This is a genomic window from Rhodococcus sp. 105337 (assembly GCF_012844225.1).
In the GTDB taxonomy this organism is placed as follows: Bacteria; Actinomycetota; Actinomycetes; order Mycobacteriales; family Mycobacteriaceae; genus Rhodococcus.
Genome location: NZ_JABAGQ010000004.1, coordinates 115,344 through 170,358, shown reverse-complemented (window position 1 = coordinate 170,358; position 55,015 = coordinate 115,344). Strand labels below are relative to the sequence as shown.

Annotated in this window: 59 protein-coding genes, 2 tRNA genes, 1 pseudogene and 1 riboswitch (1 of these 63 running past the window's edge); of the genes and pseudogenes, 29 read left to right on the top strand and 33 right to left on the bottom strand. The window is 67.1% G+C overall.

Going from position 1 to position 55,015, the window contains the following annotated elements; translation table 11 throughout:
* Positions 1–101: 101 nt before the first annotated feature.
* Entirely contained in the window at positions 102–935 is an 834-nt protein-coding gene (locus HF886_RS09115) for a methyltransferase domain-containing protein (RefSeq protein WP_169652132.1), read from the top strand.
* Positions 936–939: 4 nt separating this feature from the next.
* On the opposite strand, the gene HF886_RS09110 is transcribed toward HF886_RS09115, so the two are convergent.
* Positions 940–1,749 carry a hypothetical protein gene (locus HF886_RS09110; RefSeq protein ID WP_169621909.1) on the bottom strand — a complete coding sequence of 270 codons (810 nt, stop codon included), beginning with the start codon at positions 1,747–1,749 and terminating at the stop codon, positions 940–942.
* Between the two features lie 76 nt (positions 1,750–1,825).
* Between HF886_RS09110 and HF886_RS09105 the strand changes: the two genes are divergently transcribed.
* Complete coding sequence (locus HF886_RS09105) at positions 1,826–2,662, top strand: DUF3097 domain-containing protein (RefSeq protein WP_169652131.1); 837 nt, start codon at positions 1,826–1,828, stop codon at positions 2,660–2,662.
* 39 nt (positions 2,663–2,701) lie between these two features.
* Here the strand turns inward: HF886_RS09105 and HF886_RS09100 are convergent, their stop codons facing one another.
* The gene (locus HF886_RS09100; RefSeq protein WP_169621911.1) at positions 2,702–3,130 is read right to left on the bottom strand and encodes a pyridoxamine 5'-phosphate oxidase family protein; all 429 of its coding nucleotides are present in this window, start codon (positions 3,128–3,130) and stop codon (positions 2,702–2,704) included.
* Positions 3,131–3,310: 180 nt separating this feature from the next.
* Between HF886_RS09100 and HF886_RS09095 the strand changes: the two genes are divergently transcribed.
* Positions 3,311–3,751, top strand: coding sequence for an NfeD family protein (locus HF886_RS09095; protein WP_169621912.1), 441 nt, complete (start codon positions 3,311–3,313; stop codon positions 3,749–3,751).
* 3 nt (positions 3,752–3,754) lie between these two features.
* Positions 3,755–4,996 (top strand): SPFH domain-containing protein, encoded by a 1,242-nt coding sequence (locus HF886_RS09090; RefSeq protein ID WP_169652130.1) that lies wholly within the window; start codon positions 3,755–3,757, stop codon positions 4,994–4,996.
* 34 nt (positions 4,997–5,030) lie between these two features.
* Here the strand turns inward: HF886_RS09090 and HF886_RS09085 are convergent, their stop codons facing one another.
* From HF886_RS09085 to HF886_RS09070, 4 genes are all read right to left on the bottom strand, one after another.
* Positions 5,031–6,005 carry a DMT family transporter gene (locus HF886_RS09085; RefSeq protein ID WP_346765333.1) on the bottom strand — a complete coding sequence of 325 codons (975 nt, stop codon included), beginning with the start codon at positions 6,003–6,005 and terminating at the stop codon, positions 5,031–5,033.
* Between the two features lie 141 nt (positions 6,006–6,146).
* Positions 6,147–6,237: riboswitch (glycine riboswitch) on the bottom strand.
* A gap of 70 nt (positions 6,238–6,307) precedes the next feature.
* A complete protein-coding gene (locus tag HF886_RS09080) occupies positions 6,308–6,823 on the bottom strand; it encodes a hypothetical protein (protein WP_169621914.1) in 516 nt (171 codons plus the stop codon).
* Entirely contained in the window at positions 6,820–7,401 is a 582-nt protein-coding gene (locus HF886_RS09075) for a hypothetical protein (RefSeq protein ID WP_169621915.1), read from the bottom strand. Before HF886_RS09075 ends, HF886_RS09080 begins: the two co-directional genes overlap by 4 nt.
* Before the next feature lie 49 nt (positions 7,402–7,450).
* Positions 7,451–7,864, bottom strand: coding sequence for a cupin domain-containing protein (locus HF886_RS09070; RefSeq protein WP_169652129.1), 414 nt, complete (start codon positions 7,862–7,864; stop codon positions 7,451–7,453).
* Between the two features lie 317 nt (positions 7,865–8,181).
* Here HF886_RS09070 and HF886_RS09065 point away from each other — a divergent pair, with 317 nt between their 5' ends.
* On the top strand, positions 8,182–9,201 hold the full coding sequence (locus HF886_RS09065) for a zinc-dependent alcohol dehydrogenase family protein (protein ID WP_169621916.1): 1,020 nt from the start codon (positions 8,182–8,184) through the stop codon (positions 9,199–9,201).
* Between the two features lie 64 nt (positions 9,202–9,265).
* The gene (locus tag HF886_RS09060) at positions 9,266–10,915 is read left to right on the top strand and encodes a DHA2 family efflux MFS transporter permease subunit (protein WP_169621917.1); all 1,650 of its coding nucleotides are present in this window, start codon (positions 9,266–9,268) and stop codon (positions 10,913–10,915) included.
* Positions 10,916–10,940: 25 nt separating this feature from the next.
* Here the strand turns inward: HF886_RS09060 and HF886_RS21065 are convergent, their stop codons facing one another.
* Together HF886_RS21065 and HF886_RS21060 are read right to left on the bottom strand one after the other, a co-directional pair.
* Positions 10,941–11,204, bottom strand: coding sequence for a cyanophycin synthetase (locus tag HF886_RS21065; RefSeq protein WP_346765332.1), 264 nt, complete (start codon positions 11,202–11,204; stop codon positions 10,941–10,943).
* A gap of 76 nt (positions 11,205–11,280) precedes the next feature.
* Positions 11,281–11,739, bottom strand: a pseudogene (locus HF886_RS21060) (Mur ligase family protein); the annotation flags it as partial.
* Positions 11,740–12,213: 474 nt separating this feature from the next.
* Here HF886_RS21060 and HF886_RS09050 point away from each other — a divergent pair.
* From HF886_RS09050 to HF886_RS09035, 4 genes are all read left to right on the top strand, one after another.
* Entirely contained in the window at positions 12,214–12,927 is a 714-nt protein-coding gene (locus HF886_RS09050) for a GAF and ANTAR domain-containing protein (protein WP_169652128.1), read from the top strand.
* A 111-nt stretch (positions 12,928–13,038) separates the two neighbouring features.
* Entirely contained in the window at positions 13,039–13,812 is a 774-nt protein-coding gene (locus tag HF886_RS09045) for a GAF and ANTAR domain-containing protein (RefSeq protein WP_346765331.1), read from the top strand.
* Positions 13,813–13,880: 68 nt separating this feature from the next.
* Positions 13,881–14,606 carry a GAF and ANTAR domain-containing protein gene (locus HF886_RS09040; RefSeq protein WP_169652127.1) on the top strand — a complete coding sequence of 242 codons (726 nt, stop codon included), beginning with the start codon at positions 13,881–13,883 and terminating at the stop codon, positions 14,604–14,606.
* A gap of 163 nt (positions 14,607–14,769) precedes the next feature.
* Positions 14,770–15,075, top strand: coding sequence for a hypothetical protein (locus HF886_RS09035; RefSeq protein WP_169621920.1), 306 nt, complete (start codon positions 14,770–14,772; stop codon positions 15,073–15,075).
* A gap of 61 nt (positions 15,076–15,136) precedes the next feature.
* On the opposite strand, the gene HF886_RS09030 is transcribed toward HF886_RS09035, so the two are convergent.
* Positions 15,137–16,603 (bottom strand): ornithine decarboxylase, encoded by a 1,467-nt coding sequence (locus HF886_RS09030; protein ID WP_169652126.1) that lies wholly within the window; start codon positions 16,601–16,603, stop codon positions 15,137–15,139.
* Between the two features lie 252 nt (positions 16,604–16,855).
* Here HF886_RS09030 and HF886_RS09025 point away from each other — a divergent pair, with 252 nt between their 5' ends.
* Positions 16,856–18,343, top strand: coding sequence for an NAD(P)/FAD-dependent oxidoreductase (locus HF886_RS09025; protein WP_346765330.1), 1,488 nt, complete (start codon positions 16,856–16,858; stop codon positions 18,341–18,343).
* 28 nt (positions 18,344–18,371) lie between these two features.
* Here the strand turns inward: HF886_RS09025 and HF886_RS09020 are convergent, their stop codons facing one another.
* Positions 18,372–18,860, bottom strand: a complete 489-nt coding sequence (locus HF886_RS09020) for a hypothetical protein (protein WP_169621934.1) — start codon at positions 18,858–18,860, stop codon at positions 18,372–18,374.
* Positions 18,861–19,143: 283 nt separating this feature from the next.
* Here HF886_RS09020 and rph point away from each other — a divergent pair, with 283 nt between their 5' ends.
* Positions 19,144–21,783 carry a rifamycin-inactivating phosphotransferase gene (rph, locus tag HF886_RS09015; RefSeq protein ID WP_169652124.1) on the top strand — a complete coding sequence of 880 codons (2,640 nt, stop codon included), beginning with the start codon at positions 19,144–19,146 and terminating at the stop codon, positions 21,781–21,783.
* Here rph and HF886_RS09010 read toward each other — a convergent pair whose 3' ends face one another.
* The gene (locus HF886_RS09010) at positions 21,784–22,260 is read right to left on the bottom strand and encodes a polyketide cyclase (protein ID WP_169621936.1); all 477 of its coding nucleotides are present in this window, start codon (positions 22,258–22,260) and stop codon (positions 21,784–21,786) included.
* A gap of 322 nt (positions 22,261–22,582) precedes the next feature.
* Between HF886_RS09010 and nhaA the strand changes: the two genes are divergently transcribed.
* Both nhaA and HF886_RS09000 read left to right on the top strand, forming a co-directional pair.
* Positions 22,583–23,887, top strand: a complete 1,305-nt coding sequence (gene nhaA / locus HF886_RS09005) for a Na+/H+ antiporter NhaA (protein ID WP_169652123.1) — start codon at positions 22,583–22,585, stop codon at positions 23,885–23,887.
* A gap of 153 nt (positions 23,888–24,040) precedes the next feature.
* Positions 24,041–24,745: a universal stress protein gene (locus HF886_RS09000; protein ID WP_169621938.1), complete on the top strand. Its 705-nt coding sequence runs from the start codon at positions 24,041–24,043 to the stop codon at positions 24,743–24,745.
* Positions 24,746–24,855: 110 nt separating this feature from the next.
* Here HF886_RS09000 and HF886_RS08995 read toward each other — a convergent pair whose 3' ends face one another.
* Positions 24,856–25,149: a hypothetical protein gene (locus HF886_RS08995; protein ID WP_169652122.1), complete on the bottom strand. Its 294-nt coding sequence runs from the start codon at positions 25,147–25,149 to the stop codon at positions 24,856–24,858.
* A gap of 127 nt (positions 25,150–25,276) precedes the next feature.
* Here HF886_RS08995 and HF886_RS08990 point away from each other — a divergent pair, with 127 nt between their 5' ends.
* From HF886_RS08990 to HF886_RS08975, 4 genes are all read left to right on the top strand, one after another.
* Entirely contained in the window at positions 25,277–25,414 is a 138-nt protein-coding gene (locus tag HF886_RS08990) for a hypothetical protein (protein ID WP_169652054.1), read from the top strand.
* 99 nt (positions 25,415–25,513) lie between these two features.
* Complete coding sequence (locus HF886_RS08985; protein ID WP_169652121.1) at positions 25,514–25,957, top strand: hypothetical protein; 444 nt, start codon at positions 25,514–25,516, stop codon at positions 25,955–25,957.
* Positions 25,958–26,101: 144 nt separating this feature from the next.
* Entirely contained in the window at positions 26,102–26,503 is a 402-nt protein-coding gene (locus tag HF886_RS08980) for a DUF302 domain-containing protein (RefSeq protein ID WP_169652120.1), read from the top strand.
* A gap of 157 nt (positions 26,504–26,660) precedes the next feature.
* The gene (locus HF886_RS08975) at positions 26,661–27,551 is read left to right on the top strand and encodes an NAD(P)-dependent oxidoreductase (protein WP_169652119.1); all 891 of its coding nucleotides are present in this window, start codon (positions 26,661–26,663) and stop codon (positions 27,549–27,551) included.
* Here the strand turns inward: HF886_RS08975 and HF886_RS08970 are convergent.
* Positions 27,548–29,143 carry an MFS transporter gene (locus tag HF886_RS08970; RefSeq protein ID WP_169621944.1) on the bottom strand — a complete coding sequence of 532 codons (1,596 nt, stop codon included), beginning with the start codon at positions 29,141–29,143 and terminating at the stop codon, positions 27,548–27,550. The genes HF886_RS08975 and HF886_RS08970 overlap by 4 nt on opposite strands.
* 230 nt (positions 29,144–29,373) lie before the next feature.
* On the opposite strand from HF886_RS08970, the gene HF886_RS08965 reads away from it, so the two are divergent.
* Positions 29,374–29,706 (top strand): amphi-Trp domain-containing protein, encoded by a 333-nt coding sequence (locus tag HF886_RS08965; protein WP_169652118.1) that lies wholly within the window; start codon positions 29,374–29,376, stop codon positions 29,704–29,706.
* 33 nt (positions 29,707–29,739) lie between these two features.
* On the opposite strand, the gene HF886_RS08960 is transcribed toward HF886_RS08965, so the two are convergent.
* Both HF886_RS08960 and HF886_RS08955 read right to left on the bottom strand, forming a co-directional pair.
* Positions 29,740–30,513 (bottom strand): crotonase/enoyl-CoA hydratase family protein, encoded by a 774-nt coding sequence (locus tag HF886_RS08960; RefSeq protein WP_169621946.1) that lies wholly within the window; start codon positions 30,511–30,513, stop codon positions 29,740–29,742.
* 86 nt (positions 30,514–30,599) lie between these two features.
* On the bottom strand, positions 30,600–31,301 hold the full coding sequence (locus HF886_RS08955; RefSeq protein WP_296549529.1) for a TVP38/TMEM64 family protein: 702 nt from the start codon (positions 31,299–31,301) through the stop codon (positions 30,600–30,602).
* Positions 31,302–31,541: 240 nt separating this feature from the next.
* Between HF886_RS08955 and mutA the strand changes: the two genes are divergently transcribed.
* Genes mutA through HF886_RS08935 form a run of 4 tightly spaced genes read left to right on the top strand, consistent with a single transcriptional unit; the run spans position 31,542 to position 37,442 of the window.
* Entirely contained in the window at positions 31,542–33,431 is a 1,890-nt protein-coding gene (gene mutA / locus HF886_RS08950) for a methylmalonyl-CoA mutase small subunit (protein WP_169621947.1), read from the top strand.
* On the top strand, positions 33,432–35,678 hold the full coding sequence (gene scpA / locus HF886_RS08945) for a methylmalonyl-CoA mutase (protein WP_169652117.1): 2,247 nt from the start codon (positions 33,432–33,434) through the stop codon (positions 35,676–35,678). It abuts the gene before it with no gap.
* A gap of 7 nt (positions 35,679–35,685) precedes the next feature.
* Positions 35,686–36,750 (top strand): methylmalonyl Co-A mutase-associated GTPase MeaB, encoded by a 1,065-nt coding sequence (meaB, locus tag HF886_RS08940; RefSeq protein ID WP_169621949.1) that lies wholly within the window; start codon positions 35,686–35,688, stop codon positions 36,748–36,750.
* Positions 36,747–37,442 (top strand): lysoplasmalogenase, encoded by a 696-nt coding sequence (locus tag HF886_RS08935; protein ID WP_346765329.1) that lies wholly within the window; start codon positions 36,747–36,749, stop codon positions 37,440–37,442. Before meaB ends, HF886_RS08935 begins: the two co-directional genes overlap by 4 nt.
* Here the strand turns inward: HF886_RS08935 and HF886_RS08930 are convergent.
* From HF886_RS08930 to HF886_RS08920, 3 genes are all read right to left on the bottom strand, one after another.
* On the bottom strand, positions 37,426–37,845 hold the full coding sequence (locus HF886_RS08930) for an Hsp20/alpha crystallin family protein (protein ID WP_169621950.1): 420 nt from the start codon (positions 37,843–37,845) through the stop codon (positions 37,426–37,428). The two genes, HF886_RS08935 and HF886_RS08930, sit on opposite strands and share 17 nt — an antisense overlap.
* 185 nt (positions 37,846–38,030) lie before the next feature.
* On the bottom strand, positions 38,031–38,447 hold the full coding sequence (locus tag HF886_RS08925; protein WP_169652116.1) for a hypothetical protein: 417 nt from the start codon (positions 38,445–38,447) through the stop codon (positions 38,031–38,033).
* Positions 38,444–38,902: an OsmC family protein gene (locus HF886_RS08920; protein ID WP_169621952.1), complete on the bottom strand. Its 459-nt coding sequence runs from the start codon at positions 38,900–38,902 to the stop codon at positions 38,444–38,446. Before HF886_RS08920 ends, HF886_RS08925 begins: the two co-directional genes overlap by 4 nt.
* 64 nt (positions 38,903–38,966) lie before the next feature.
* On the opposite strand from HF886_RS08920, the gene HF886_RS08915 reads away from it, so the two are divergent.
* Positions 38,967–39,662: a winged helix-turn-helix domain-containing protein gene (locus HF886_RS08915; RefSeq protein ID WP_206038645.1), complete on the top strand. Its 696-nt coding sequence runs from the start codon at positions 38,967–38,969 to the stop codon at positions 39,660–39,662.
* A 33-nt stretch (positions 39,663–39,695) separates the two neighbouring features.
* On the opposite strand, the gene HF886_RS08910 is transcribed toward HF886_RS08915, so the two are convergent.
* Complete coding sequence (locus HF886_RS08910) at positions 39,696–40,283, bottom strand: hypothetical protein (protein WP_169652114.1); 588 nt, start codon at positions 40,281–40,283, stop codon at positions 39,696–39,698.
* 76 nt (positions 40,284–40,359) lie between these two features.
* The gene (locus HF886_RS08905) at positions 40,360–41,319 is read right to left on the bottom strand and encodes a sulfite exporter TauE/SafE family protein (protein WP_169621955.1); all 960 of its coding nucleotides are present in this window, start codon (positions 41,317–41,319) and stop codon (positions 40,360–40,362) included.
* 408 nt (positions 41,320–41,727) lie between these two features.
* Here HF886_RS08905 and HF886_RS08900 point away from each other — a divergent pair, with 408 nt between their 5' ends.
* A complete protein-coding gene (locus tag HF886_RS08900; RefSeq protein WP_169621956.1) occupies positions 41,728–42,564 on the top strand; it encodes a mycofactocin-coupled SDR family oxidoreductase in 837 nt (278 codons plus the stop codon).
* Positions 42,565–42,570: 6 nt separating this feature from the next.
* On the opposite strand, the gene HF886_RS08895 is transcribed toward HF886_RS08900, so the two are convergent.
* The 3 genes from HF886_RS08895 to HF886_RS08885 all read right to left on the bottom strand — a co-directional run bounded on the left by HF886_RS08895 (position 42,571) and on the right by HF886_RS08885 (position 45,934).
* Positions 42,571–43,806, bottom strand: coding sequence for a saccharopine dehydrogenase NADP-binding domain-containing protein (locus tag HF886_RS08895; protein WP_169652113.1), 1,236 nt, complete (start codon positions 43,804–43,806; stop codon positions 42,571–42,573).
* A gap of 126 nt (positions 43,807–43,932) precedes the next feature.
* Complete coding sequence (locus tag HF886_RS08890; protein WP_169621958.1) at positions 43,933–44,316, bottom strand: universal stress protein; 384 nt, start codon at positions 44,314–44,316, stop codon at positions 43,933–43,935.
* Between the two features lie 145 nt (positions 44,317–44,461).
* Positions 44,462–45,934, bottom strand: coding sequence for an SDR family NAD(P)-dependent oxidoreductase (locus tag HF886_RS08885; RefSeq protein WP_169621959.1), 1,473 nt, complete (start codon positions 45,932–45,934; stop codon positions 44,462–44,464).
* 86 nt (positions 45,935–46,020) lie between these two features.
* Here HF886_RS08885 and HF886_RS08880 point away from each other — a divergent pair, with 86 nt between their 5' ends.
* Positions 46,021–46,263, top strand: coding sequence for a PLDc N-terminal domain-containing protein (locus tag HF886_RS08880; RefSeq protein ID WP_169621960.1), 243 nt, complete (start codon positions 46,021–46,023; stop codon positions 46,261–46,263).
* An 81-nt stretch (positions 46,264–46,344) separates the two neighbouring features.
* Here HF886_RS08880 and HF886_RS08875 read toward each other — a convergent pair whose 3' ends face one another.
* Both HF886_RS08875 and HF886_RS08870 read right to left on the bottom strand, forming a co-directional pair.
* Entirely contained in the window at positions 46,345–46,752 is a 408-nt protein-coding gene (locus HF886_RS08875; RefSeq protein WP_169621961.1) for a hypothetical protein, read from the bottom strand.
* 1 nt (position 46,753) lies between these two features.
* On the bottom strand, positions 46,754–47,173 hold the full coding sequence (locus HF886_RS08870) for a VOC family protein (RefSeq protein WP_169652112.1): 420 nt from the start codon (positions 47,171–47,173) through the stop codon (positions 46,754–46,756).
* A gap of 94 nt (positions 47,174–47,267) precedes the next feature.
* Between HF886_RS08870 and HF886_RS08865 the strand changes: the two genes are divergently transcribed.
* Complete coding sequence (locus tag HF886_RS08865) at positions 47,268–48,212, top strand: YafY family protein (RefSeq protein ID WP_169621963.1); 945 nt, start codon at positions 47,268–47,270, stop codon at positions 48,210–48,212.
* Positions 48,213–48,241: 29 nt separating this feature from the next.
* Here HF886_RS08865 and HF886_RS08860 read toward each other — a convergent pair whose 3' ends face one another.
* From HF886_RS08860 to HF886_RS08850, 3 genes are all read right to left on the bottom strand, one after another.
* Positions 48,242–48,655 (bottom strand): lipopolysaccharide assembly protein LapA domain-containing protein, encoded by a 414-nt coding sequence (locus HF886_RS08860; protein ID WP_169621964.1) that lies wholly within the window; start codon positions 48,653–48,655, stop codon positions 48,242–48,244.
* Positions 48,656–49,123: 468 nt separating this feature from the next.
* Positions 49,124–49,209: transfer RNA gene (locus tag HF886_RS08855), tRNA-Leu, on the bottom strand.
* A gap of 212 nt (positions 49,210–49,421) precedes the next feature.
* Positions 49,422–49,507: transfer RNA gene (locus tag HF886_RS08850), tRNA-Leu, on the bottom strand.
* A gap of 118 nt (positions 49,508–49,625) precedes the next feature.
* On the opposite strand from HF886_RS08850, the gene HF886_RS08845 reads away from it, so the two are divergent.
* Together HF886_RS08845 and HF886_RS08840 are read left to right on the top strand one after the other, a co-directional pair.
* On the top strand, positions 49,626–50,978 hold the full coding sequence (locus HF886_RS08845; RefSeq protein ID WP_169652111.1) for a M20/M25/M40 family metallo-hydrolase: 1,353 nt from the start codon (positions 49,626–49,628) through the stop codon (positions 50,976–50,978).
* Between the two features lie 32 nt (positions 50,979–51,010).
* On the top strand, positions 51,011–51,553 hold the full coding sequence (locus tag HF886_RS08840) for a YbhB/YbcL family Raf kinase inhibitor-like protein (RefSeq protein WP_169622206.1): 543 nt from the start codon (positions 51,011–51,013) through the stop codon (positions 51,551–51,553).
* A gap of 73 nt (positions 51,554–51,626) precedes the next feature.
* On the opposite strand, the gene HF886_RS08835 is transcribed toward HF886_RS08840, so the two are convergent.
* The 5 genes from HF886_RS08835 to HF886_RS08815 form a co-directional block, all read right to left on the bottom strand.
* The gene (locus HF886_RS08835; protein ID WP_169622207.1) at positions 51,627–52,697 is read right to left on the bottom strand and encodes a quinone-dependent dihydroorotate dehydrogenase; all 1,071 of its coding nucleotides are present in this window, start codon (positions 52,695–52,697) and stop codon (positions 51,627–51,629) included.
* A gap of 40 nt (positions 52,698–52,737) precedes the next feature.
* Positions 52,738–52,992 carry a DUF5703 family protein gene (locus HF886_RS08830; RefSeq protein WP_169622208.1) on the bottom strand — a complete coding sequence of 85 codons (255 nt, stop codon included), beginning with the start codon at positions 52,990–52,992 and terminating at the stop codon, positions 52,738–52,740.
* 2 nt (positions 52,993–52,994) lie between these two features.
* Positions 52,995–53,999: a hypothetical protein gene (locus tag HF886_RS08825; protein WP_169622209.1), complete on the bottom strand. Its 1,005-nt coding sequence runs from the start codon at positions 53,997–53,999 to the stop codon at positions 52,995–52,997.
* A 134-nt stretch (positions 54,000–54,133) separates the two neighbouring features.
* On the bottom strand, positions 54,134–54,982 hold the full coding sequence (locus tag HF886_RS08820) for a heme ABC transporter ATP-binding protein (RefSeq protein WP_169652110.1): 849 nt from the start codon (positions 54,980–54,982) through the stop codon (positions 54,134–54,136).
* A protein-coding gene (locus HF886_RS08815; protein WP_169622367.1) for an iron ABC transporter permease crosses the window boundary here: on the bottom strand, positions 54,979–55,015 show its 3' end. The gene runs 980 nt beyond the window's last position; 37 of the gene's 1,017 nt are visible here — the last part of the coding sequence; the start codon falls outside the window, past its right edge — the gene reads right to left on this strand; the stop codon is at positions 54,979–54,981. Before HF886_RS08815 ends, HF886_RS08820 begins: the two co-directional genes overlap by 4 nt.

The following is a 55,015-nucleotide window of genomic DNA, read 5'->3' as shown; positions in this document are numbered from 1 at the left end:
AGATTCCGAACTGGAAGCAATCCGCGGGTGTTCATACCGTTGACGTGCGCCTCCGAGATCTGTCGACGACGGATCGGACGCTCCGTTGAAGGAGATGTGTGATGACGCAATCCCGCTCGGCACTCGATGCAGACCGCGACCTCAAGGCGAAACACCGGGCCATGTGGGCGCTCGGCGATTATCCGGCCGTCGCGTCCGGAGTGATCCCGTCGCTCGGGCAGATCCTCGTGTCCGCGTGCCGGGTCGGCCCGGGCGACCGGGTGCTCGACATCGCGGCCGGTTCGGGCAACGCCGCGATTCCCGCCGCACTGACCGGGGCCACCGTCGTGGCGACGGACCTGACTCCCGAACTGTTCGACATCGGCCGGCGCGATGCCGAGGACGCCGGCGCCACCGTGACCTGGCAAGAGGCGGACGCGGAGGCGATGCCGTTCGGCGACGCGAGTGCCGACGTGACGCTCTCGTGCGTCGGGGTGATGTTCGCGCCGCACCACCAGGTAGCGGCGGACGAACTCGTGCGCGTCACCCGTCCGGGAGGCCGGATCGGGCTCTTGAGCTGGACGCCCGCGGGTTTCATCGGCCGGATGTTCGCCACGATGAAGCCGTACGCGCCCGCACCACCCCCGGGGGCACAACCACCCCCGCTCTGGGGCGACGAAGACCATGTGCGGACCCTGCTGGGGGACCGGGTGACCGATCTGACGGCGAGCACCGGTTCGTTACGTGTCGACCGTTTCCCCACGGGCGAAGCGTTCCGCGACTTCTTCAAGACGAACTACGGGCCGACGATTGCGGTCTACCGCGCACTCGCGGGTGATCCCGAGCGAGTCGCCGCGCTCGACGGCGAACTTGCCGAACTGGCGCGCCGGCACGATCTGGGTGGGGGAGCGATGGACTGGGATTACCTGCTGGTCACTGCCAGTCGCGCGGGGTGAGAACTCAGCCGTGCTGGGGCGCGCGCAGAGCGGCGTCGACCGCGCCGACTCGCGCGTGCCGCACCGCGGTCCACAAGGGACGCAGCGCGGATTCGCGGGCGTCCAGCGTGGTCGCCGAACCGGCACGCAGACCCCCGCCGCGCCCCGCGACGGTGAGGATCGCCGCGACCTGATCGGCGGAATCGAGGATCCGCACGGCACGCTGCGGGATCGAGTCCGGATACCGGTGACGGGCGTACTCGGCGATCTCGGCCGCGATCTCGGCACGCGGGTCGGTGCTGCGCCCGTCGTCGCCGACCGTGCGGATACCCGTGAGCGTGGCGGCGGCGTCGCGCACCGCTTCGCGCATGGTGAATTCCGCTTCGCCGAGGCCTGGTAGGTCGGTGAGTTCGGGTACCGCCGGGACGGCGAACACGGTCCAGCGGAGTACATCGGGTCCCTCGACGGTCGGAACCAGGCCGAGTCCGGGCGTTCCCGGCGCGCCGACGAGTACACCCTCCCCGGCAGCCGTTGCTGCTGCGGAGAAGGCGATGCCGACGGGCAGGCCGCGCACATCGCCCGGAGACGGCAACAGCAGTCGGATGCCCGAACCTCCCGCGGGGTCGGCCCGCCGGATCACGGTGAGCAGTACCGCGGCGCCGTCCTGCGGGTCCTGGCCGGTCAGCCCGGCGCGGTGTTTCGCGTCCGCCTCGGCGGCAGCGACGAGGTGCATCGGCGCCCACTCGTGCAGGGCATCGATGACCTCGTCGGGCGCCGCGCGACCGGAGAGCCATGCTCCGGCCCACAGCGTCAGGCTCTGACTCGGGGAACTCACGGAACGAGCATAGGACGCCTGTTCTCCGGCGTGGCGACGACCGCCCGCCGGTGTCGTTGTCCTAACGTTGACCGGCGTGAGTCCACGCGACAGCTACGGCGACATCTATGCCGGACACAACCGCAAGCGGAGGAAGACCGTCCCGGAACTCGAGGCCGAGAAGGATCTCGTGGTCGAAGACGCCGCGTCGGGGTGGTGCGGCGCGATCGTCGGCATCGAACGCACCTACGACGGCGACTTCGTGCGCTTGGAGGACGGGCAACGCCGCACCCGTCTGTTCGCGATGCGGCCTGCCGCGTTTCTGATCGACGGTGCACCTGTCACTCTGGTGCGGCCGAAGCCGCGACCGGCGGCGCAGACCCCGGCGAGATCGGCCTCGGGGTCGACCAGAGTCGAGGGCTTGCGGGCACGCGTGGCCCGCGGAAGCCGCATCTGGGTCGAAGGTGTGCACGACGCGGCCCTCGTCGAACAGGTCTGGGGACACGACCTCCGTGTGGAGGGCGTCGTCGTCGAACAACTCGAAGGGCTCGACAACCTGGCCGAGCGGCTCGCCGAGTTCCGTCCCGGTCCGGGACGGAGGGTCGGTGTCCTGGCGGACCATCTCGTCACCGGATCGAAGGAAGAGCGGCTGACCGCGAACCTCGGCCCGCACGTCATGGTCACCGGCCATCCCTACATCGACGTGTGGGAAGCGGTGCGCCCCAAGGCCGTCGGGATCGAGTCCTGGCCGACGATTCCGCGCGGCCAGGACTGGAAAACCGGCGTGTGCCGTGAACTCGGCTGGGGTACGCCGCAGGAAGGCTGGCGGCGGGTCTACGGCGCGGTGTCGTCGTTCCGGGACCTCGAAGCCCCGCTGATCGGCGCTGTCGAGCGACTCGTGGATTTCGTCACCGAACCCGGCGACGGCGACTGAGCGCCCCGCACCGAAGGTCGACGGCACATCCGGGCGCACTCAATACCTGTACCGCCGCACGGTATCCGGATGGATGACGATACGTACCTGGTCTTCGGCGAGGATCCCGGCGAGATCGGCGGCACGAACCGGATCGTCGAGATCCCAATAGCGCGCGGCCAGGCGGGAACACAACTCGTGTGCTCCGTCCGCCTCGATCGTGGTGTGGCCCGCGACCGACACCCACCGTTCACGTTCCCCGACCGGTGCGGCGACCACGATCGAGGCGCGGGGGTCGCGCCCCAGGCGGCGGATCTTCAGCGAGTCGGGGGCGGTGAACAAGTCGACGGTGCCCGCGTCGGTGGCCTCGAACCAGACCGGTCGGGGCTGGGGCGGGAGCGGTCCTGCGGCCACGCTCACGAATCCGTGCAGGGGGCGTCTGAGGAACTCCAGGTCCTCGGCGGTCAGTGAACTCGTGGGGGTGCTCATCATGACCCTTTCGGATTCGGGGAAGGGTGGGGCCGGCGGCGCCCGCCCGGTCGCGTTCCCTCCGCACGGACGGTTCGCCGACGTGCTGAGCATTGTGCTCGTCGCGGCGGGTGTGTGCGCGGCAACCGCTCGGCAAGCCTGTGAACTGGCTCTCTGCCGCAATGTCCGATTTATGGTTCGATGGTTGCTGTGGCGGCATTGATATGGCTTATCGCCGGCGTGGCACTGGCTGCGGCGGAAGCGCTCACCGGTGACTTCGTCCTGCTGATGCTCGGCGGTGCGGCGCTGGCTACCGCCGGTGTCTCGGCTGCAACGGATCTGCCGGTGTGGCTCGACGCCGTGGTGTTCGCACTGTTCTCGCTGGTATTGCTGCTCGGAGTCCGGCCCATCCTGCGCCGCCGCTATTCCGCGCCGCCCGCGCTCACGACGGGCGTCGACGCGCTACCCGGCAAGCACGCGCTCGTCGTCGAGCAAGTGGGTGAGCACGCGGGCCGGGTGAAAATCGACGGCGACGTGTGGACTGCCCGGCCGTTGGACGCCACCGAAGTGTACGAACCCGGAACAACCGTGACCGTGATGCAGATCGACGGCGCGACCGCCGTCGTATGGAGGGGTGTCTGACCTATGGAAGCGCTGATCGTACTCGCCGTACTGGTGGTACTCGTCGTGATCGTGGTGGTGAAATCCGTCGCCCTGATCCCGCAGGCAGAAGCCGCGGTCATCGAGCGGCTGGGACGCTATTTCCGGACCGCGTCGGGACAGTTGACGTTCCTGGTGCCGTTCGTGGACCGTATCCGCGCGAAAGTCGATCTGCGCGAACGGGTGGTGTCGTTCCCGCCGCAACCGGTCATCACCAAGGACAACCTGACGCTGAGCATCGACACGGTCGTCTACTTCCAGGTCACCAACCCGCAAGCCGCGGTGTACGAGATCAGCAACTACATCGCCGCCGTCGAACAGCTCACGGTGACGACCCTGCGCAACGTCGTGGGCGGTATGACCCTCGAAGAGACTCTCACCTCCCGTGACTCGATCAACGGTCAGTTGCGCGGCGTGCTCGACGAAGCGACCGGCCGCTGGGGTCTGCGGGTCGCGCGCGTCGAACTCAAGAGCATCGATCCGCCGCCGTCGATCCAGGAGTCGATGGAAAAGCAGATGAAGGCGGACCGCGAGAAGCGCGCGACGATCCTCACGGCCGAAGGCCACCGCGAGGCCGCGATCAAGACCGCAGAGGGCGACAAGCAGGCACGCATCCTGTCGGCCGAGGGATCGAAGCAGGCCGCGATCCTCGAGGCGGAAGCGGAACGGCAGTCCCGCATCCTGCGGGCGCAGGGTGATCGGGCCGCCCAGTACCTCGAGGCGCAGGGCGAGGCGAAGGCGATCGAGAAGGTGTTCGCAGCCATCAAGGCCGGTAAGCCGACCCCCGAGATGCTCGCGTACCAGTACTTGCAGACGCTGCCGCAGATGGCTCAGGGTGACGCGAACAAGGTGTGGCTCGTGCCCAGCGACTTCGGCGACGCCCTCAAGGGTTTCGCAGGCGCGCTCGGTGCTCGCGGTGAGGACGGTGTCTTCCGTTTCGAGCCGAGCCCGGTCGACGAAGACCTCCAGCGTCCCGAGGACGACTCGGCAGAGGTGAGCGACTGGTTCGACATGAAGACCGACCCGGTCGTGGCGAAAGCGGTCGCCGAAGCCGAGGCAGTGGCACGCAAGCCGGTGGACCCCGCGGTCCCGGTCGTCTCCGGAGAGAAGCCGGCCGGTGTCACGCGCGGTAGCCAGTCGTCCGCGCTGCCGGCCGCAGACCCCGCGCCCGAAGAGCGCGTTCCGTCTCTGGAGACAGAGGTCGGCGAGGAACTCCCGAGGCAGTAATCCTGCCCCGGCCGCCGGGGCGTGCGCACGCACGTCACCGGCGGCGAGGAGATGTGAGCGGAAGTGCCATCGCCACGATGACGAGACTGGCGCCCACGCCCGCGAGGAGCGACACGGATTCGCCGAACACCGCCACACCGAGCAGCAGAGCGACCACGACTTCCAGGTACGACAGTCCGGCGAGTTCGGCCGCACGCAGATACGAGCCGGCGACGACGAGCAGGCCCAGGGCGAACAACCCGCAGACGACGAAGAACCCGATAGCCCATACCCAGTTGCCCGGGGTCATTCCGGAAAGATCGGGCCGGGTGACCACCACGACGAGCCCGGTCGCTGCCGCCCCGAATGCGAAGGTCCAGAAACTGCGTACGTCTGCGGGCATATCCGAGCGATAGCGGTAGCAGAGCAGCGCGGCGCCGTAGAACACTCCCGACACGACACCGAGCACGGTACCCAGCACTTGCTCGTCCGAACTCGGGGCGGGCGCGCCGCCGATCAGACCCGCGGCCAGGAGCATCCCGGTGAACGCGGCGACAAGGGACACCGCATCTCGGCGAGTGATCGTCTCTCCGAGGAACATCCTCGCGAACACGGTCGCGAGAACCGGGCCGAGATAGTGCAGGACCACCGCGCGCGACAGGTCGGTGAGCACGGTCGCGGAGAGATAGGTGGCAAGGGACAGGGCGAGGAACACGCCGCCGAGCACCACCGACCACGACAGCCGGGCTCGTCGCAGTTTCCCGAGACGTCGCGACAGTGCCAGCATCACCAGCATCCCCAGCCCGCCGACGAGCATCCGGCCGAAGGTGAGGGCTTCGCCGAGTACGGCGCCGGGAGGGGTGGCCATGCGGCCGAACAACCCGGCGGTGCCCATCGCCGTTGCGGAGACCACGATCGCTGCGATACCCAGCCGCCTTCGGCGGGTATGTGCCGACTGATCGGCCGGGCGGTTATCGATGAGAAGCGGAACGACAGGCACGCGTGAGGGTGCGTCGACAGACGGAGCCACGGAACTTCCTCCGGACAGGGTGCATCGCGCACCGGCGGGTGGTCGGTTCCCCGCTCTGTCATGTGACCTGAGAGCTTTCGCGGATCCGTGGACCCACTTACACCTTCGGTGAACCCCGCGGGGTTGCTTTCCAGAGGAGCCTCGCCGGCGGCGGTCTGGGGGCCTGAGAGATTCCCGGGGAGGTTGCTCCTTCGGCGCCCGCACGTGTGCGGAACTCTCCCGCTGCAGTTCGATGGCATATTCGGTTGTCCGAGCGAGTATGCCAGCCCGATGCGGAGGCCCTGGATCCGGGTGAGCGCGGATCAGGTGATGAGCGCGGTACCGACGCCGCACGCGGCACACGCCCACAGCACACTGGTGGCCGTGCCGATGATGAACTGCTCCGAGGCGTTCGGCTCGCGTAGCTCCGGGTACCGCGCGAGACCCTTGACGGCCATGATGATCGCGATGCCTTCGGGCCACCCGGCAAGGATCGACACCGCGACGGCGCCGCGCTCGAGCACGCCGATGACCCGTCCGCCCCGCAGCGGCCCGGGCGGGGGAGCGGGATCGGGTCCGGCATCCGGTTGGCGTCGGGCAACACGGAAGGCGACGAGTACGGCCGGTCCGCCGCCGGTGACGGCGGCCAGGGTGGTGAGCGCGAGTGTCACTGCCAGCGCGAGGCCGTGCACGGGCGCGGTGGCGGTGGCCGCCAGGGCTGCACCGCCGAGCGCCGTGGTCGTCACTGCCGCGCCGAGCCACGCCGGGAGCGTAGGACGGAGAGAGAGCGCGGGCGCGAGGGCGGCAACGGCGAGGCACACCAGCGAGACGACAGTCAACGATCGGCCCTTTCCAGCAGTCGGTGAGCGAGCGCGCATCCTGCGATCTCGGCTTGCCACCCGGCCGCGGCCAGGCGTTGGGACACGGCTTGCTTGCTGATGCCGAGTTCGTCGGCGATCCGGGCCTGCGTCGATCCGGTGCGAGCGAGTGCCACGGCTTCGTGTCCCTGGGGGGAGCGCCGGAGGACGAGGGTCGCGAGCAAGGTCAAGGCGGCGTCGGCATCTGCTGCGGCCTCGGCGTCGTCGCCCTCCACGGCGACCTGCCCGATGGAACTCTTGGCGCGTTCGACGGCACGTCGGGCGAGTTCGAATGCCGGTCCGCGACCGGCGCGGGTCTGTTTCGGCAGGGGAGTCTCGACGGGGCCGATCCCGATTCCGATGCTCCAGCGCTCTCGCCGGAGCAGTTCCAGCACGAGGTCGACCACCACACCGGGATCGTCGGCGACGGCCTGAACTTCGTCGCCGGCTGTGCGGTCGAACGGACGGACCAATCGTGGGTCACGCAGGTCGGCGAGGAGTCCCGAGACGCGGTCGATGTCGCGGCGACTGCCTCGTTGATCGACCGTCAAGACGAACATCGGTCAAGTGTGAAACCTTGTTTGATCAAAGTCAAGGATTGAGGCTTGTTCAGAGTTCGCCTTCGGGCACCCGGTTGTATTCCTCGTCGGTGACAGGTTCGAGCCAGTGGACCGTATCGTGCTCGTCGTCCGTTTCGTTGATGGCGAGGTGAATCATCAGGCGGGTGGGCGCGGCGCCGTGCCAGTGCTCCTCGTCGGCTTCGAACCACACGCGATCCCCGGGCCGGATCACCTCGACCGGGCCACCCCGGCGCTGGCACAACCCGACCCCGTCCGTGACGAAGACGGTCTGGCCGAGGGGATGCAGATGCCAGTGCGTGCGGGCGCCGGGCATGAAGTGGACGAGAGCGGCCGACACTCGCGACGGCGGCGGCGCTGCCGCCACCGGGTCTATGTAGACATCACCGCTGAACCAGTCCTCCGGGCCTATCCCGGTATCGAGCGAGCTGCGCACGATCTGCATGACGTCCTCCTTCGGCCGAGCCCTCCCACGTATGTCCCGGACGGCGAGGGCGGCCGTCATCGCCCGATGTCGTGCTGTCCATCAGATCAGGCGGCATCGTCGGGGATGCACTTTCCGAACGGCAATTGCCCGTACTGTGACCTGGAGAGCAGTGCAGCCGTGATCGGTAGCGGGAACGCCGCGGGCTGCGTGAGCAGCACCCGAACGGAGTGCACGTTCGCGTCGTTGATCGCCGAAGTTGACCTTTCGGACGCGAGCGGAACCCCGAACCCGAAACGGGTGAACCGGAATCCGTGTCGGCAGACGAAGGAGATCTCATGCGTGGAGTCATTCTCGACGGGCCCGGCGAGGTGCGGATCGCGGACCGTCCGGATCCGGAGATACTCGAGCCGACCGACGCCGTCATCCGATTGGCCGCCACCTGCATTTGTGGTTCCGATCTGTGGCCCTACCGCGGCGCAGACCCTGTCGACCACATGCCGATGGGTCACGAGTACGTCGGAACGGTCACCCGGATAGGCGATGCGGTTGCCGACGTCGCGGTCGGGGACTTCGTGGTCGGTTCGTTCTTCGCATCCGACAACACCTGTGAGATCTGCCGCGCCGGTTATCAGTCCCGGTGCGTGCACGCCGTACCGATGGGTGCCATAGGCACCCAGGCCGAGTACGCGCGCGTCCCGTTGGCCGACGGCACACTCGTCCGGACGCCCGGCCCACCCGACCCGGATCTCATCCCCTCGCTCCTGGCAGCGTCGGATGTACTCGGAACCGGGTGGTTCGCCGCGGTTGCTGCGGAGGCAGGCCCCGGTAAGACCGTCGCAGTCGTCGGTGACGGTGCAGTGGGGCTACTGGGGGTCATGGCAGCGAAACAGCTCGGCGCCGAACGGATCATCGCCATGAGCCGCCACGCCGATCGTCAAGAGCTGGCGCGCGAGTTCGGAGCCACCGACATCGTCGAGGAGCGCGGGGACGAGGGCGTCGGGAGAATCAAGGACCTCACTTCCGGACTGGGAGCGCACTCGGTGATCGAGGCCGTCGGCACCCAGGAGTCGATGATGCAGGCGATCCGCTCGACACGGCCGGGTGGGCACGTCGGGTATGTCGGTGTGTCCCATGACGTATCGCTGCCCGGCGGAGAACTGTTCTTCGCCGAGGTGCATCTGCACGGCGGGCCCGCCCCGGTACGGCGCTTCCTGCCGGAGTTGATCGACCTGATCTGGAACCGCGCCATCGACCCAGGAGCCGTATTCGATCTGACTCTGCCTCTCGACGAGGCAGCCGAGGGCTACCGCGCAATGGATGAACGTCGAGCGATCAAGGTGATGCTCACTCCCTGAGTTCCGTCGATGGTGCGGTGCTGTCCAGGGCGACGAACTCCGCAGCCGGGAAAGGAAGCCTCCGATGACGATGGAAACCCCTGATCCTGAAGTCGACGTGGGCCGCCGGAAGTGGATCGGACTCGGCGTCCTGGCCCTGGGACTGTCGTTGATCGTCGTCGACGGCACGATTGTCAACGTCTCCCTCCCGGTCATCATCGACGACCTGAACCTGGATCTGACCGACGCGCAGTGGATCAACAGCATCTATTCGGTCGTGTTCGCGGCATTGTTGCTCACGACGGGAAGGCTCGGCGACCGAGCCGGTCGCCGAATGCTGTTCATCATCGGGGTGCTCGTGTTCATCTGCGGAAGCCTGGCCGCAGCGGCGTCGGACAGTTCCACCACGTTGATCTCTGCCCGCGTCGTTCAGGGCATCGGAGGTGCCCTCGTTCTTCCCTGCACACTTTCGACGGTCAACGCCACCTTCCGCGGCAGGGACCGAGCAGTCGCGTTCGGCGTGTGGGGTGCGGTGATCTCGGGGATGGCAGCCGTCGGTCCGTTGCTGGGAGGTTGGCTGACGACCTCGTTCACCTGGCCGTGGATCTTCCTCGTGAATGTGCCGATCGGCATCCTCGTCATCATCGGAGCGGTGCTGTTCGTGCCCGAGACCCGGTCGAAGACCACGGTTCCCGGACTCGATGTCCTGGGGCCGATTCTGAGTGCGATCGGGTTCGGCGCGCTGGTGTTCGCCCTCATCGAGGGGCAGAAGATCGGCTGGTGGAAACCGATCGCCGATCTGAGGGTCTTCGGGGTGACGTGGCCGGAGACCGCGCCGATCTCGGCGACCCCGGTTGTCGCTGTGGTGGGAGTTGTCACCCTCGGGGCGTTCGTGATGTGGGAGCGACATCGTGCCGGCCTCCGGCGGTCCGCAATCCTCGACCTGACCCTGTTCCGGATCCGCACCTTCAGCTGGGGAAACACCACCGCGATGACGGTGGCGATCGGAGAATTCGGGCTCCTGCTGGTTCTACCGCTGTTCCTCGTGAACGCCTACGGACTCAGTACCCTCGGCGCCGGCTATGTGCTGGCAGTAATGGCGCTGGGCGCGTTCGCTTCCGGGGCTTCGGCGCGCTTCGTCACCGGGAAACTCGGAGCTCCCCGTACCGTCATGCTGGGTCTGACGCTGGAAGTGATCGGGGTGCTCGCCTTCGCGCTGTACCTCCGCCCGTCGGCGAGCTCCGTCCTGCTCGCGCTGCTGCTCGCGATCTACGGCATGGGCTTGGGCCTCGCGTCCGCCCAGCTCACCGGAACCGTGCTGGTCGATATCCCGACAGCGGAGTCGGGGGAGGGGTCTGCCATTCAGAGCACCTCCCGGCAGCTCGGCGCAGCCCTGGGCACGGCCATCCTCGGGACCGTGCTCTCGCTCGGCTTGGCGCACAGCCTCACCGACCGCCTCGAATCGAGTCCTCTACCGGCGCAGGTGCAGTCCGGCTTGGTCGACAGCACCCGGGACTCGGCAGGCAGCACCATTCCGATCATCCGCGATCAGGGCGACGACGGCCGTCTCGGTCCGGCCGGTCCCGAGACCGCCGAGGCCCTGTCGGAAGGTTTCGCGGACGCCACCAGGTGGTCGTTGTTCTTCGCGGCGGGATTCCTCGTCATCGGACTGGCGAGCGCCACCCAGTTACAACCGCGCAGGCAGGCTGGAGTGCCGGTACCGGACGCCGGATAGCAGTCGGCGCTTGCTCGTCACCGGATCAGGTGACGACGACGTCTGCGTACGCGGCGGCAGTGTGCCCGAGCGGGAACCGTTTGCTCGGATCCCGGTCGCCGGTCGCGCCGATCACGAGGATGAACAGCCCGCCGGCCGTCAGCGAGCGCAGAAACGGCAACAACTCTTTCTGGCCCGACGTGTTGTGCATGTAGTCCACGAGGGCGAGGAAATCCTGGCCGGCGTCGAGGCGGCCCGGGGACGCCGTGCAGAGTCTCGAGGCCCGCCGCCGCACCCAGTACGTCGGCACCGGTGGCGGCGAGCGACGTGAGAGCGGTCAACGCGTTACCCACCTGGTGCGGTCCGAGAAGGGAAAGGCGGACTCGGGCATACCCGTCGGGTGTGTGCAGAGAAAAGTCGGTTCCGTCGGCACCGCAACGTATTTCGTCGGCGTACAGATCCGCATGCGTGTCGTTCGTCGAGTGGGTCCACACCGGTATCCTCGCGGTCGCCGCCAATCGCCTCGCGTATTCGTCGTCGCGATTGACGACGGCGGCCTTTGCGCGGTCCGGGGTGAACACGGCGGCTTTGGCGGCGAAGTAGCGGTCCATCGTTCCGTGGAAGTCCAGATGATCGGGTCCGAGGTTGGTGAACGCAACGGTGCGGAACCACACGCCGTCCACGAGGCCTTGGACGATGGCGTGAGACGACACTTCCATCGGCACCGCGCCCACGTCCTGCTCCCGGAACTCGGCGAGGATGCGCTGGAGCACCGCCGCTTCGGGGGTCGTTCGCGTGGCTGGACGGGCGCCGCCGGGACCGCGCACGGTGACTCCACTGATCATGCCGGTGACGACGCCGAGCGTCCCGAGAGCGGCGTCGAGGAGGTACGTGGCCGCGAAAACTGTTTCCGGGCCCGGCGGCGTAGAGGCAGCGGAGGGCTACCGAGCGATGGACGAACGCCGCGCGATCAGGGTGCTGCTGACCGTCTGACCTCCACCGAGGCCGGTCCCGTCGTCCGCGGTAAGGGGACCGCTCGGAATGCACACCGTCGTCTCCCACAGCGTGATCGGCACTGGGACGTTTCCTTCGGGACCGACCCGGGAACCCCTGATTCGCGATGGAAGGTCCTGCTCATGAAGGCAACGGTCGAAGGTAAGGGGCCGGCGCGGGATCGACACAGTGGTCGACGTCCGTGCCGTCGGACGACGCGAGGCGGACACATCACCTCGGTGGCAGGCGGCTGGCGGCATGTGTAGGCAACCTCCCGCACGGTCGGCGTACGGTGTGCCTTTTCCAGCCGAAGAAAGGACCTGCTCATGAATGCGTCGGCGGAACCACAGGACCTCGGTCGCCAGATGGCGAAGCTGGCACGCGAGTTCTACCGTCCCAGCAGTCTCGCGGATACGTTGCGCGGTGTCACCACCGCTGCGGTCGAACTGGTGCCGGACGCCGACTGCGCCGACGTCCTCGTGGTGACCGGCAGGAGGAAGGTCGAATCGTACGCCGCTACCTCGACTTTGCCGGAAGAACTCGATGCCGTGCAGGAGAAGCTCGGCGAGGGGCCATGCCTCGATGCTGCGTACAAGAATCTCATCGTAAGGACGGATGATCTTCGGACCGAGACACGGTGGCCGCGTTTCTCCCGGGAAGCGGTCCAGGCAGGAGTGCTCAGCACTTTGTCGTTCCAGCTCTACGTCGAGAAGGACTCGATGGGTGCGCTGAATCTGTTCTCGTTCAAGCCGAATGCTTTCGACACGGACGCGGAGGCGATCACCGAGGTGCTGGCCGCACAGGCAGCAATGGCGTTGAGTGCCGCACGTGACCACCAGAACTTCTCGTCGGCACTGGCGAGCCGCGACATCATCGGTCAGGCCAAAGGCATGATCATGGAGCGGTTCGGCGTCGATTCCGTACGCGCTTTCGAACTGCTGCGCAAGCTGTCCCAGGACAGCAATATCGCGCTCGCCGAGGTCGCGTCCAGAATTGTCGAGGCGGGTCCCGCCCAACTCGGCGGCGACCCCTCCGCCTGACCGAGCTCCCGGAACCACGTGGGGCTGCGCTCGCATCGGACAAGACAGGTCCGCTCCGGGTTCCGGAGCACGCGCAGTGCTACAGGTCCCTGGGCACGAATCAGGGGTAGCGTGGAGGTCACGGGCAACTTGGCCCGGGCACTTTTTCGCCTCGTCAGCGACATCGTGGTCGATGCGGAAGAGGGCGCTCTCATGGCAGAGCCGATCGACAACAAACTGGTGGATTCGCTGGCAGCACTGGCGCGATCTCTGTCCGGGCAGCGCGACCTCGAGGGTGTACTGCGCACGGTCACCGACTCTGCCGTCGACTTGATTCCCGGCGTCGAGAGCGCAGACATCCTGCTCATCAGCGGGAAGAACACGTTCGAATCCCATGCCCCGACGTCGCTGTTGCCCGTCGAACTCGATCGTGCGCAGGAGCGGCTCGGGGAAGGACCGTGTGTCGATGCCGCGATGGGTGCCTTCACCACCCTCAGCGATGATCTCGTGTCGGAGACCCGATGGCCTCGATTCACCCCGGAAGCGCTCGACGCGGGGGTGCGCAGCATTCTGTCGTTCCAGCTGTACACCTCGGCGAGCACCGCGGGGGCGTTGAATTTGTTCGCCACGTCACCGAACGTATTCGGCGGCGAATCGATTGCGGTCGGGGAGGCGTTCGCGGCGCATGCGGCCATCGCCATCGCCGCGGGACGGGACGAACTGAAGCTGCATTCCGCAGTGCTGAACCGTGACGTCATCGGCCAGGCCAAAGGCATGATGATGGAGCGATTCGGCATCCCCGCCGACCGTGCGTTCGGCATGCTCATCAAGCTTTCGCAGGACACCGGGATTCCGCTCGTCATCCTTTCCCGGTGGATCGCCGAAGAGCGCACCGAACCTTCGTAACGCGAATTCGGTAGAATTATCTGCTTGCTGCTTGCTGCTCCCTGCGCTACACCGTGGAACTATCGAGTATGGACGGGTGGGAACGGGGCGAAGGCGCTCCGGCCGGTTTTCCGACCTCGGCGGAGATCAGCCGACGGATCGGAGTGCTGGCGCGTGAGTTCTTCGTTCCCGAGGATCTCGACAGCACGTTGTATCGGATCGCTGCGTCGGCGGCAGAACTGATCGGTGCGGCCGACGGTATCGGCATTCTCCTCTCGGTCGATCGGGAACAATTTCGATCCACCGCTGCCACCTCGCCTCTGGCCGCGCAGCTCGAGGCAATGCAGATCAAACTGGGCGAAGGCCCGTGCCTCGACGCTGCCAGGTCCGACCCCATCGTCCGGTGCGCGGACTTGCGTACCGAGACGCGATGGCCGGCGTACGCGTCGGCCGCGGTCGACGCGGGAGTCCTCAGCTGCCTCTCGGTGCGCTTGTACACCCACCGCGACGAGGTCGGGACCTTGAATCTCCATTCCCGCGTCGCGGATGCGTTCGATGCCGGGGACGAGGCCCTCGTCGATGCCCTGGCCGCACAAGCTGCCACGGCGATCACGGCTGCCCGTGTTCAGGAACAACTCACCTCGGCTCTCGCAACCAGGGATGTCATCGGCCAGGCCAAGGGCATCATCATGGAGCGCTACGGTATCGACGCGCTGCGTGCCTTCGACATGCTGCGGCGGTTGTCGCAGGACACCAACACTCCTCTTTCCGAGCTTGCGACCCGACTCGTCGACTCGGGGCCCGCCACGGCGTGACCGCGTCGCGGCGGCGTTCCACCCGGATCGTGGGCAGCACCACCTCACCCTCAGGTTTACCCGGGGACACGCCGCGGTATCTGTACTGATACCCGGGGAGGGTGTCCGGCGTTGCTACACGGCGCCGGACACAGCCGGCCGCTACGAGAAGGTGAGGGTGACAATGACGTCTCCGCAGAGATATGTGGTGTTGGTGGGCACGCCGTGCGATGCTGCCGCCCGCGCTCACTGGGACGCGGTGCAGAGTTGGGCGGACGAACACGGGTGGCTGACGACGCGAGACATTCCCGCGGCCGGAGATGTCTGGGGCGCAGTGGCCACCGAGGAGGTCCTCGACGGTATGTGTTCTCCGACGGAGGCGAAGGTGATCTACGACGTCCGCGCGGCAGGAATCCCCTGCGTCAGCGTGCATCGGGCGCCTGCGATGCTCGCGTCCCTGTTCCTGACTGCGGCCGTCCAGCCGGCCTGAGGCGACCGCCGCGCTCGACCTCGGCGGAGGGCAGGTGGGTTCCGTCTGTTCCGGACCGACGTCAGTCCTCGACGACCACACGTAGCTTTTCTAGTGTCGCGTCGGTTGCGTCGGGGAGAGTCATCCCCGCGCCCGGTCCGCTGCGCAGGTAGTCGAGAACCGCCCGATCGAGCCGCTCGCCGGGCACCACCGCGGGGATGCCCGGGGGATACGGGGTGATCTGCTCGGCTGCGATACGGCCGGCGGCCTTGTCTGCCGCGATCATTTCCGCACGGCCGAAGAATGCATCTCGCGGCGACATCACCGACTCGAGCTGGATCTCGTCGGGTCCCGGCAGGTACATTTTCGGCGGGGGATCGAACGATTCGGCTGCCTGCACCAGCAACTCGAGGGAACGGACCAGACGGTCCGTGGTGTCCTCGTCGTCGGCAATCGAGATCGTTGCGAGGATCCGGCGGTGATCGGTCAATCCCATGTCTATCCGGCAATGTTCGCGGAGCCAGTCGGCACATTGATAGCCCGAGGCGCCGAGCGCGTCGACGTCGACGAGAATCTGGAGCCGGTCCAGGTCGTGTGAGGCCTGGTCACCGAGCAAGCGGCCTTCGAGGACATCGAGTCCGTCGAGTGCGGCGATCCGGTCCCTCGTGCGACGGGCGAGGTCGAGTGCGCTCCCGAGTAATTCGGTGCCGTGCTCGACCATCTGCCGTCGCCAGCCGTCCATCGCGGCGTAGATCATCACATTGGGGCTCGTGGTCATGAGCAGATCCGCGCAGGCGGACAGGTGTGCGCCGTCGACCAGGTCTCCCTGCACGTGGTACACCGAACCCTGCTCGAAGCCCGAACCCGTCTTGTGGACGCTCACCACGCACACGTCCGCCCCGGCATCCATGGCCCACGTCGGCAAGTCGTCGTCGAAGGGCAGGTGCGCGCCCCACGCCTCGTCGACGATCAGCGGTTTGCCTCGTTCGTGGCATACCGCGGCGATGCCCTCGATGTCCGCGCATGTGCCGTACGGGCTGGGGCTGACGATCAGGGCTCCGGCGGCATCCGGGTATTCCTCCCATGTCTGCCGCACCTGTTCGGGTGAAGGCGGATGGGAGAAGTGCATATCCTCGTCCCACTGCGGGGTGATCCACCGGGGAACGACGCCGCTGAAGATCAATCCCGCAACGACCGATTTGTGGGAATCGCGCCCGAGCAACAAGCCGCCGGGATCGTTTCCCGCCACGGCCATCATCGCGGCCTTGACCGAGAGCGAACTGCCGCAGGTCGAGAAGAAGGCCTGTTCGGCGCCGACTGCTTCGGCCATGAGTTGCTCGGCCCGGGACAGGTACCCGTTGCTGGAGGTTCGGTCGTCGAGACCGCCGGAAGCGAGTACGTCGGCCCGGAACGGATCGATGCCGAGCACCTCTACGACGCGTGAATCGACCCCGCGGCCCTCGCGGTGCGCCGGCGGGGAGAATCCGTAGCGACCAAGTTCGTGGTATTGCGCCAACCCCGTCAGCAGCGGTGTCTCCGACTGGTCCATGACGTCGAGATACCCGGTTATCCCTCCGGCAATCGGCTGACGCTGTTCGGATCCGGAGGGCCCGCAGAACATATGCCGAGCGAGTGGTCGACGCGGTGGTCGGAGACTGCATGGCCTGGTAACTTCTTGGTATGACGGCGAGTTACACACAATTCGTCGATGGATCGGTTTCCGGCACCGCTCGCACCTACGGGTGCACGTGGACGGCGACTCGGTCCTGTCATCGGGGGAACTGCATATGGAGGCTCGGCAGTGAAGCATTACGAGGTGGTGATCGTGGGCGCCGGAATCTCCGGTATCGGCGCGGCGGTCCGGTTGAGCCGGCAGGGGATCGACGACTTCGTTCTTCTCGAAAAAGGAGACGCTGTCGCGGGTACGTGGCGTGACAATACCTATCCGGGATGTGCCTGCGACGTCCCCTCTGCTCTGTACTCGTACTCGTTTGCACCCAACCGGGAGTGGTCCCGCCTCTTCGCCGGGCAGGCCGAGATTCGGCATTACGTCGAGCGAGTGGCCGGGGAACACCGCATCTTTCCCCGCGTGCGTTTCGGTACCGAGATGCGTCGCGCCCAGTGGGACGAACAGACCCACCGATGGATCATCGAGACCTCCGCCGGCGTGATCACGGCCGGCGCGCTCATCGCGGCAGCAGGTCCCTGGAACGAACCCCTCGTCCCCGACGTCCCCGGACTCGACACGTTCCCGGGCGAAGTGTTCCATTCCTCGCGGTGGAACCACCGGTACGACATGACCGGAAAGCGCGTGGCGGTGGTCGGCACGGGTGCGTCCGCGGTGCAGTTCATCCCCGAGATCCAGCCGAAGGTCGAAGCCCTGCACGTGTATCAGCGCACGGCCCAGTGGGTGCTGCCCAAGCCGGACTACGCCCTGCGCGCCTTCGAGCGCACCGTACTCCGGCGTGTGCCGGGCGCGCACGACGCTCTCCGGCGCGTCGAGTACGGCATCATGGAGGCGCTCGGACTCGGCTTCCGAAACCCGTGGATCATGAAGGTGATTCAGCAACTCGGCAAGATATGGCTCCGACTTCAGGTGAGCGAACCCCGACTCCGCGAGACGCTGACGCCTCGGTACACGCTGGGTTGTAAACGACTTCTGTTCTCCAACAAGTACTACCGGTCCCTGGCCCGACCCGGCGTCGAGGTTCATCCGACGGCCGTCGCGTCCGTGCGCGGGAACGTCGTGGTCGCGGCGGACGGAAGCGAAACCGCCGTGGACGCGATCATCTTCGGCACCGGCTTCCACATTCTCGACATGCCGGTCGCGAGCCGAATCTTCGACGCGCAGGGCCGTAGCCTCGACGACCACTGGAAGGGCAGTCCGCAAGCATATCTCGGAACCACGGTCGCAGGGTTCCCGAACGCATTCGTTCTGCTCGGCCCGTCGCTCGGCACCGGCCACACCTCGGCATTCACGATTCTCGAAGCGCAACTCGGTTACGTCCTCCAGGTGCTGACCCGTGCACGGCAGGAGGGATGGACCCGCGTCGAGCCCCGCCGCGCCGCGCAGGACTCCTTCAACACGCGCGTACAGAAGGCACTCGCCGGCACGGTGTACAACGCCGGAGGCTGCCAGAGTTACTTCTTCGACGCCAACGGCCGTAACAGTTTCAACTGGCCGTGGTCGACCCGGCGGATGCTGAAGGAGCTTGCGGCATTCGACGACACCGCGTTCGACGTGGCGTCGGCTTCTCGTGCGGACGTAGTCACGGCGCCGCCGTCCTGACCAGGGGGCAGGACGGCGGCGTGCTTCGTCAGGGCACGGTGTATTCGGTGGAGCAGTCGTAGTACGTAACGTTCTGCCCGTTGTCTGCGGTGTTGGTGACACCGGTGACGGCCGTGATCCGGCCCGGTTCCGTGTTCTGGACAGGCAACTCGATGATCGTGTCACCAGCGTCGATACGCGCCGTTGCCTCGCCGACGCCGTTGAAACCCGTGTCGAGGTTTGCCCAGACCACATGCGCCCTCTGGGTGTACGGCGCTGCAGACTGCGAATGGGTGTGGAACGTGAAGATCACTTGCCCGGGTGCGGGCGAGGCCACGGTGACGTCACTGCTGTCGAATCGACCGAAGTCGTTGGGGTCGACGTAATCGATGCTGCAGAACGGTGTCTCGACGGGATCCTTCGGCGGGAACAAGTCGACGGAGTTCCACGGGACCGCGTGCGCCGCACCCACGCTCAGTGATGCGGCCGCGACGGTGACGAGCGGGGTGACGATCAGGCGGGACAGTTTCCGGTGCATATCTCTCCTCGGACGGTTCGGTGGCGCGACAGGCACGCACGAAATGGCCGGGTGGTGAGAGAATCCTGGCATCGCGATACGTTTCCGGCGCCCGAAAACCTCGAATACGTTGGCGCCGTGTGCGTTCAGCGGACGCTCCGGAACCCCAGGCCCGCTAGGACGGGGTATACACGTCTCGCTATCCCCCTTTCACGTTATACCGCATCGGGCGACCTCATGAGACCCGGGTTTTCGGCCCATACTCGCTCGCAGAGTGCTCGGGCGCGCAGCGAGAGGAGCGGGCATGAACTACGTACTGGGTCTAGATGAGGTCGGGCGGGAACAGGGGGCGCCGGCAGGAGGAAAAGGGGCGAATCTAGGAGAACTCACGAGGGTCGCAGGGACGCGTGTGCCGGACGGCTTCTGCGTCACAGCGGATGCATTCACGCGTGCCATGGACGCCGTTCCGTCATTCGGTGACCTGCTCGATCGACTGTCGCTACTCGACCCGGACGACCGCGACGGGATCCGTGTGGCGAGCGGGACGCTCCGCGACTCCATCGAAGATCACGGCGTTCCGGACGATGTCGCGGGCGCGGTCCTCGCGGCGCTCGGCGGGTTCGGTGGAGATGCCGCCTTCGCGGTCCGGTCCAGTGCCACCGCCGAGGACTTGCCCACGGCGTCTTTCGCCGGACAGCAGGATTCGTACCTCAACGTCTCGGGCCGTGACCAGATCCTTCGGTGCGTAACGCGATGCTGGGCGTCGCTGTTCACCGAGCGGGCCGTCACCTATCGTATGCGGAACGGATTCGACCACCGGCAGGTCCGTATGGCTGTGGTCGTGCAGAAGATGGTGTTCCCGGACGCGGCGGGGGTTATGTTCACCGCCGACCCGGTTACCTCCGATCGCACGGTCGTTTCCGTGGAAGCAGTCTTCGGGCTCGGTGAGGCGCTCGTGTCGGGCTCGGTGAACCCGGACGTCTACAGCGTGCGCGCAGGCGATGTCGTCACCAGGGCGGTTGCCCGGAAACGGCACGCTCTGTGGGCTGCGCCCACCGGGGGAACGCGCGTCCGGGAAGTCGAACCGGAGCGGCGGAACATCCCCGTCCTGTCCGACGCGCAGATCCTTCGTCTCGCGCGTCTGGGGCGGGACATCGAGGCTCATTTCGGCTGCCCCCAGGACATCGAATGGTGTCTGGTGGGCGACGACTTCCGCGTCGTCCAGAGTCGGCCCGTCACCACCCTGTTCCCGCTCCCCGCAGTACGGGACGGAGAAAAACACGTCTACGTGTCGGTCGGACATCAGCAGATGATGACCGACGCCATGAAGCCGTTGGGAATCTCCGTGTGGCAGTTGACGAGTCCGGCACCCATGCGTGATGCGGGAGGACGGTTGTTCGTCGATGTCACCGCTGCGCTGTCCGCACCGGCGACCCGTGCCGCCCTGGTGGAAGGCCTCGGAAGATCCGATCCACTCATCGGGGATGCCTTGCACACCGTTCTCGCCCGCGCGGATCTCGTTGGATCGGGCACCGACGAGCAGCCGGGCGGTCCCGTGCCGGACGCACCCGACCTGCTCGACGCGGACCCGGAGGTCGTCACCGAGTTGATCGCGCACGCGGAGGCCTCTCTGGACGCGTTGCAGCGCGAGATCCGTGGCAGATCCGGGACGGCGTTGCTCGATTTCATAGAATGCGACATCCAGGAGCTGAGACGGCTGTTGTTCGATCCGCGAAGTCTTCGGGTGATCACCTCCGCGACGGAATCGGCGCGGTGGCTCGACGCCCATCTCGACGAGTGGCTCGGTAAGAGGAACGTTGCCGACACGCTCGCGCAATCCGTTCCCCACAACGTCACCTCCGAGATGGGTTTGGCGCTCCTCGACGTCGCGGACGCGATCCGGCCGTACCCGGAGGTGGTGGAGTTCCTTCGGCATGTGGCGCGATCGGGTGGCGACGACGAACGTTTCCGGCGGGAACTGGGTGAGATCCCCGGCGGTCGGCAGGCCGAAGCCGCGATCGACGAGTATCTCGCCGAGTACGGGATGCGCTGTGCCGGCGAGATCGACATCACGAGGCCACGCTGGAGCGAACGGCCGACGGCTCTGGTGCCGGTGATCGTCGGCAACGTCGAGAACTTTGCTCCCGGCGCTGCGAGGCGGCGTTTCGAACACGGCCGGCGTGAGGCGGAAGAAAAGACACGCGAGTTGCTCGGACGCCTACGGACGCTGCCGGACGGGAATCGGAAAGCCGACGAGACCGAACGGATGATCGACCGTCTCCGGACTTTCTCGGGGTACCGGGAGTACCCGAAGTACGCCATGGTCAGCCGTTATTTCGTGTACAAACGAGCACTGTCCGCCGAAGCCGAGCGCCTCGTGCACGCAGGTGTACTCCGCCACCGGGACGACATCTTCTACCTGAGGTTCGAGGAACTGCGCGACATCGTGCGCACGCATCGAGAGTGCGATGCCCTTGTGCGGGAGCGGAAAGACTTGTTCCGCACGTACACGTCTCTCACGCCCCCTCGGGTCTTCACGTCCGACGGGGAGGTCATCGTGGGGGAGTACCGGCGTGAGGACGTCCCCGACGGCGCACTGACCGGCATGCCGGTCTCCGCCGGGGTGGTCGAGGGGAGAGCCCGGGTGGTCGACGACATGGCGAAGGCGGACCTCGAGCCGGGCGACATCCTGGTCACCGCGTATACCGATCCGAGTTGGACCCCATTGTTCGTCTCGATCGGCGGGTTGGTCACCGAGGTGGGCGGACTGATGACCCACGGCGCGGTGGTGGCACGGGAGTACGGCGTGCCGGCCGTGGTGGGCGTGCAGCACGCCACCGGGACGATCCGGGACGGCTCGCTCATTCGCGTGAACGGGACGGACGGCTACGTCGAGATCATGCCCGAGGCAGGCACGGGACGTGACGCACCCCCGGGTCCGTGATCAGTGCGGATAACCCCGGCGCACGGTGCGCGCGAGGATACCGAGCGACGATTTGAGAGTCGCCTCGGAGATCACCGGAAAGATGCCCGCCTCGCGCCACGTCGGGTGGATCTCGGACCAGTCGTAGTACGACGTCACGAGAGAACCGTCGTCGACGGGTTCGATCCGGTAGCCGTAGATGTGCCCGATCTGGGGTCGCACTCTTCCCAGGATGGTCCAGGAGATCTCTCGTTCCGGGACGAAGTCTCTGATCGTGACCGTGACATCGTATTCACCCATCGGAATGTCACCGAGGGCCTCCCGGTCCATGTGAACGACGAATTTATCGCCGGCCGCGGTCACCACCGGGCCCTCCGCGTCCATCAACATGCCGGAACCGTCGATGGCAACGTGCCCCTGGGGGTCGCACAGCACCGCGAAAATCGCTGCGGGATCGGACTTGACGGTCCGCTGTACTTCGATCCGATCGGTCGTCACGCCATGATGGTGCCAGAGATACGGGATCACCGCACGGGAGCGCCGGTTGCTCGCGACGGCCTGCTCCAGCATGTGCGAGGCGCAGGAGGGCGACGACCGTCCACACCGTACGAGTGCGGTACTGTCCTTTCCGGTGCGCCGGGAAGTCTGGTCGGCAAGGTGATGATCTCACTCTCGAGCCGGAGGACTGTGTGTACCGTCGTGTTGTATCTCCAACCCCGCCTGCCGGGATGCCCGGCGCGTTGACTCCCGTCGTGAATTCTCGGCCCGGCCGATGCTGCCCCGCCCGACAGTCGGCCGCGCTGTCTTCCGAGGACGTGTGATGTCGAGCATCTTCTCCGGCCTTCCGTTCCTGTCCCGTGGTTCCTGGGAGGAATCCCGGCGTGTGGCGGACATTCTGCGCAAAGAAACGGTGGGCGGCATCCTGCTGCTCGTCGGGGCGGTCGCCGCGCTCGTCTGGGCGAACACCGCGTGGTCCGACTCCTACCACGCCTTGCGCGAGACCACCGTCGGTCCGTCGGCCCTCCACATGGATTTGTCGTTGGGCACGTGGGCGGCGGACGGGCTGCTCGCGGTTTTCTTCTTCGTCGTCGGTGTGGAACTGAAGCGCGAATTCGTCGAAGGCAGTCTGCGGGATCTGCGCCGCGCCGCGATGCCTGTCACCGCCGCGCTCGGCGGCATGGTGGTCCCCGCGCTGATCTTCGTTGCGATCAACGCGCGCGGCGGTGCGGAGGCGCTCAACGGCTGGGCGGTCCCCACCGCGACCGACATCGCGTTCGCGGTGGCCATCCTCGCTGTGATCGGCGCACACCTGCCGTCGGCGCTGCGGACGTTTCTGCTCACGCTGGCCGTGGTGGACGACCTCCTGGCGGTGACGGTGATCGCCGTGTTCTATACCGACGATGTAAAGCTGCTCTTTCTCGGCGCTGCGTTGCTTCCCCTGCTGGCGTTCGGGTTCGCCCTGCAGCGCGGGGTGAACGCATGGTGGGTGCTGGTGCCCTTGGCTGCTGTCACCTGGTGGCTCGTCCACGAATCCGGGGTGCACGCCACGATTGCCGGCGTCCTGCTCGGGTTCGTGGTTCCGGTGTCACGGATGGTCGACGGTAAGAAGATTCCGGTGGCCGAGCACATCGAACACCGGATTCGCCCGCTGTCCGCCGGAGTCGCGGTACCGGTGTTCGCGTTCTTCGCCGCCGGCGTGACGGTCGGCGGCCTCACGGGGTTGGCCGATGCCCTCACCGATCCCATCTCCATCGGCGTGATTGCGGGCTTGGTCATCGGTAAGGTCGTCGGAATCTTCGGTGTCAGCTACCTGGTGGCGCGCTTCACCCGCGCGCACCTGGACGACGAACTGAGCTGGGTCGATGTGTTCGGTGTCGCGCTGCTCGGTGGTATCGGATTCACGGTGTCGTTGCTGATCGGGGATCTCGCGTACGGCGCGGGGACTCCTGCCGCCGACCACATCAAGGTCGCCGTCCTGTGCGGCTCGCTGCTCAGTGCCTTGTGCGCTTCGTCGGTGCTTGTCGTCCGCAACCGCACCTACCGGAGGATCGCCGCACTGGAGACGGTCGACGACGACGGAGACGGGATCCCCGACGTCTACCAGAAGGGTGAGCGTCATGCCTGAGATCGGGCTCGGCGCGGCGCCGGGAGGCAGAGTTCGGCCGAGCTCGGCGCGGGACACAGTCCCCGACTTCCGCACTGTCCCCGAGGTGCGCACTGTCCCCGAGGTCCGCACGCGGACACACCGTGATGCTGCATCGTGTACGAGGAGAAGATCGTGAACTGGACCGTATTTGCCGTCTTCGTCGTCGTGTGGGTGTGCGTCGGATTGCTGACGGGTCTATGGATGGCGCGCCGCGGACACGACGGTCGATGGACACTCATCGCGGTGATCCTCGGGCCGTTGTTCGTCCCCATTGCGTACGAGCGAGTCGAACGCAATCCCCGCTCCGTCGACGTGACGTCCGTCGACAGCTGGGGCGCCGACGCCGCGAAGGCGTCCGGACTCCGCGTGATGGTCGGGTACGACGCGTCCGTCGAGGCCGAGCACGCGCTGCACTCGGCGCTGCGCTTGTTCGGGAGCGGCGGCGGAGTTCTCGAGCTGGTCGCGGTCGTGTCCTACGACGACGCCAACGACCCCGACTCGACGATGGTGGACCGGGCGAAGCAGCGTCTGACCGCGGCAGCCTCCGGCGCCGGGACCGTTCCGGTGGGTTACGCGGTTCTTGCAGGTCCGCCCGGAGAGTGCCTGCGCTGGTACGCCGAGAACCACCGTGCAGACGTGCTGGTCGTCGGGAAGCGGGGCCGCGGGATGTCGACCCGGATGCTCGGCAGCGTGGCGGAGTATCTCACGGCGCACTGTCCGGTCCCTGTTCTCGTGGTGGATCCGACGGTTCCGTCGGAAGGGCAGGATTCCGCAGAACCCACTGTGGCCGTTCGGGTGAGCCCACTCGACTCGCCGAGAGAAACCGGAAACCGTTAGCGATCCCATGTTTCCCGCACGCACCGCGACGACGGTCGATCCGGCCACGGTGGTGGGCGCAGCGAACGCCGGGCGGCGTCGGACGACAGCCGGGGGAGCAGTCGTCCGCTTCAGTGAAGTCCGCGCCGCTGAGCCTCGCTCGTGAATTGTCCGAGGGCGGCGCGATCCTCTTCCTCGGCGACGGTGTCTCCTTCGGAAGCGAAGTGGCGCAGTCTGTTTCGCCAGAAATAGAGGCCTTCTACGATCTCGTCGTCCGAAAGATCGGCGGGCACCCCGAAGTTCCCCATGCGGTGATTCTCTGCAGGAAAACGGCCCAGCACAAGGGATGATCGTCGCGCGATCAGGGACCTTCGGACCTGGATATCGTGTCCTTTCTGTGGATCGTGATGATCGTCCGTCGTCACTGCGGGAGCATTGTCGTGCCTCCTGGTGGGTCCGGAGGACTGCCGGTAGGTCGCGCAGTCCGGTGTCGGCTCGTACCGTTTGAAGTATCGGATTCGATGTCCGCACGACAGGAGGCACACGATGGGAATGCTCAGCAGGGTCATCAAGGGCGGCGTGGCCGTCAAGGCAATCCAGGTGGCCAAGCGCGAAGCGTCCAAACCGGAGAACCAGCGCAAGGCGCGCGAGTTCGCTACCCGGTTACGCGACAAGCGCCGCTCGCGCTGACGTGTGACTGCGGAGGTCCGCAGAAACACTCACCCGTCCCGCCGCGTTCCGGCGACGAATAACTCTCGTACGAGTGACCACGAGGAGAGCGGGCGAGCGATGAAGGAGCTTGATACCGGATTCTTCAGCTGGACTGCCCGGCGGGTGAGCCTCGGTGGGGAACTGCAGGAGGTGCGTCGAGGCGAGCACGTGGACGTTTCCTTGCCCGCAACGACGCGCCCCAGCCATCTCGTCGTCTACCACGACGACGAAGCCGACTACGTCGCGCTCGTCGTCGGAGATGCCGCCGGAAACGAGGACGTCCCGGTCCATGCCGTCCACGAGGAACAACTCCTGCTCGAGGGTGGGCGCAGTACTGCCCCTGTCGAGATCCTCGTCGGGGTACCCGACGGCCGTGATCTGGGCGCGCAACAGAGAGAACTCGACCGTCAGTTGTGCGCAGGCGGGCCGATTCGGTCGATGCTGGAATGTTCGGGGGTGCGGTCGGTGGTCGTGAGTTGGTCCGGGCCGTCGAGGACGTCGGCGTCGCCCTCGCCGGAGTAGGGGTCCGAGTTCGTCGCGCACCCTCGGTCGGCCCGGTGGGCCGGGCGTCCGAACGGGGAGTGGGGATACCCCGAGGGGTATGCTGAGAGGAGGTGCCCGCCTGACACAAAGCGGGCCCGACGCCGGACCGGAAAGGAAACACCCATGACCCTCGCACTCTCGACCACTCTCGCGACCACCTTCGACGACGCACTCGACCGGACTCGAAAAGCATTGTCGGAGCAGGGTTTCGGTGTTCTCACCGAGATCGATATGAAGGCGACGCTCAAGGCCAAGCTCGACGAGGACATCGAAGACTACGTGATTCTCGGCGCGTGCAATCCGCCACTCGCGCATCGCGCCGTGACCACGGACAGGCAGATCGGACTTCTCCTGCCCTGCAATGTCGTGGTGCGTCGGGACCCCGAGAACGACGGCGTGATCATCATCGATGCGATGAACCCGCAGATCATGGTGCAGGTGGCCGACACCGAGGGGTTGCGTGAGGTCGCGGAGGACGCCGCCGCCAAACTCGCAGCCGCGATCGACGCACTGCAGAACGACTGATCCACGACCCTGCGTGATCCGGCGGTACTGCTTCCCTCGGGTCTCACGAGCCGCCGCGACCGTTCGCCCGCTTCCGTCGAGCGCCCGCGCCCGCACGGAGGCGGCGCTAGAGTTGAACCGGCCGCCAACACGCTTTCCCGATGGGAAGGACTTTGCTGTGGAGATCGGATTTCTCGGCCTCGGCACGATGGGTACACCGATGGCCCGCAATATGGCACGAGCCGGAAACACCGTCTCCGTCTGGAATCGAAGCCCCGGCAAAGCCGGCGCTGTGGTCGAGTACGGTGCCACGGAAGTCGACTCGCCGGCGGAGGCGTTGCGTGTGCCCATCTCGTGTAGTGCACTCGCCGACGACCACGCATTCGCGGGCACCGTACTGTCTCCCGACTCTCTCGCTGCGATGCCGCCGGGTGCCATCCACGTCAACCTCGCCACGGTGAGCCCCGAAATGGCTACCCACGCTGCGGAGGCGCTGACAGGTATCGGCGTCCGCTACGTGGCCTCCCCGGTCTTCGGGCGCGCGGAAGTTGCGGACGCGGGCAACCTGACGGTGCTCGCCGCGGGTGACTCCTCCGCCGTGGAGGAAGTGGCTCCGCTGCTCGAGGCGATCGGACGCCGGACGTGGCGGATCGGCGAGGACCCCAAGCAGGCCAACATCGTCAAGATTCTCGGCAACTATCTGATCGCCAACGCACTCCAGGCCATGGCCGAGGCGACGACCATCTCGGAGAAGGTGGGCGGATCACCGGAGTTGCTGATGAACATCATGAACGACAGCTTGTTCCCCGGTGCCGTCTACGAGGGCTACGGGCGGATGATCTCTCGTCGCACGTATGAGCCGACCGGATTCGGACTGGCTCTGGGGCTGAAGGATGTGCGTCTCGCACGCGCCCAGGCGCGGGAGGCCGATGTGACACTGCCGTTCGGAAGCGTGCTCGAAGATGTGTTCATCGATGCGCTGGCCCACGGGCAGGCCCGTCAGGACTGGTCCGCGATCACCGAGGCGACCCGGCGCAGGGCCGGTCTGACCGGGGACACCACCGCCTAGGTGCTGTCCGCCGGTTCGTGGGATTCCGGATCGGGTATGCGCCCCATCCGTAGGCATGTGACGATCCCGGCGAGGCCTGCGACAAGGGGAACGAGCAAGGCAACCTGGAGAGCGCGAGGACGGCTGTCCGTGTTGATCCGAACGATCTCGTCTCGAATCACCGGCGGCTGTTCTACGAGCAGTTGTTCGAGTTGTGTGTTGCTCATGACCTGCGCGTCGTCCTCGAGCACGTGCGCGACCTGACGCTGCTCGGCCGGAGGGAGTACGGTGCTCGATTCCGCCATGGACGTGAACGTGAAGGACAGTGTCGCCAGCATCAGAGCACCTGCGAATGCGAGTCCGAACGAGAGTCCGAACGACCCCGACGCGGAGTTGACCCCCGCCGCTTCGCTGATGCGCTCTTCGTCGATCGGTGCGAGTGTGTAGTTGTTGAGCTGGGACACCAGCAAACCGAGGCCGGATCCGGCGATCATCAGGGGAAGTATGAGCCCCCATCCGAATTCGGCTCGCGGCACGATCGGTATCAGCGCGGCGATGCCGATCGTCAACAGCACGAATCCTCCGCGGATGATGCTGCTGGGGCGCCGGTCGCCGGCCTTGTTGCCTGCGAGCAACGCCACCGCGAACATACTGAGAGACAGCGGCGCGAGCGACAGTCCCGCTTGAAGCGCGTTGTATTCGAGCACCATCTGTAGGTAGATGGGCAACGCGATCATCGTCCCGCCCAGGGCGATCTGCTGGAGCATCTGTCCCGTGATTCCAAGCCGGAACATCGTGGAGTGAAACAGATCCGGGTCCAGCAACGTCGTCTTCCCTCGATGTTTGCGGCGCACGAGCCAGCCCGCGAGGCAGACCAGCGAGAGTGCGCCGAGCACGAGGAGCACGCCGACGAACTCGCCGCCTTCCTGCCACACCAGAATCCCCAGTACGACGCCACCCATTCCCACGACGGAGAGGGCGGCGCCGACCAGGTCGATCGTCCGCGGACCGGTGTACGGCACGTCGCGGACGAGTCCGATCCCGCACAACACGATCCCGATGACGACAACCTCGAGGACGAAGCCCACCCGCCACGACAGGAACGTGGTGATGAACCCGCCGAGCAGTGGCCCGACCGCAGCGGCGATCGCGGCGGCCGCCCCGACCAGGGCGTAGACCTTCTTCTGCGCCTTCCCTTCGAAGTTTCCGTGGATGAGCGATTGCATGGCGGGTAACAGCAGCGACGCGCCGATACCGCCCAGGACGGCCCAGAAGACGATGACCGCCGTGAGGGTCTGTGCGAGTGCCATGGCTGTCGCACCGACGGCATAGCCCAGCAGGCCGAGTACGTAGGCCCGCTTCCGTCCGATGAGGTCGCCGATCTTGCTGCCGATCAGGATGAACGCGGCCGAGACCAGTGCCTCGAGCGCGATCGCCGACTGAACACCGCTCACGGTCGTGTCGAGATCGCGAACCACAGACGAGATGGACACGTTCATCAGTGAGGTATCGACGACGAGGACGAACATCGCCATCGCCAGCAGGAGACCCAGCAGCCGCCGAGGAGCCACTACTTCCCCGGACGATTCGCCGGCAGGTGGGTGTTCGCTCATGCGGTGTGCACCGCCGTTCGGTCGGGGTCGCCGGAGCGGCCGGGAAGCCACACCGGTACCCGGTGTGATACCCATCCCGAGATCGAGTTTCCCACGAGCGAGGGCGATGCAGGCAGAGGTCGCGAAGGTTCGTGCGGCCGCTGACCCGCCGTCCGTCTTCTCGTTCGGGCCGGTCACATACCTCGCGGCGGTTACGGTGAGTGCACACTGCGCTGAGGTCAGGAGTCGTCGTGCCCAAGCTGGAGATCAAGAAGACGTCCGAGCTTTCTCGTAAGGAAGCGTCCGAGCGGCTGATCGAACTCGGCCGTGCTCTCGCCGACGGCTCGGAGGTGGAGCTGGGATCGTCCGGTGACTCGGTGACGATGGAGGTCGCCGACCGAGTGCGGTGGGAGCTGGAGATCGAGGTCGACGGCGACGAGATCGAAATCGAAATCGAAATCAGCTGGCGCGACGCTCCGTCCGGCGCATCGGGGGCCGAGGAACAACCGTCGACGGAGCCGGCGAGCCCGTCTCCTGCCCGGCCGGCGCGCCGGGGACGGCCCCGCAAGACCCCGGCAAAATGACCCCGTGGCGCACGCCCGTCCAGCCGGGCCGGTCTACGAGAAGTCGCCGTGGCGGCCTTCTCCGTCGCTGAACCGAGCAGCGCCGTGGGTCGTATCGACCGCGAGAGATTCCATCCCGACCCGGATCTCGAGTGCCATGGCCTCTCGCTCTGTGCGTCCGAACTGGTTGTGAGCCGACCGGCGGTCGTTGCGCATGCAGGTTTGCGGAAAGCGCGTCAGCTCGCGGGCAAGCTGCTCTGCGGCTGCTCGCGCGGTGCCGGGCTCGACCACACGATTGGCCAGGCCGAAACCGAGCGCCTCGTCCGCACCCACCGGCCGGCCGGTCAGAATCATGTCCATGGCCCGGCTCTCGCCGATCAGTCGCGGTAGGCGCACGGTGCCGCCATCGATGAGCGGTACTCCCCAGCGCCGGCAGAACACGCCGAACACGGCGTCCGACGCGGCAACCCGCAGGTCACACCAGATCGCAAGCTCGAGACCACCGGCCACCGCATAGCCCTCGATCGCCGCGATCACCGGTTTCGACATGCTCAGGCGCGTCGGGCCCATCGGGCCGTGACCCTCCACCGCGACGGTGTTGGCTCTCTCTGTACCGATCGATTTCAGATCGGCGCCGGCGCAGAACGTCCCGCCCTCGCCGTACAGGACGGCGACGTCGGTGCCGGGGTCGGTGTCGAACTCTTCGAATGCCCGCGCGAGTTCCGCAGCCATCGCACCGTCGACGGCATTGCGACGATCCGGTTGCGCCATGACCACCGTGGTCACGCGATCCTCGGTCTCGACGCGAATGGACTCGTATCTCGTCATCTTCCCGCTCCGCTCCCCGTCATCGCTCCCAGTGTGAAGGGGAGTGCGGCAGAGCCGGGGCAATACTCAGTATCGACCGGGGCATGTCACTCGCTCCGGGGCGAGTGTGCCGGGGGATCGACGACAGCGTCCAGAGCGGAACCCGCCGGTTCGGGGAGTCGGGCTTCGAGTAGGAGGCCACCGATGCCGACCGCGATACACACGGCGCTGACGACCATCAACGCAGGATCGGCCCGGCCGGTGAGGGCATCGCCGAGCAACACGACACCGACGGTGCCGGGAAGGATGCCGACCATCGTGGCGAGGGTGTACGGCACGAATCGCACCGACGACACCGCGCAACAGCAGTTGACGACAAAAAACGGTGCAGCCGCGATCAATCTCAGGGACCCGACAGCGAGCCAGCCACGGCGAGCCAGACGCAGATCGACCGCTTTGGCGGCGGGGTGCGTCAGATGCGCCTCGACGACGGTGCGTCCCACCGCGCGCAGCAGAAGAAACGCCAGAATCGCGCTTGCGGTCGTTGCGGCGACCGACACCGCGATTCCGGTCACGCTCCCGAAGAGCACACCGGCGCTGAGCGTGAACACCGTTCGCGGCACGGGAGCGATCGTCACCAGGGTGTGGACCGCAAAGAACGTGAGGATCAGCGTGGGGCCGTTCACCGACTGGGACCACTCCCGAATCTGTCCTACGGAGGGGAGCGGAACCAGCAGCGCCACGGCGATCAGGCCGGCGAGCAAGAGGAGGAGACCGAGGATCCTGCGGTCTCCGATAATCCTCGTCACGGGGTCTGAGCGTACCCGCGGGGCGCGGTACTTCCGGAGGCGCCGCGACCGGCGTGCCCGATCACGCACTGCGGACCACATTTATCGATCGTTAGAGAATCTGTGGGAATCCCCACAGTGAGTGTCCAGAGTGTGCGGCTAGCATCACAGCGACAAAGGTTTAACCTTTTCGGGATCATCCGCCTCCGGCCCACAACGCCGCCGAACAGATCCTGCATGCCGCAGTAGGAGGAATCGCACGTGTCATTAGCTGCAGAAGCCGAGGACGCCGCGCGCGCATATGCGCAGTGGCAGGACGCGGTCGCGGGAGTGCTCGCGAAGTCTCGGCGTGTCGACCCGGCAGAACTCGGCCCCGAGCCGCAGCGACTGCTCGAGACCACGACGTACGACGGTGTCACCGTAAACCCCCTCTACGGCATTCGCGACGAACGTCCCGAAGTCCCGTTGCCCGGTGAGTTCCCGTTCGTACGCGGAGGTTCCTCCACCCGCGACGTCACCACCGGTTGGCTGGTGTCCGCGCAGTTCGGCGGCGACGCGGCGGCGACCGGTTACGGCACCGCCACCAAGGTCAACGAGCGCATCCTCAACGGCCTCGAAAACGGCGTCGGTGCACTGTGGCTGCGTGTCGGCGGCACCGACCTTCCCGTCGAGTCTCTCGGCGCAGCCCTCGAGAACGTACTGCTCGACCTCGCGCCGGTGACACTCGACGCCCGGGCCGAGACCGTTGCTGCCACCGCAGCGCTGTACGCGGTCGTCGATTCCCGCAGCGACCTCGCCGACCCGGATGCCGTACGCCTCTTTCTCGGTGCCGCGCCGCTGACCAGCGAATTCTCGGGCCGCGCGGACACCACCGTGCCGGAAGCGGTCGAACTCGCGGTCGTGGCGGCAGAGCGAACCGGCACGGTTCGGGCCCTCACCGTCGACGGCACCGCATTCCATGACGCCGGTGCCTCGGACGCCGAGGAACTCGCCGCCTCGGTCGCCGCCGGTCTCGCGTACGTTCGCGAACTGATCACCGCCGGACTCTCGCCGGAGCAGGCGCTCGGACAGATCGAGTTCCGCCTGGCTGCGACGGACGATCAGTTCCAGACCATCGCGAAGTTCCGCGCGGGCCGGCAAGTGTGGGCACGTATCGCCCAGGTGGTCGGCGCACCGGAAGCCGGCAACGCTCCCCAGCACGCAGTCACCTCGGCCGCGATGATGGCCCAGCGCGACCCCTGGGTGAACATGCTGCGCACCACCCTCGCCGCATTCGGCGCGGGCATCGGCGGTGCCGACGCCGTGACCGTGCTGCCGTTCGATGCCGCTTTGCCGACGGGCGCGCTCGGCGTGTCCGAAGGGTTCGCCGCACGCATCGCCCGCAACACCCAGTTGCTGCTCCTCGAGGAATCCAACCTCGGCCGCGTTCTCGACCCCGCCGCCGGATCCTGGTACGTCGAGGAACTCACCGCGCAGATTGCCGCCAAGGCCTGGGAGTTCTTCCAGGAGATCGAAGCTGCCGGTGGATACCGCGCCGCCCTCGAGTCGGGGCTGGTCGCCGAACGCATCGCCGCGACCCGTGCGCACAGGGAAGACGACATCGCGCATCGCAGGACCGCGCTCACCGGCATCAACGAGTTCCCCAATCTCGCCGAGGCCCCGCTCCCCGCCGGCGCCGCGGACGCCGGCACGTTCGCCGCGCGCTATGCGGCGCCGTTCGAGGCGCTGCGTGACCGCTCGGACGTCTACCTCGCCGCACACGGCGCCCGGCCGAAGGTGCTGCTCGCACCGCTCGGACCCGTCGCAGAACACAACGGCCGCAGCACTTTCGCCGCGAACCTGATGGCATCGGGCGGCATCGAGACCGTCAACCCGGGTCCGCTCGATCTCACGGGCGATGCCGTCGCCGCCGCCGTCAGCGGCTCCGGCGCGAGTATCGCGATCCTCTGCGGCACCGATGCCCGGTACGGCCAGGAAGCCGCGACCGCCACCGCCGCGCTGCGCGCCGCGGGAATCACGACCGTGCTGCTCGCCGGACCGGAGAAAGCCGTCGGCGATGTGCAGGGCGAGAGCCGTCCCGACGGCTTCCTCACCGCCCGTATCGACGCGGTTGCCGCGCTGACCGACCTGCTCGACACCCTGGGAGCGTAAGTGAGTATCGAACACGAGATCGGCAGCTTCGCCGACATCCCGCTGACCGACCCGGCGGCGCCGGTGCCGTCCGCTCCCACTCCGGAGCAGGCCGACGCGCTCACCGAATCCGTCGCCACCGCCAACCTGTACACCAAGGACCAAGTGGTGTGGTCCACGCCCGAGGGGATCGACGTCAAGCCGGTCTACACCCGGGCGGACCGCGACGCGATCGTCGCCGAGGGCTACCCCCTCGACAGCTACCCGGGGATCGCGCCCTTCGTGCGCGGCCCCTACCCGACGATGTACGTCAACCAGCCGTGGACCATCCGCCAGTACGCCGGATTCTCCACCGCCGCGGAGTCCAACGCCTTCTACCGCCGCAATCTCGCGGCCGGGCAGAAGGGCCTGTCGGTCGCCTTCGACCTCGCGACCCACCGCGGCTACGACTCCGACCATCCGCGCGTCCAGGGCGATGTCGGTATGGCCGGTGTTGCGATCGACTCGATCCTCGACATGCGGCAACTCTTCGACGGCATCGATCTGTCCCAGGTGTCCGTGTCGATGACGATGAACGGCGCGGTGCTGCCGATTCTCGCGCTGTACGTCGTCGCCGCGGAAGAGCAGGGCGTCAAGCCCGAACAACTCGCCGGAACCATTCAGAACGACATTCTGAAAGAGTTCATGGTCCGCAACACCTACATCTATCCGCCGAAGCCGTCGATGCGGATCATCTCCGACATCTTCTCGTACACCAGCGCGAAGATGCCGAAGTTCAACTCCATCTCGATCTCCGGCTACCACATCCAGGAGGCCGGAGCGACCGCCGATCTGGAGCTGGCGTACACCCTCGCCGACGGTGTGGAGTACATCCGTGCCGGGCTGGACGCAGGCATGGCCATCGACAAGTTCGCACCACGGCTGTCGTTCTTCTGGGCGATCGGAATGAACTTCTTCATGGAGGTGGCCAAGCTCCGCGCCGGCCGGCTCCTGTGGGCCGAACTGGTCGAAAAGTTCGAACCGAAGTCCGCCAAGTCGCTGTCGCTGCGCACCCACTCGCAGACCTCGGGGTGGTCGCTGACCGCGCAGGACGTGTTCAACAACGTCACGCGTACCTGCGTCGAGGCGATGGCCGCGACACAGGGTCACACCCAGTCGCTGCACACCAACGCGCTGGACGAGGCGATCGCGTTGCCGACCGACTTCTCCGCCCGTATCGCCCGCAACACGCAGCTGTTGTTGCAGCAGGAGTCGGGCACCACCCGGCCCATCGATCCGTGGGGTGGCTCGCACTACGTCGAATGGCTCACCCACGAGCTCGCCAACCGGGCCCGCGCGCACATCGCCGAGGTCGAGGAAGCCGGCGGAATGGCACAGGCCATCTCCGAAGGCATCCCGAAGTTGCGCATCGAGGAAGCTGCCGCGCGCACCCAGGCCCGTATCGACTCCGGGCGCCAGCCGCTGATCGGCGTCAACAAGTATGTTCCCGACGAGGTTGACACCATCGAGGTGCTCAAGGTCGAGAACTCCAAGGTGCGCGCCGAGCAGATCGCGAAGCTCGAGCGGCTTCGCAGTGACCGCGATGAGGCGGCAACGAAGGCCGCGCTCGCCGAGCTGACCCGCGCCGCCGCGTCGGCCGACGGCGGCATGGAGAACAACCTGCTGGCCCTCGCGATCGACGCGGCACGCGCGAAAGCGACTGTCGGAGAGATCTCCGACGCCCTCGAGAAGGTCTACGGGCGGCACCAGGCCGAGATCCGCACGATCAGCGGGGTGTACCGCGACGAGGCCGGAAAGGCGACCAACATCACCACGGCAACGGAACTCGTCGAGAAGTTCGCTGAAGAGGAGGGCCGCCGGCCCCGCATCCTCGTCGCGAAGATGGGACAGGACGGCCACGACCGCGGACAGAAGGTGATCTCCACCGCGTTCGCCGACCTCGGCTTCGATGTGGATGTCGGACCGCTGTTCCAGACGCCCGAAGAGGTCGCCCAGCAGGCGGCCGACAACGACGTGCACGTCATCGGTGTGTCGTCGTTGGCCGCGGGTCACCTCACTCTCGTTCCTGCTCTCAAGCAGGCACTGGCCGAGGTGGGCCGCGAGGACATCATGATCGTGGTGGGCGGCGTCATTCCGCCCGGGGATTTCGACGAGCTCTACCAGGCAGGTGCCGCGGCGATCTTCCCGCCCGGAACCGTGATCGCCGACGCGGCCGCCGGCCTGCTCACGAAGCTGGCAGCCCAGCTCGGCCACCACGTCCAGGGATAGACCGGACATGGGCAGACCTCCGGTCGATACCGACGCTCTCGCCGACGCGGTGCTCGCGGGACAGCGAGCCGCCGTGGCGAAGGCGATCACCCTGGTCGAGTCCACCCGCAACGACCATCGGGAGCAGGCGCAGCAGTTGCTGTTGCGCCTGCTCCCGGAGGCGGGCGGGGCGATCCGGGTCGGCATCACCGGCGTTCCCGGTGTCGGCAAATCGACGTTCATCGACAACCTCGGCATGTACCTGCTGGGCAAGGGTCACCGCGTGGCGGTCCTGGCGGTCGACCCGTCGTCGACCCGCACCGGCGGATCGATTCTCGGTGACAAGACCCGCATGGCCAGATTGTCGGTGGAACGCGATGCCTTCATCCGGCCGTCGCCGACCGCCGGAACACTCGGCGGTGTCGCGAAGGCCACCCGCGAAACCATGGTGCTGCTCGAGGCGGCCGGATTCGACGTGATTCTCGTCGAAACCGTCGGTGTCGGGCAGTCCGAGGTGACGGTCGCGAACATGGTGGACTGCTTCACCTTCCTGACACTCGCGCGCACCGGCGACCAGTTGCAGGGCATCAAGAAGGGCGTGCTCGAACTGGCCGATCTCGTTGCCGTCAACAAGGCCGACGGCAAGTTCGAGCGCGACGCCCGCGTCGCCGCCCGGGAACTCGCCGGGGCCATGCGGCTCGTGCACCCGCACGACGCGTTGTGGAAACCCCCGGTCATCACGATGAGCGGGCTCGAAGGCAGCGGCCTGGACACGTTCTGGGACACCGTCCTCGAGCACCGTCGCGTGCTGACCGAGGCGGGCCGATTCGAAGAGAACCGGCGTCGTCAGCAGATCGACTGGACCTGGACGATGGTGCACGACCAGCTGCTGCGGCGTCTCGAATCCGCACCGCGGGTCAAGGCGATCCGGGGCGAGGTCGAGGCGGCGGTGCAAGACGGATCGCTCACCGCGGCTCTGGCGGCGCAACGAATTCTCGATGCGTTCGACGGTGTGGGCGAACAAGAGTCTGCCGGCGCTACGGCTACGAACGTCGGCAGCGCGGTGTCCACGGGTGACGGCGGCGAGCGGTGAACCGCACTGCGGCCGCTACCGCCGCATTCGTCGCGTTCGCGGCCGTCGCAGTGGCGCACCTCGTCGCCCAGCTGGTGGACCCTGATTCCTTCGTGACCGAGTCCACTCAGTGGCTGCTCATGCCGCTGCTCGCGCTCGGAGTGGCCGCCCGGACCGCGCGTCCCCGGGATCGGCTGGTGACACTGACGCTTCTCGCGCTGGTGTTTTCGTGGCTCGGCGACGCAGCCCCGGACCTGTTCGACGGCGACACAGCATTCCTCGTGCTGATCGGGTTCTTCCTGTGTGCCCAGATCACGTATATCGCCGCGTTCCTGCCCTACCGCCACCGCAGCGTGATCCGCACGAACCGGTGGCTTCTCGCGCCGTACGCCGCGGCAGTGGTGATTCTGATCGCGGTGTGTGCGCCGGGCGCCGGGGCTCTCGTCGTCGCGGTGACGATCTACGGAGCGTGCATCGCCACGATGGCGGTTCTCGCGACGGGCGTGTCCCGGACCGTCGCGTGGGGCGCGGTCGTCTTCGTGGTCTCGGATTCGCTGATCGCGCTGAACGCCTTCGTCGACGGGTTCTCCCTGCCCGCCACCGGTTTCTGGATCATGATCACCTATATCTGCGCGCAAGCTCTCATCGCACGCGGTGTCCTCACCAGGAACGCGGAAGCACAGGCCGACGTCCGCGTCAGTCCGCTTTCTTGACCTCGATCTTCTTCGCGGACGAGTCGGTGTCGCCGATACCGACGGACACGGTCAGAATTCCTTGGGCGTACGAGGCGTCGATGTCGTCCTCCTTGGCTCCGCGCGGGAGGGTGACGCTGCGCCGGTAGGAACCGTAGGTGAACTCGGAGTGGCCGTTGTCCGATTTCTTGTCGGTGCGCTCGGCCGAGATCTCGAGCCGCCCGTCGTTCACCTGCACGTTGATGTCCTTGTCGGGATCGAGACCGGGCATTTCGGCGCGCACGATGTAGCGGCCGTCTGCCAGTTCGTCCTCGACGCGAATGATGTTGTTGCCGAGAGTCGGGCGGAACCCGCCGATCGAATCGAAGAAGTCGGACAGTTCCGGAAACGGGTTCCAGGCGCGGCGTGCGGGAACAGTGGACATGAGATCTCCCTAGAGGTGAATGCCGGTTTCGTGTCCGGCCCAGTGCGGACAATCCACGCGAATGCACCGATTGTCCTTGTCGGGCAATCGAATTCGGTCGCGCTCTGGCTTCAAGGTAGTGCACCGTGTGTGGCCTCGTGGCGGGTATCGGGCGATCGGTGCGCAGGGGCGTGCCGATCGCGCAGTCACCCGCTTCGCTGCGACCGGGTCGTCCACTCTGCGGCGACGTGTCGGGCGTCCTCGTGTCGTGCTGGGTCGGTGACGATGACGAGGTGGTGGTCGTGGTCGCTGTACTGGACGAGAATATTGATCGCTTCGTCCGCAAGGCAGCGCGTGAAGGCACCCAGCTGACCGGGCACCTCCTGATCGAGCGCGAGCATCACCACGGGCCGGATCGTCACCGGCCCGACGCCTGCCGTGTCGAGCACGCGACTCGCGGTCTCGGCGTCGCCGACGAGGAAATGGGCGATCGCTGTACCTCGGAAGGTGAAGACGCCACCGCCTTCGAGGCTCACTCCCGCCCGGCCCAGAAGCTCACCGAAATGCGCGAGGACGCCGGGCTCGTCGGGGAGTGTTACTTCGATATCGCGGAGGGTGCTCATGCGTCGATCACCGTCACCTCGACCTGAACGGGACACTTCAGCGTGTTCGCGATGTAGCACCCGCGGTGCGCGGTGGCGGCAGCGGTGCGGACCTTCTCGTGATCGGTTCCCGGAGCGACGCGAATCATGGGTGCGAGCCGGATTTCGGCTATCTGCGGAGGGGCGCTACCGGTATCGAGCACCGCAGTGGCGGCGTCCTCGTAGGAGAGCACGTCGAGGCCGGCCTGAGCAGCAACCGCGAGAAACGAGAGCAGTTGGCAGGACGAGGCGGCGGTGACCAGGAGCTGCTCGGGGTCCAGCAGGTCCGCGTCCCCGCGGAACGCCGGATCAGCACTGAGGGAAAGTTGCTGGGCTGCCGGTGGAGCGGTGGCGGTGTGAGTGCGTGAATACCCGCCGTACCCTGCTCCTGTCGTGCCCTGCCATTCGATATGCGCGCTGTAGTGGTGTCGAGTCATGTCGGCACCGTATCCCTGCAAAGTTTCGGCGTGCGCCGAACTTTCCCCGTTCTACAGTTGTGTTGTGAGTAAAGACTTCTCGGTGATCGGGCACGCGCTGTCGGCCCCCGCGCGGTCGGTCGTGCTCAATGCGCTCATGGACGGATCGAGTCGGCCGGCATCGGAATTGGCTGCGGCTGCGAGGGTCAGCCCATCCACTGCGAGTGGGCATTTGGCGATTCTCTGCGACGCCGGCCTCATCGTGGGCACGGTACGCGGCCGGCAACGCTTCTACCGCATCGCCGGTCCCACCATCGCCGCTGCGCTCGAACAGCTCGGCCATCTGTGCCCCTCTGCTCCGGTGGTGTCGTACCGGCAATCTCGTCAGGCCGAAGACCTTGCGCAGGCACGGCTGTGCTACGACCATCTCGCCGGGCGTCTCGGCGTCGCGTTGACCGACGCAATGGTCCAGGCCGGGTGGTTGTGCGAGGAAAGAGGGCTGGAGGCGACCGATCTCGGGCTCAACCGGCTCGGCGGCATCGGCCTCGACCTCGCGGCAGGCGCGTCGTCCCGCCGACCGCTCTGCCGGGCGTGTCCCGACTGGACGGAGCGGCGGCCACATCTCGCAGGACGACTCGGCGCCGTCCTCGCGAGTCACGCTCTCGCGGCCGGCTGGGTACTGCCCGCCCGCCGCGGTCGTGGTCTCGCGGTCAGTCCTGCGGGGCGGGACGCGCTCGAGAAGCACTGGGGTGTCGACGGCGACACCCTCGCGTCAGTCTGATCGGGTCGTCGGCGGTGCCGCGGTCGCTCGGCGTTACAACCCGAGCAGTTTCTTCGTGATCTCGACAGCGGCAGGTCCACTCGGTGTCGGCTGCGCGGCGCTGCCCCCGACGGTGATCGACACCGACACCTGGGGCAGTTCGACTTTCGTCGCCGAGAAGGCGGTCCCCGCGGTCGAGACGGACATGCTGTAGGCGAGGCCGCCCAAGGATTCGATCTGCTCGTCGGGAATCATCTCGAGTCCGGTGGTCGCGGCGGAAGCGGTCGCGACGACACCGTTGCCCGGTTCGATGAGGATCTCGACGCCGCGTGAGCCGCCGGCATCGGACGCACCCGGGTTTCCCCACGTGCAGTACACGCGGGACGGGTCGAACCTGTCCGACGGTGTGGACACGAGGCCGGCGACATAGGGAGTGACCGTCGCACCGATCGCCTCGCAATCCACGAAACGGGCGCGTACCGCGGCCACGTAGTCCGGTCCGCTGCTCTCCGGGGAGTCGGAGGCGGCGAGATCGCGAGGACCACCGGTCTCGGCCTCCGCGGGGGAGCCCGCCGAACACGCTGCGAGTACCAGTCCGCCCGCAAGGAGAGCGGCAACAATGTGTATTCGGTTTTGTGTCACGCCGGGGATAGTAGCGATCAGGCGGGCCCGGTGGTGGGGTATGGCGAGGGGAGCGGACATTGCTCGGCCGAACCGGTTACGGGCGCGGATTCCCCGCGCCGTCGATCACAGTTTCGCGCAGGGGGACAGGCGTGGGCACACCGAGGCGCTCCAGCGCCCCGGAGGACTCGGCCGGAGTCAGGCGCGAACGCTTCCACGACACTGCCAGCAACGCGATCCAGGCGCCCACGATCGCGCACGTCACCGAGGCCGACGCGATCGGTCCGGCGTCGGCGACGCCGAGCAGCTTGTAGGCGTTGGTGAGGACGATGACCCCACCGACGGCAGTACCCAGCAACGTGGCCGGTACCCGGCTCACCAGCCATGCGGCGAACGGAGCCGCCAGGGCGCCGCCGAGAGCCAGACCGGCGACCACCAGCAGATTCCCGAGGGACTCGTGCCCGAGGCCGACGAGGAATCCGATGCTCGCCGAGACGGCCACGAGGAACTCGGAGGCGCTCACCGAGCCGATCACGGTGCGGGGGGCGGTTTTGCCGCGCGACAGCAATGTGCTGGTCGTGATCGGACCCCAGCCCCCACCGCCGCTCGCGTCGACGAAGCCGCCGAAGAAGCCGAGAGGGGAGAGGAACTTCGCCGTGTGCGGCGAGGTCCGGGCGTGCGCGACCGCCGGCGGCCGCACCGAGAACCGCAGCGCGACATACACGCCGATCGCCAGCAGGATGGCGGCAGTCACGGGTGCCGCTGCCTCGGTCGACAGACTCGACAACACCGTCGCACCGAGGAACGCGCCGATCGCTCCGGGAACACCGAGTCGCAGCACGACCTTCCAGTCGATGTTGCGGAACCGCCAGTGCGACGCGCCGGAGACCAGCGTGGTCCCGACTTCTGCGAGGTGCACCGCCGCGCTCGCATGAGCGGCACCGACACCGCTGAAGATCAGCAGGGTGGTCGCGGTGACGCCGAACGCCATGCCCAGGGCGCCGTCGACGAGCTGCGCACCGACGCCGACAAGGGTGAATACGAGCAAATTGAACATGAGCAGAGCTCCGAAGTCCGAAAGTACCCGAGCTGTGCTCGGTGGTGAGAACCGAAAGGAGCGGTCGAACCGCTCAGCAACAGACCTCGGTGCAACACAGACAGTCGAAACACGCGCCACGACGCGTAGGCCAGAACGGCATGAGCGCAAGCATGGTGGCCGGAGCCGCCTCGATGCTCGTCGCGTGCACGCTACCGTCCTCGGATGTCGTCGATGTCACCACTGCTCGCGGCGACCGGTCGAGCATAACCCGTTCCGCAGACAGCAACAGCGTCCACCGGAAAATCTGGGAAAGCCGTTTCGGCACCGCCCGGTAATCCCGATGTGTGAGACCGGCGGGAGACGGTTCGGGGCCCCGTGGCTTACTGGCGGGTCTACGGGCACACCGGAACGACTTGGAGGAATCGCGTGAACGGATTCGAAGGCAGAGTTGCATTCATCACCGGCGCCGCACGAGGACAGGGCCGTGCGCACGCGGTGGCCTTCGCCGAGCGTGGAGCCGACGTCGTCCTCCTCGATCGTTGCGAGGACCGTGACGTTCTCAGCTACCCGATGGCCACTGCCGACGATCTTGCGGAGACCGCTCGCATGGTCGAGAAGGCCGGGACACGGTCCGTGGTCGTGCACGGCGATGTGGGGGATCGGGACGCGATGAACGCCGCTGTCGAGGCGGGTATCTCCGCGTTCGGCCGGATCGATATCGCGGTCGCCAACGCGGGGGTGACGCTCATGGGATCGGTTCAGCACACCACGACCGCACAGTGGGACGAAGTCCTCGGCAGCAATCTCACCGGAGTGTTCAACACCATCGGAGCGGTCGCGCCGGGAATGATCGAACGCGGCTACGGCCGGATCGTGACCGTCTCCTCGATGCTGGGCCGTCAGGGCGGCACCAACACTGCCGCCTATTCCGCCTCGAAGTGGGGCGTGATCGGCCTGACCAAGAGTGCCGCACTCGATCTCGCAAGGCACGGCATCACGGTCAACGCTGTCGCACCCGGCAACATCAGCACCCCCATGATCCACAACGAGACGCTCTACGGCCACATGCGTCCGGATCTGGAATCCCCGACAGCCGACGACGTCGAACCGGTCTTCCGCTCCCTTCACGTGCAACCCGTCGCGTGGCTCGATCCCTTCGAAGTCACGCGGGCAGTGCTGTTCCTGGCGGCCGAGGACAGCGTTCACCTCAGTGGCGTCGTGATCCCCGTCGACGCCGGCAACGCCGCCAGGACCAGCGGCTGACCTCGGTCAGGGGAGGCGGCGTGCGGAGATTTCGAAACCGGCGTCGCGCAGGCGCTCGGTCAGTACGTCGCCGAATGCGACCGCAGGCGTGAGGACTCCGCCGCCCGCATGCAGGGCGGACCCACCCGAGGCGAGCGAGAGCGCAGACTCCGCCAGCATGACAGCGGTCGCCTTGTAGCCGGGGTCGCCCTGCGCTGCGAACCGTGCGGTGTAGCGTGCGCCGGATTCTGTTGTCGTGTAGAGGTCGACGGTGAAATGGCCCGATTCCCGGGTCTTCTCGGACGGGCCTTCACCCGGAGCGGGCAGCACCTTGTCGAGCAGGAAACGGGTGGGCGGAAACGCCAATCCTGCCGCAAGTGCTCCGCTCCCCGCCGCGACCAGGCCGGCGAGCACCGGAGACAACGCGGACGAGCCGACGCTCACCACCTCCCGGTACGCAAACTTCTTCCCGTACGCCCACCCGGTGAGCGCGTTGCTGCGGCGCACGACCCGCGTGTTGTAGGACGCCATGACGAACGGCGCCTTCCAGCCCGACAGTTCCGGGGCGATCGACTTGCCGTCGACCATCGCGAAGTCGTTCTGGCGCCCGAGGTCGGGTTCCTGTGCGGGGTCGGGGGACAGGGAGTACGGCCGGGCCGCGATCTTGCGGGCGGCAGAATCCTTGCGCACGGCGTCGAGTTGCAGTCGCAGCGAGTCGATCGTGCCCCCGCTGACCCCGCCGCGCAGCGACGTCAGTACGAACGTCGTGTCGGTGAGGGCACCGGCATCGTCCGCCTCCGCCGCCCGGAACAGCGCGTGGACGCCCAGATCGGAGGGGATGGAATCGAAACCGCACGAGTGGACGATGCGTGCACCCGTGCGCCGGGCGACGTCGTCGAATCGATCGATGCTCTCCCGGTGGAACAGCACTTCGCCGGTGAGATCGACGTAGTCGGTTCCGGCTTCGGCACACGCTTCGACCAGTGGCAGACCGTATTTGGCGTACGGGCCGACGGTGCTGATGACCACGCGCGTCGCGCGTGCCAGTGACGCCAGGGAGACCGGGTCGTCGGAGTCGGCTTCGATCAGCGGCCAGTCGGTGCCCAACTCCACACGCACTTTCTCGAGTCGATCGGCGGACCGGCCGGCCAGTCCGACGGCGACGCCGGTGGGCAGGTGCGCGGCGAGATAGGCAGCGGTCAGCCGCCCGACGAATCCGGTGGCGCCGTAGACGACGATGTCGAGGTCACGTGAGGCAGTCATGTGACTCACCCTACTGCCGGGTAAGTCCGGGTGCGAAGCGCGTCACATCCGTGGGACGTCGCAGAACCGACCGCGAGCGTGACGCCTCAGGGCGTCGGGTGAACTACCGGCACTCCCGAATCCGGCTCACGCTGCCTTGACGATCAGGACCGGAACCCCGACCTCGATCAGCAACCGCTGTAGCGGGCGTTCGAGGAGGAACTTGCCGACCGCGTTCTTGCCGCGGCTTCCCGCCACGACTCGTTCTGCTCCGGTGCGGGCCACGAGATCGATCACGGCGCCGACCCGATCACCGTCGTGCACCTCGGTGCACAGATCCCAGTCGTCGTTCCCGAGGACCTCGCGGACGGCGGCGCGCACCTTCTCCTCCTGTGCCCGGGCGACAGCACCGTCGTCGTCGAGAACGTGAAGGACGACAAGCCGCTCGTCCCGATCGGCCGCTTCACGCGCTGCGGCGACGAGTGCGGCACGACCCTCCGGGCTATCGGTATGGACCACAGCGACAGACATAACTCTCCTCGGGCGGTGGAACGGCGACGACCTTGTCCATTATCTCCGTGCTCGAGGTCCGCTCGCGTCACCTGACGGTGTGCAACGGGCCTCCAAACCGTGTTCGTGTCGGCCCGGTCGCAGACGCGGGCCGACACCCGGAGCATCACCACGGGGCGGGACGGTAGTCCTTGAGGAAACAGCCGTACAGATCCGTACCGGCCTCGCCTTGCACGATCGGGTCGTAGACGCGGGCCGCACCGTCGACCAGATCGAGAGGAGCGTGGAACCCTTCCTCCGCCAGTCGCATCTTGGTGTGGTGGGGACGCTCGTCGGTGATCCAGCCGGTGTCGACTGCGGTCATGAGAATGCCGTCCTCGAGCATCTCCTCGGCGCTGGTGCGAGTGAGCATGTTCAGCGCGGCCTTGGCCATGTTGGTGTGCGGATGCCCGGCGCCCTTGTACCGGCGGCCGGCGAACTGACCCTCCATCGCGGAGACGTTCACGACGTACTTACGGCGGGCGGGGGAGGCCGCCATGGCCGGCCGCAACCGGTTGACCAGGATGAACGGTGCCACCGAGTTGCACAGCTGCACCTCGAGAAGCTCGAGCGGTTCCACTTCGCCGACGGTCTGCACCCAGCTGTTGGTGTGCACGAGATCGGGAAGCAGGCCGCCCGCGTCGACCGCAATGCCGGCGGCGACCCGTTCGGGTGTCGCCGACCCGGCCACGAGCGCGAGTGAGGTCAGCGCGTCACCGGACAACTCCGCGGGCAGTGCACCGGTCAGCGCCGCCGGATGCGCGTCGGAGGGCTTCCCGAAGGTGAGCACTTCGGGAAGCGGTCCCGCCGGCAGGGGGCCCGATTCGGCGTCGGCGAGCGCCGAGTAGGCACCGGGGGAGCGGCGCACGGTCTGGGCCGCGTTGTTGATGAGGATGTCGAGAGGGCCTTGCGCGGCCACGTCCTCGGCAAGTGCGACGACCTGGGCGGGATCGCGGAGGTCGATTCCGACCACACGCAATCGGTGCAGCCAGTCGCCGCTGTCCTCCATCGCGGAGAAACGGCGGATCGCGTCGTTGGGAAACCGGGTGGTCACGGTGGTGTGGGCGCCGTCGCGGAGCAGTCGCAACGCGATGTACATACCGATTTTGGCACGACCGCCCGTGAGCAGCGCGCGGCGACCCGTCAGGTCGGTGCGGGCGTCGCGTTTGGCGTGGTTCTCGGCCGCGCACGACGGGCAGAGCTGGTGGTAGAAGGCATCCACCTGCGTGTAGCGGTCCTTGCAGATGTAGCAGGGGCGCGGACGCAACAGCGTACCCGCACTCGCACCGCTCGTCGAGGAGGTGATCGGGACCCCGGCGGTTTCGTCGTCGATCCGCTGGGGAGACCCGGTGGCCGTCGCCGAGATCACCTCTCGGTCCGCCGCGGCCTTGCGCCCACGGGTTTCCTTACGCCGCATCTGCTTGAACTTCTTGAACATGTGCCCGACCGCGCGCTGCACGGTCACGGCGTCCGGATGCTCGGCGTGGAGTTCGGCGGCCTGGTCGAGAACTCTCAGGCAGATTTCGAGGTCGGCGGGATCGATGCGATCGGTACCGAAGGTCTCGCTGGTCGAAGTCAGGGTGTCGCTTTGGGGGTTCATCTGCCTTTTCCGTGTGGTGCTGTACCAATAATGATATCGGGCGTGGTTGTCGCGCCCGATATCGCTATGCCACACCAGGAGGAACGATGAGCCGGACCGTGACGACACGGACGTCGAAGAAGACCAGGTTTGCCGAGATGCCTCCGTGGAAGCAGGCACTGGTTCTGACACTCGCGTCGGTGCAGTTGTCCTTGGCGGCGACGGCCTGGGCGGACCTCGCGACACGTCCGGCGGAGAAGGTCAACGGCAGCAAACTCAAGTGGGCGCTGGTGATCGCGGTGAACTTCTTCGGACCGATCCGCTACTTCCGCAAGGGACGCCGACCCTGAACGGTTGTCGCGGACGCCGACAGCACGGAGTGAGGCCCCGAACCGACATGGTTCGGGGCCTCACTCGTCCGATGATCCGACTCAGCGGCGACGGTCCCGGACCTGCGCCCCTTCGCGCCGATCGACGGGCGCTGTGCCGGGCGTCGGCTGCCAGGTGCCCCGCTTTTTGGCGAGGTCGATCGCTGATTGCCCTGCCTCGGTCATCAGACCCTGCGCGACCATCCGCTCGGCGCGTTCCCGGTTCAGCGCACTCCACGTGCTCCTCGGCCGCCGGGGGCTGAACCGGAGCCGCGAGCTGTGTGCGTCGTGTTTGCGGTGCAGACCGTCGATCCATCCGTAGCAGAGTGCGTGCTCGACCGCCTCGTGGTATCGCAGGCTCGGCCTGCCGCTGCCTTTGTGCGCGATGATCAACCACACTTCGGTCTCGGACCGGCCGTGGGTGTCCAGCCATGCGCGCCATTCCTCGGCGTTGCTCGCCACGACATCCATGTCAGGAGCCCTTCGTCGACTCGACGATGTCGAGATAGTGCTGGTTGTACATCACGCCGAGCGCGTTGCCGAACGGATCGACGACCGACGCGGTGACGAACCCCGGTCCGCGCTCGGTCACGTCCTCGTGTGGCGTGGCGCCCATCGACAGCAAGCGTTCGTATGCCGCCTCGACGTCGTCGACGGCCCAGTAGGTCAGCGCCGAGCCGAGTTCCGCGCTGCCTCGGCCCGGAGGGGTGAACCGCCGATCGACGAATCCGAGTTCGTGCTGGAAGTCGCCGATGCGGAATTCTGCGTACGCCGTCGTCCCCTCTGCTTCACGGACGAAGTAGGGCTCGATGCCCAGCAGTTCGCTGTACCAGCTCACGGCAGAGTCGAGGTCGTCGACGACGAAATTGGTGGTGGTCAGTCCTCGCAGCATGGCAGCAGTTCCTTTCTCGTTTCTTTCCGGTGAGATCCACTTTTCTCCTCGAAGTGCTCATCAACTGAGCACTTTTACGGGGATAGTTGGGGCCATGCGCGCAGACCGGCTCGTCGCGGCCCTGCTGTTTCTCCAGCAGCGGGGGCGGGTGACCGCCGGGCAGCTCGCCGACGAACTCGAGGTGTCGGTGGCGACGGCCCGACGTGACCTCGAAGCGCTGTCGATCGCCGGGATTCCGGTCTACCCGCAACCCGGGCGTGGTGGTGGCTGGGCACTGGTCGGCGGCGCCCGCACGGACCTGAGTGGCTTGTCGGCCACAGAGACGCAGGCGCTGTTTCTGCTGGTCGGTCCGTCGGCCGCGATCTCGGGGGAGGCCAGGACCGCTCTGCGCAAGCTCGTCCGCGCCCTTCCTCAGACCTTTCGGGCCGACGCGGAAGCGGCTGCCGGTGCCGTGATGAGTGACCGCACGGGGTGGAGCCGGCTCGACCGGCCGCGGCCGCACACCGTCGACGTCTTGCAGAATGCCGTGGTGCGTCGCCGGAAGGTGCGACTCACCTACACCAACGCGCTGGGGGACCGCTCGGTGCGCTCGGTCGCTCCGTGGGGCCTCGTCGACAAGGACGAGACCTGGTACCTGATCGCGGGCACCGAGCGTGGGCAGCGCACCTTTCGCGTCGATCGGATCGCCGAGGTCGAAGCAACCGAGGAGATCGCAGAACGTCCCGACGACTTCGCGCTCGACCGGGCGTGGAACGAGGTGGTAGGCGAGGTCGAGCAGAAGCGTTCCGGGACTTGGGCGACCGTCCTCATCGAGACCCGCTACGTCCCGATCCTGCGTGACCACTTCGGTCGCCACTGCCACGTCGACGCCGAGTGCGACGACGGGCGCAGCCGGGTCCGGATCGCTGCACCCAGCCCGCGTGACATCGCTCGCAATCTGGCCGGTTGGGGTGGGGCGGTCGAGGTGCTCGCTCCTGACACCGTGCAGCGTGCGCTCGCGCGGATCGGGGCCGAACTCACGCAGCGGTACGGCGGCTGATGTTCTCGGCCGCCGTACTCGTCTCCGTCCTACTGTCCGGTGGTGAGTGTGCGCTGCCGGTTGGCTGCGTGCCGAAGCTGCAGGATCCGCAGGCCCCCGGTGAGTCCGACGATCACCGCTCCGGCGATCGCGGCGAACAGTAGTGCCACACCCAGCGGCAGCGAGAAGTCCCACCCGAACAGTTCGAGCGTGATGCTGTCGAGGTTCTGCAGGATGAACACCAACAGCAACAGCAAGATCAGGATGCCGGCCAGCAGTGCACTCCAGAGAGCACCGGTCCGGGTGTGCCTGATGCCTTTACGCCGTTCGAGGTCGGGGTGCAGATCACCAGGGGAGTCGGGGTCCGGCGTTGTGCCCGACGAAGGGACGGAGGCGCCGCTGCGCTGCGGGGAGGGGGAGTAGTCGGGATTCGACTCGCCTGGGCCTCGAGAGCTGGTTGACATGCCGTCGGGTACCCCTGCACCGCTCCGATTACTCCGATTCCGGGCGGGCATGTGCCCTTGACGTCGACTTCCGACCGAGCTCGGCAACCGGCAGAGCGAGAAATGAAATACCGCACCATACGGAAACCCTAGAAATGCAGAATCTAAACCCCCAAAACCCCCTCACGGAGCGGGCCGGGATTCCGGCGGTCTCGCCGGCGCTCGGCGATCCGGCCGGAAACGGATGCGCTCCCGGCTCGCCGAACGGTGCTCACGCCCAGACTGGGAGCGTGTCCGGCTGTCAGCTGTGCGTGTGGGGGTACCGAGCCGGACGATCGCTGCGCAGTCAGAGGAGTGAAGGACGATGAAGGCGACGACATGCGGTCGGATTCGTGCGAGGCATTCGGGTGCGGACATACGAAAAACGAGGCCACAATCTCTTTCGAGTTCGTGACCTCGTGTGGTTGCAGTTCGTGGAACTGCCGGGAGTGTCCGAGGGGGGACTTGAACCCCCACGTCCGTTAATAGGACACTAGCACCTCAAGCTAGCGCGTCTGCCATTCCGCCACTCGGACCGACGTCCACGAGGGACATGCCGGTAGCACCCGCTCCCGCGGGCGCTGAAGAAACAGTAGCGCATGCCGGGGCCGATTCCCAAAACGCCTCGACATCGCGGAGGAACGGCCGTCGGGGCCGATCGGGAGCCACGAACCGGGAGCTGCCGGCACCACGACAAAGGCCCCGAACCTTGCGGTTCGGGGCCTTCATCGTCTGTCTCAACGCAGAGTGTCCGAGGGGGGACTTGAACCCCCACGTCCGTTAATAGGACACTAGCACCTCAAGCTAGCGCGTCTGCCATTCCGCCACTCGGACTCATGCTTGCGCCCGCTCCGGCGGGTGCTGTGAAAGACTATCCCACCGAGGCGCCCGCCCCAAATCGGCACCCTCACCTGCACTGATCCAGGACCGGGGCAATGGTAGACATGCATGCATGGCCACACACCCGAGTGCTCACCGTCCCTCCCGGGCAGAGGCGGAGGTCGTCGACCTCGTCTCCCGGTTGATCCGTTTCGACACGTCCAACACCGGCGATCCCGCGACCACCCGCGGCGAGCGCGAGTGTGCCGAATGGGTGGCCTCGCTGCTCGAAGAGGTGGGGTACGAGACCGTCTACGTCGAGTCCGGTGCGCCGGGTCGCGGCAACGTCTTCGCTCGTCTCGCGGGCGCCGACCCTGCCCGCGGTGCGCTGCTGCTGCACGGGCACCTCGACGTCGTGCCGGCCGGACCCGCCGACTGGAGCGTGCACCCGTTCTCCGGTGCCGTGGAGAACGGCTACGTCTGGGGGCGCGGCGCGGTCGACATGAAAGACATGGTCGGCATGATGATCGCGGTCGCGCGGTACTTCAAAGCCGAGAACATCGTTCCTCCCCGCGATCTCGTGTTCGCCTTCCTCGCCGACGAGGAGGCCGGCGGCAAGTACGGGTCGCAGTGGCTCGTCGAACACCGGCCCGACCTGTTCGACGGCGTCACCGAGGCCGTCGGGGAAGTGGGCGGCTTCTCGCTCACCGTCCCGCGCCCCGACGGCAGCGAACGCCGCCTCTACATGGTCGAGACGGCAGAGAAGGGAATGGGCTGGCTGCGGCTGACCGCAACCGGTGTCGCGGGCCACGGTTCGTTCCTCCACGAGGACAACGCCGTCACCGTCCTCTCGCAAGCCGTCGCCCGACTGGGATCCCACACGTTCCCGCTCGTCGTCAACGATTCGGTCGCGGAGTTCCTGGCTGTGGTGGGGGAGGAGACCGGACTCGACCTCGATCCGTCGTCCCCGGACCTCGACGGCACCCTCGCGAAGCTCGGGTCGATCGCCCGGATCGTCGGCGCGACCCTGCGCGACACGGCGAACCCGACCATGCTGGACGCGGGTTACAAGGCCAACGTGATCCCCCGGACCGCGCATGCGATGGTCGACTGCCGAATTCTTCCCGGTCGCCTCGCCGAATTCGAACGCACCGTGGACGAATTGATCGGGCCGAATGTCACGCGTGAATGGATCACGAGCCTCGAGTCGTACGAAACCACCTTCGACGGCGATCTCGTGGACGCGATGAACGCTGCGATCCTCGCGCACGACCCCATCGGGCGCACCGTGCCGTACATGCTCTCCGCCGGGACCGACGCGAAGGCGTTCGCGCGACTGGGTATCCGGTGCTTCGGCTTCGCGCCTCTGCAGTTGCCGCCCGACCTGGACTTCGCTGCTCTGTTCCACGGGGTGGACGAGCGTGTCCCCGTCGACGCACTGCACTTCGGCACCCGCGTCATGGAACACTTCCTCATGCACGCCTGACCCAGTTGTATCCCGATCACGAAAGGACCGGTATGGCCTTCGATTACGACCCGTACAAGTTCCTGCCCGCGTTGCCGACGTTCGAGGTCACCAGCGAAGACTTCGCCGAGGGTGAGGAATGGAAACTTCCTCAGGCGAGCGGAGCGTTCGGGATCCCCGGCGGCGGTGACGTCTCGCCGCAGCTGTCCTGGTCCGGGTTTCCGGCGGAGACCAAGAGTTTCGTCGTCACGGTGTTCGACCCGGATGCGCCCACCGGTTCGGGATTCTGGCATTGGGCTGTCGCGAACATTCCGGTCACTGTCACCGAGTTGCCCACGGGCGCCGGGACTCCCGGAGCGCCGGGGCTGCCCGAGTCGGCTGTGACGCTCCGTCACGACGGCGGCGCGCACGGATTCATCGGCGCTGCGCCTCCGGCGGGTCACGGCTACCACCGCTACATCGTCGCGGTGCACGCACTCGACGTCGACGTTCTCGATGGTGTCACGGCCGATTCGAGCCCGGCGTTCCTCGGCTTCAACGTCTTCGGCCACGCCATCGCGCGCGGACTTCTCACCGGGACCTACGAGGTCGCCTAGATCTACAACGGCGGGTGACATCGAGGCACGTGATGTGCTGCGATGTCACCCGCCGTGACGGTTCCGCCGGGGGCTACACCCGGGCTCCCGCGCCGACGGCATCGGCGATCGACCGGTAGCCGTGGGCACGCAGTTTGCGCGCGATGCCCTTGTTGATGCGGCGTGCCCACAGGCCGCCGCCGTAGATGAACCCGGTGTAGCCCTGCACCAGTGAGGCTCCCGCGAGGATGCGTTCCCACGCCTGCTCCGCGGTTTCGATGCCGCCGACGGACACGATCACCAGACGGTCACCGACGCGATGGTGGAGCCGTTGCAGAACCTCGAGCGAGCGAGCCGCCACCGGGGGACCCGACAGACCGCCGGCGCCGATCTCGTCGATGCGCGCCCGGTCGGTGCGGAGACCGTCGCGGCGGATGGTGGTATTGGTGGCGACGATGCCGGCAAGTCCCAGTTCGAGCGCGAGATCGGCGACGGCGTCGATGTCGTCGTCCGACAGGTCCGGCGCGATCTTCACGAACACCGGCACCGTCACGGTCTCGAGGACGGCAGCGAGCAGTGGGCGCAGGGACGCGACGGCCTGCAGGTCGCGAAGTCCGGGAGTGTTCGGGGACGAGACGTTGACGACGAGGAAGTCGGCGAGTGGCCCGAGCAGGCGCGCGCTCTCGGTGTAGTCGGCGGTCGCGTCCTCTGCGGGCACGACCTTCGTCTTGCCGATGTTTGCGCCGATCGGGACGGTGCGGCGGCGCTGCCGGAGCCGGTTGGCGGCCTCACCTGCGCCGTGGTTGTTGAAGCCCATTCGGTTGACCAGCGCACGATCCGCGGGGAGCCGGAAGAGCCGGGGCACCGGATTGCCGGGTTGTGCCTGCGCGGTGACAGTGCCGATTTCAGCGAATCCGAAGCCCAGCGGACCCCATACGTCCACACCCGTGGCGTCCTTGTCGAAACCGGCAGCGAGCCCGAGCGGCGCCGGGAAGTCCACCCCTGCGACGGTGTTGCGCAGGATCGGGTCGTCGGTGACGAGAACCTTCGAGACGAGTGCCCGGGTGGGCGCGAACCGCGTCACCAGACGCATCGCGAAGAACGCGAGGTGGTGCGCACGTTCCGGGGGGAGAAGGAACATCAGCCGAAGAAGCAAGCGGTACACGGACAACTCCCTGCGGGCCCGGCGGCGGCCGGGGTTCGGATCAGCGGACAGTGGGGTGGGGAACAGGTTGGCCGGTCTTGCGGCGACGCAGCAACACCCGGCGACTGCCGTCGGGATAGAGCCGCAGGCGCGTCAACTCCCAGCCGTGGAACTCGGCGGAGATCGCCAGGCGAAGCGACGCACTCACCCGCGACACGTCGCGCGGGAGCCGCAGCGGTGCGTATTCGTATTCGTCGTTACTGGTGTCCCAGTCGACGGGGAGTCGGGTGAACCGGCTGAATCGCTCGTTTGCCATCTCTACCCTTCGATCGGGATCCTCTGCAGTCCGTCGCCGGTCGCCGAGGCGATCACCAGCGTCCCATCAGCCGGGTCGACGGCAACCGAATTCGGCTGTCGCACGGTCGCGAAACGATGGCGTTCCTCCGCGGTCCCGGTCGACAGATCGTAGCCCACCACCTCGTTGCTTCCGGTCAACGTCACCCATACCAGATCACGCTGTTCGTCGTAGGTAACAGCGTACGGAGCGGGGCCGACGGGGTAGCGCTGCCGCAGGATGAGCGAGTCGATGGTGTAGACGAGCAGTTCCTCGCCGGTCGTATCGGTGACGAGCACGCGCCCGTACGGATCGGTGGCCAGCTGGGTCGCGCCGCGTCCGGCCCGCAACGCCGCACCCAGATGCGCGTCCTCGATATCGACCGAGGTGAGCGAGGTCTGCCTGCGGTCGAGAGCGGCGACCGAGTCGCCGCTGACGGCGATCAGGTCGGTCGAGGCGAGTCCCGAGATGGTCTCTTCGACCTCGCCGGTGCCCGGCGCGACGACCAGGACCCGGCCGTCGGCCGTGCCCACCGCCCACCGGCCGTCGCTCAGGACCGCAGCCGAGAGAGCGTCGGCGTCCACGGAAACTTCGGTGACCGCACCGTCGGTGGTGTCGACCTGCGCCACGACGCCGGACCCGGGTGCGAGCACGGTGCCGTCCCGTCCGGCGACCACGGTCGCCGCCTCGGCAGGAAGGTCCACGACGCGGGGTTCGGCGGCGCCGTCGTCGAGCAGAAGCAGACGGGCTCCGTCGTCGGCGAGGGCGACCAACGTGCCGGTGTCGGGCTGGACGATCAGGGCATCGACCCGGTAGTCGAACGGGCGAACGTTGCCGGCGGCCTCGGGTGCCACGCTGGGGGCGGACGCGGGGGTGGCGGGTTCGATGGTCTGGATCGTGTCGGACGCATTCTCCGACGAGCAGCCGGCGAGTACCGCCACCGCGACTCCCCACACCAGCGCGGTCCCACGGATACCCGGTCTGCCCATCGTTCTCGCTCCTCGTCGTCGCGTCGCTTCACGCGCCGACACGTTCCGCGGCGGCGCGTTGCTTCCAGTGTTCCTGATCGCCGTTGCCTCGCCGCACCCGGCTCGGGGCGATCGCGGTGCCTGTGACGCCCGGCTCACATCCCGGAGGATGTGCCGGCGCGCCGCGGGAGCACGAGCGGAGTCCCGGTTTCCGGATGCTGCGTCACGCGAACCTGATAGTTGTAGACCCTCGCCAGGAGGTCTTCGGTCAGGACCGCGGCGGGTGGACCGTCGGCCGCGATCCGGCCGTTCTTGAGCACGCAGATCCGGTCCGCGTAGGCGGCTGCCAGGCCGAGGTCGTGCAGGACCACCACGACAGCGTGACCTCGGTCGGCGCGATCCCGCACGACCTGCATCACCGATTCCTGATGGCCGATGTCGAGGGCTGCCGTGGGCTCGTCGAGCAACAACGTTTCGGTGTCCTGGGCGAGTACCCGCGCGAGCGCGACCCGGGCCCGTTCGCCGCCCGAGAGCGCAGGAAAAGGCCGGTCGGCGAGGTGCGTGACGTCGCAGGTGGCGAAGGCGTCCGCGACGATCCGGTCGTCGTCGTCCTGCCGCGGGGTGCGCGACCATGCCGCACGGCCCATGCGCACCACCTGCCGGGCGGTGAACGGGAAACCGACGGCATGGTGCTGCGGCAGCACCGCGCGCCTGCGGGCAAGCGCCAGTGCAGACCAGTCGGCGAGCGGTCGTCCGTCGACCTCGATGCGTCCGCCACTGATCGGGAGGTCACCGGTCAGTGCGGCGAGCAGGGTGGATTTGCCGGCACCGTTGGGGCCGACGAGCGCGAGCACCTCACCGACCCGCACCTCGAGGTCGACGCCGCGGAGGATCTCCCGGGTGCCCCGGCTCAGCCGTACCCCGGTGGCGCGCACGGTGGTGGTGCCGGGCCCGGATCGTGCCGGTACCGCGCGGTCCTCCCGTCGGTGCAGCAGCCGGCTCATGCCCAGCCCCCCTGTTCGGCGCGGGTGCGGCGC

Bases quoted from the DNA above. Each gene is read 5' to 3' on its own strand.
- HF886_RS09115 (WP_169652132.1), top strand. From the start codon at position 102: ATGACGCAATCCCGCTCGGCACTCGATGCAGACCGCGACCTCAAGGCG.
- HF886_RS09100 (WP_169621911.1), bottom strand. From the start codon at position 3,130: ATGAGCACCCCCACGAGTTCACTGACCGCCGAGGACCTGGAGTTCCTC.
- HF886_RS09095 (WP_169621912.1), top strand. From the start codon at position 3,311: ATGGTTGCTGTGGCGGCATTGATATGGCTTATCGCCGGCGTGGCACTG.
- HF886_RS09090 (WP_169652130.1), top strand. From the start codon at position 3,755: ATGGAAGCGCTGATCGTACTCGCCGTACTGGTGGTACTCGTCGTGATC.
- HF886_RS09075 (WP_169621915.1), bottom strand. From the start codon at position 7,401: ATGTTCGTCTTGACGGTCGATCAACGAGGCAGTCGCCGCGACATCGAC.
- HF886_RS09070 (WP_169652129.1), bottom strand. From the start codon at position 7,864: ATGCAGATCGTGCGCAGCTCGCTCGATACCGGGATAGGCCCGGAGGAC.
- HF886_RS09065 (WP_169621916.1), top strand. From the start codon at position 8,182: ATGCGTGGAGTCATTCTCGACGGGCCCGGCGAGGTGCGGATCGCGGAC.
- HF886_RS09060 (WP_169621917.1), top strand. From the start codon at position 9,266: ATGACGATGGAAACCCCTGATCCTGAAGTCGACGTGGGCCGCCGGAAG.
- HF886_RS09050 (WP_169652128.1), top strand. From the start codon at position 12,214: ATGAATGCGTCGGCGGAACCACAGGACCTCGGTCGCCAGATGGCGAAG.
- HF886_RS09040 (WP_169652127.1), top strand. From the start codon at position 13,881: ATGGACGGGTGGGAACGGGGCGAAGGCGCTCCGGCCGGTTTTCCGACC.
- HF886_RS09035 (WP_169621920.1), top strand. From the start codon at position 14,770: ATGACGTCTCCGCAGAGATATGTGGTGTTGGTGGGCACGCCGTGCGAT.
- HF886_RS09030 (WP_169652126.1), bottom strand. From the start codon at position 16,603: ATGGACCAGTCGGAGACACCGCTGCTGACGGGGTTGGCGCAATACCAC.
- HF886_RS09020 (WP_169621934.1), bottom strand. From the start codon at position 18,860: ATGCACCGGAAACTGTCCCGCCTGATCGTCACCCCGCTCGTCACCGTC.
- rph (WP_169652124.1), top strand. From the start codon at position 19,144: ATGAACTACGTACTGGGTCTAGATGAGGTCGGGCGGGAACAGGGGGCG.
- nhaA (WP_169652123.1), top strand. From the start codon at position 22,583: ATGTCGAGCATCTTCTCCGGCCTTCCGTTCCTGTCCCGTGGTTCCTGG.
- HF886_RS08990 (WP_169652054.1), top strand. From the start codon at position 25,277: ATGCTCAGCAGGGTCATCAAGGGCGGCGTGGCCGTCAAGGCAATCCAG.
- HF886_RS08985 (WP_169652121.1), top strand. From the start codon at position 25,514: ATGAAGGAGCTTGATACCGGATTCTTCAGCTGGACTGCCCGGCGGGTG.
- HF886_RS08980 (WP_169652120.1), top strand. From the start codon at position 26,102: ATGACCCTCGCACTCTCGACCACTCTCGCGACCACCTTCGACGACGCA.
- HF886_RS08970 (WP_169621944.1), bottom strand. From the start codon at position 29,143: ATGAGCGAACACCCACCTGCCGGCGAATCGTCCGGGGAAGTAGTGGCT.
- HF886_RS08960 (WP_169621946.1), bottom strand. From the start codon at position 30,513: ATGACGAGATACGAGTCCATTCGCGTCGAGACCGAGGATCGCGTGACC.
- meaB (WP_169621949.1), top strand. From the start codon at position 35,686: ATGGGCAGACCTCCGGTCGATACCGACGCTCTCGCCGACGCGGTGCTC.
- HF886_RS08930 (WP_169621950.1), bottom strand. From the start codon at position 37,845: ATGTCCACTGTTCCCGCACGCCGCGCCTGGAACCCGTTTCCGGAACTG.
- HF886_RS08925 (WP_169652116.1), bottom strand. From the start codon at position 38,447: ATGAGCACCCTCCGCGATATCGAAGTAACACTCCCCGACGAGCCCGGC.
- HF886_RS08920 (WP_169621952.1), bottom strand. From the start codon at position 38,902: ATGACTCGACACCACTACAGCGCGCATATCGAATGGCAGGGCACGACA.
- HF886_RS08905 (WP_169621955.1), bottom strand. From the start codon at position 41,319: ATGTTCAATTTGCTCGTATTCACCCTTGTCGGCGTCGGTGCGCAGCTC.
- HF886_RS08895 (WP_169652113.1), bottom strand. From the start codon at position 43,806: ATGACTGCCTCACGTGACCTCGACATCGTCGTCTACGGCGCCACCGGA.
- HF886_RS08890 (WP_169621958.1), bottom strand. From the start codon at position 44,316: ATGTCTGTCGCTGTGGTCCATACCGATAGCCCGGAGGGTCGTGCCGCA.
- HF886_RS08885 (WP_169621959.1), bottom strand. From the start codon at position 45,934: ATGAACCCCCAAAGCGACACCCTGACTTCGACCAGCGAGACCTTCGGT.
- HF886_RS08880 (WP_169621960.1), top strand. From the start codon at position 46,021: ATGAGCCGGACCGTGACGACACGGACGTCGAAGAAGACCAGGTTTGCC.
- HF886_RS08875 (WP_169621961.1), bottom strand. From the start codon at position 46,752: ATGGATGTCGTGGCGAGCAACGCCGAGGAATGGCGCGCATGGCTGGAC.
- HF886_RS08870 (WP_169652112.1), bottom strand. From the start codon at position 47,173: ATGCTGCGAGGACTGACCACCACCAATTTCGTCGTCGACGACCTCGAC.
- HF886_RS08865 (WP_169621963.1), top strand. From the start codon at position 47,268: ATGCGCGCAGACCGGCTCGTCGCGGCCCTGCTGTTTCTCCAGCAGCGG.
- HF886_RS08860 (WP_169621964.1), bottom strand. From the start codon at position 48,655: ATGTCAACCAGCTCTCGAGGCCCAGGCGAGTCGAATCCCGACTACTCC.
- HF886_RS08845 (WP_169652111.1), top strand. From the start codon at position 49,626: ATGGCCACACACCCGAGTGCTCACCGTCCCTCCCGGGCAGAGGCGGAG.
- HF886_RS08840 (WP_169622206.1), top strand. From the start codon at position 51,011: ATGGCCTTCGATTACGACCCGTACAAGTTCCTGCCCGCGTTGCCGACG.
- HF886_RS08830 (WP_169622208.1), bottom strand. From the start codon at position 52,992: ATGGCAAACGAGCGATTCAGCCGGTTCACCCGACTCCCCGTCGACTGG.
- HF886_RS08825 (WP_169622209.1), bottom strand. From the start codon at position 53,999: ATGGGCAGACCGGGTATCCGTGGGACCGCGCTGGTGTGGGGAGTCGCG.
- HF886_RS08820 (WP_169652110.1), bottom strand. From the start codon at position 54,982: ATGAGCCGGCTGCTGCACCGACGGGAGGACCGCGCGGTACCGGCACGA.